This is a genomic window from Paenibacillus sp. V4I9 (assembly GCF_030817295.1).
In the GTDB taxonomy this organism is placed as follows: domain Bacteria; phylum Bacillota; class Bacilli; order Paenibacillales; family NBRC-103111; genus Paenibacillus_E.
This window is the reverse complement of the sequence record NZ_JAUSZE010000001.1, coordinates 1,382,344-1,440,014: the sequence shown is the minus strand read 5'-3', so window position 1 is coordinate 1,440,014 and position 57,671 is coordinate 1,382,344. Positions and strand designations below refer to the sequence as shown.

Sequence of the window (57,671 nt, the reverse complement as noted above, 5' to 3'; positions counted from 1 at the left end):
TAACAATAGCCGGACCTAATCTTGTAAAGCCTGACGACATCTTCATAGCCGTCGTTCCCACGGTTTCAAATATGATTGCCAGCAGTAAAAATGTCCAATTCATATTCCAAATCATAGCTACCATCCTTTACGTGTAAACTGTTAATTATAATTGTAAAGGAATGCGCTGGGTTTCACCAGTAAGCAAAAAATCGTTCTCACTCCTGGTGTCAGGGCGGGAACGATTTTGTTTTTTTGCAATAGAAAAAGGCCATCCTTATCCCTAAAATAGATAAAAACAGCCTTATACTTGCTATCATTGATATCTATGAAAATGCATAATTAATGTGTTGGAATCAAAACAATGAAAGCCCTACCTCTCTTCCATCCTTGCGGCTCCAATGACCGCGCCAGTACGAATTGCTTAACAAACACCTGCTGCCGAAACACTTGACGTTGCCTCGGGTTTACCATAAATGAGCTGATTTTTACTGCACATTGGGAGAAAAACAAACAAGGAGAGGGGGTTACTTTCTTCTCGCTAATCGTTCGTGTGGGGTAAATGAGGTTTGGTTTTAAGTGTTTATATGGTTCATTTCAATCAATTTATAAATTATATATGAAAATCAGTGAAATGTCAACATGTAAATATACTTGTTTTTCAACACTTTTTTCTTTTAGCATTCGTACACGTCTATCTATAACCCTACGCTTTTGATTAGCCCATACAAAACGTATAAACCTAACATCATCATTCATAATTTTCAAACCAACACACCCTTCAAAAAGCCAAACCTCACCATTCAGTATTTTCAAACCAAACACAATCTTTCAAAAACGTAAAAAGCCGAACATCAACATTCAAAAATTTTCAAACCAAACATACCTTTCAAAACGTTAAAGCAAACCTCACCATTCAGTTACGAGCCATCGTCAACGTGAATTCAAAGTTAGGGCTGCTATTATCTCTTTAAAGGTTCTTATGATATTATCTGTTAAAGACAGTAGACATTGAGCACATAGAACAAATGGCTGCACAAGACACATACTCTTACAAATAAACACTAAAATACGGCCGTGAAGCACACGCCGCTTTTCTGGTTCAGCAATTGCTGAACTAGAAAAGCGGCTTATTTATTTCTATGGGGAGGTCACGTAAATGAACAAACTTATGCACACTGAACATGATAATTACCTGTCTCAACATCTAGCTATTAGAAAAGGGGAACGATTACGAAGGCTGAAAGAAGGCCATGGCCATGCCGAAAAAACATTTCTTTATCAGGTTTGGTGGCCAGCATTCGGTAACTTTAACGACCTGCACCCTGAGTATGAAGTGAAAGACTTTCGCGACGGTACCCGCTTCCTAGACTTCGCTTTTCTACGTCATTCCCTCAAACTCGCCATCGAAATTGATGGTTACGGTACACATTCTTCCCAAGTAAGCCGCACTCAATTTGCCGATCAATGCAATCGCCAAAATCACCTCGTTATTGATGGATGGAAGATTTTACGCTTTTCCTATGATGATGTCAAAGATCGCCCTCGCATGTGTGAACAAACCCTGCAGCAGTTTATGGGGCGTTACCTTGGCGGGATGTATTTATCAGAATTTAAAATCGATTACATAGAGAAGGAAATAATTCGTTTGGCTTTGACGATTGGAAGAGCTCTTAAGCCAAGTAACGTAAGCCAGTTGCTTCATTTCAACTCAAGAAAAGCCTGCCGAATTCTTAAATCGATGTCTGAAAGATCACTCCTTAAGCCAGCTGATGAGGGTATAAAATGCGTTAGAGGTTACAATATTCACAAGAATACACAGGCGATTTGGGAAGCTAATAACCAAGTTAAATATTAACTCTTAAACATTGTAATACTGTTCAAATCAAAAATCCTGCTGCTTTGCCTGCTCTCAGCAGCTGAGAAGTCTTTTTCAGACGTCTCGAACCACTTTCGCTCTATTTGGGCCTACGAGACAGCCTTTTCTGCCTTCTCAGGCCGCAAACCCGCTAACTTGCCTGCTCTCAGCTGCTGAGAGGTCCTCTTCAGACGTCTCGCGCTACCTTCGCTCCATTCGAGCCTTCGAGACGCCCCTTTATGCCTTCTCAGGTCGTAAACCCGCTAACTCGCCTGCTCTCAGCAGCTGAGAGGTCTTCTTCAGACGTCTCGCGCCACTTTCGCTCCATTTGGGCCTCCGAGACAGCCTTTTCTGCCTTCTCAGGCCGCAAACCCGCTAACTTTCCTGCTCTCAGCAGCTGAGAAGTCTTTTTCAGACGTCTCGAATCACTTTCGCTCCATTCGAGCCTTCGAGACGCCCCTTTATGCCTTCTCAGGACGCAAACCTGCTAACTTGCCTGCTCTCAGCAGCTGAGAAGTCTTTCTCAGACGTCACGCACCACTTTCGCTCCATTCGAGCCTCCGAGACAGCCGGAGTTTCCGGACGGATACTCCGATTTTAAGCGTGTTTTTCTCACTATCAAGTCACTTCCCTGCGCTCCCGCACTTTAGCGATGAATACATCCGTTTCCGCGGCGGCCCAAACAAAAAAAACCGCAGGCAAACCGCCCGCGGTCATCACTCTACACTGTAAATTTCTGCAAAGAAATTTGTAATTCCTCAGCCAGTCCGGCCAAGGACTTGGCCGAATTCTCAATTTCCTCGGTCGTCGACATTTGCTGTTGACTGGCCGCCGATGTCTCTTGACTGACGCAAATCCCTGTTTCCGAAACAGCACTCACGATACCCATCACTTGTTCTATGCGTAAATTAGCATCAACAAGTTGGTGAATATTCAGGTTCACACTTTCCACTTTCGCATTTACTTTTTCAACGGATGATTCAATATGGACGAAGGATTCTTGCGCCTTCCCCGAAATCGATAATCCAACTTCCACTTTGCCTGCTCCCGCATGCATGGAGCTTACAGCGTGATTGATCTGTCTTTGAATCGTGGAAACAAGCTCCGTAATGTTGCGTGCCGACGAAGATGATTGCTCAGCAAGCTTACGCACTTCTCCTGCTACAACAGCAAATCCGCGACCCGCTTCTCCAGCACGAGCTGCTTCAATAGCAGCATTCAAAGAGAGAAGATTCGTTTGTGTGGAAATTTCATTGATGACATTGACAATCTCGCCAATTTTGTAAGCATTTTTACCTAATGCTTCAATCACATCGTTGACTTCACGAACAGCATCGGAGATTTCCGTCATTTGACCGGCAATCGACACCACGGATTGTTTGCCGTTTTGTGCTGCTTGGGTTGCTTGTTCTGCAAGTTCAGCAACCTCTTGGGCTGACAAATCAATGAGCTTCGTACTTGTAAGCATTTGCTGAACAGCCTCGTTCGCTTGATTCACGCCAGCAAACTGCTTCTCGAAATCCTCGGATAGCTGCTGACTAGATGTCGCTACCTGTTTCGCAGCCATGGAACTTTGCTCCGAACTCGCCAGAAGTTCTTCCGAGCTCGCCGAGAGTGTCAACGCATTGTCTGCAATCTGTTTGACTAAGCTGCGCAAGCTTTCGGTCATGACATTAAAGGAGCCTGTCAATTTACCGACCTCATCCTCATAAGGATAGTCCCCTTTAACTGAGAGATCACCGCTAGCCGCTTTCTCCATATGCTCCTGCAATCTGCGAATTGGCGTCGTAATAATCATATTTAATGCTAGTGCATTTGCCGTCATTACGATGATTGCGATAACAATGGTAAGGATAATAACCCAGTGTGACGTTTTAGAATCTGCGCTGCTCGAACGCTCAAATTGTTCAGCAGCAAACTCTTTGAGCAGTACCAATTTATCAAGTGCTTCAATCGTTTTATCACCTTGAGGTGAAACCTCATTGTTATACACTTGGTAGGCTACTTGATTATTTTGGGTAGCATGGTCTATTGTTCTGACTATAACATCGCGGTACTTCAGATTCAGTTCCTCAAAGCTTTTAAAAGCGACAGTTTCCTCTTGATTTAAGGCAATTCCCTCTATTTTAGTAACCAGCTCTTTATTCTTGGCACTGTTTTCATCTAATTTAACTTTTAATTTGACCTTGTATTTCACATCAGTCGAAAGCATCATCTCTAGCAGATTGGCTTCAGTTTCATTAAAATTTGATTTCAATTGATTAATCCATTTGACAGATAGCAGACTTTCCTCGTACATTCTAGTAGAATTACTAGACATCTTATCCATATAATAATAACCCGTAATACCTACAATTAGTAGGAACAAAATAGCGATAGCGTTCATAAGCAGCAGTTTAAAACGTAGTTTAAGGTTTCGAAGGATGGACAGGTTAGCTCTCATATTTCTTACGTTCTTCAAGTTACTCACATTCAATTTCGTTTTGAATTTCAAAGTCTCCCGTTCTCCTCCCGAGTGATAGATCTTGTAGTCTTACTTTCTTGTCCAGTACACTACTAAAACCATTTCATTTGCTGATGTGATAAAACCTTACATGAAAGATTACTAATTAACCTACGGTTTATTCTACAAAACAGCGTTCACGATGTAAAGACAAAATTAGGTAAAAAGTAGACATAAATCAAGAAATTTTGTATACAATTTGTTCCATTTTCATGATAGTTAGGAGGTAATAGAAATGAAGTTGATTGGAATTATCGTGAATCCTCTTTCGGGGGATGGTAGAGGAGCTAGCATTTGGAAAGAAATAGAGACTTATCTACAGTTAAACCATATCTCTTATATGGCAAAAATAACGACAAAGGCAGGAGAAGCCACTAAGTACGCCATCAGACTTGTTCAAGAGCACCGTATCGATAAGCTGATCGTGATCGGTGGGGATGGAACGATTCATGAGACTGCCGGAGGGTTATGGCAATTACAAAATACCGGATTAAACTGTCCACTTGCGGTCATTCCTGCAGGAACAGGTAACGATTTTGCCAAGGCCTATGGCATTCCAACCCATTCTATACAAGCCCTAGAAGCCGCGATATCGGAGACTAAGAAAGTCCAAATTGATCTTCTGTGTACAAGGAACGGAATTATTGCGGTGAATAGCATTGGGGCAGGTTTCGATGGTATGGTGGCCAAATTGACAAATGAGGCTAGTTACAAAAAATTACTCAATCGCATTGGACTCGGTAAGCTGTCCTACTTTATCTCGATCCTAAGAGTGTTCGCCACTTACCAACCGTGTACAGCATGGTTAGAAGTTGACGGCACGGTTCATGAATTGCCTAACATGTGGCTTACAGCTGTTGCCAATATCCCCTTTTACGGTGGCTCCATACAAATATGCCCTGCTGCCTCTCCTCACGACGGCGCAGCCGATGTTATCGTGATTCAAAGCAGAGGGCGATACCGATTGCTGCCCATTCTTTTCACCGTTTATCAAGGCAAGCATATTCATCATCCCGCTGTTTCTTTCTATAAAGGGACGTCGATTTCACTTCGTACACAAATTCCTTTACTCATCCAAGCGGACGGAGAATTTGCCGGATCAACACCGCTCCAAATCGAGATTGTACCTTCTGCGTTAACCGTTATCGGGTCATCTCTGAATGAAGGTTAACTTATACGACGATTTTCAAGCGTTGACGCTGTATAATCAGATATCCTACGAAGCCAGCGAGTATAACAGCAATTCCCGTGATCGAGATATCAGGTGATAATCCATCCTTGGATATTTGTGTATATATGCCTACACCTGCGAGCATCATTGAATTTTCAAGGAAATTTTGTACAGCAATTGTTTTGCCAGCCCCCACCATTCCCTGGCCTTTATCTTGAAGCACGGTATTCATCGGTACGATAAATACGCCGCCGCTGAAGCCAACTAGAAGCAGAAGACCTATGGTGACATATAAGTTAGTAATAAGAGGGAACAGTAATATACTGATAATCATTACAATCCCAAATACATAGGAATTATAATATTTGCGTGCCGGAACCAATTTGGGCGTCATGAGCGCTCCGACCATAATACCTATGCCCGTGACGGCAACAAGCATCGAAATCTGATCGACAGACTGTATGCCTAGATGCGCCGGCACCCATGCAATAATCGCAAGACGGACGACGGAGGAAGTCATCCAGAATGAGCCCGTACCTACTAGAGAAAAGCGAGTCGTACGATCTTTTAACAAGAGCTTCATATCCGTTAGGAATGCCTTGGCCTCTTTGACGTAGCGTATGCTCGAATTGCCTGAAATTCTAGGAATTTGCAGCGTTAAAAGTAATGAAATCAAGTATAGCGCGAAGCAAGCAACAATAGACCCGGTAAGCGAGATTTTCGCCAAAACACCGCCACACACAGAGCCAATGAGAATAGCCATAATCGTGTAGCCCTCAATACGTGCATTAGCTCTCAGCAGCTCGCTTTCCGAATGCGTAAGCGAAGGCAGGATGCCATATTTGGCCGGTGAATATACCGCGGCTCCTATCCCGACAATTCCGTAGCTGACAGCAGGATCAAGATGCAAGAACAGAGCTATAATACCAAAGGCTTTGATGGCGTTTCCGACGAGAAGGACCTGGGATTTCGCATTTTTATCTGCAAAGGCCCCAACGAATGGTGCGAAAATGACGAAGGCAATAAGAAAGCAGGCTTGCACAACGCCAATATAATAATCAGGGAATGCATTTTGTTTAATGATCGCCAAGGTAATGAAGAGAATCATATTATCGGCAAAAGCGGAAAGAAATTGCGTCACATACAGCGTCTGAAGTGGATTCATTTTCATAACATTTCGCTCCTTAGGTTTCATGATCATCCTTTAGCGCCGATCGTTTGAGCGTCACATAGTCTACTTTCCCGCTTCCTAGAAGCGGCAATTTTTCGGCATAACGAAGCTCCGAAGGCATGTAGAAGGAGGGATGACCATGCTGTTTCATCGACTCCCTGATTTGCTGAAGCTGGACACCGGGGATATTATGATAGACAACAATCCGCTCCCCTTTACGCATATCCGGCGTACTAACCGCTGCGCACATCGCCTGAGGCGGCAAGCTTGCAGTTACAAGCTCCTCCACCATCGGCAGTGACACTTTCTCCCCACCAATTTTGGCAAAAGACTGCAACCTTGCTTGAATCGAGATATACCCTTGATCATCCATCAGAACAACATCTCCGCAGCTATACCACTCCGGGCAAGGGACGAAGCCTTGACCATGAATGAGATAACCTTTCATCACATTCGGCCCCTTCACCAACAAGTTACCGCCAAGCTCAATTCCTTCCACCTTTTCCAAACGGTAATCCATACCTGGCAGCAATCGCCCCACAGTACCCTTCTTTGCATACATCGGTGTGTTAAGCGAAATGACGGGCGCTGTCTCCGTTGTGCCATACCCCTCCAGAATACGAATCCCGAATTTATCGGACCAGGTTTGCCGGACTTCCTCCTTCAACTTCTCAGCACCAGCCACGACATATTTGAGGGAGTGGGCAAAATCATACGGATGCGCTGTTCTCGCATAGGCCGAAAGAAAAGTTGAAGTCCCAAACAGAATCGTAATATTTCGATCGTAGACTAGCTCCGGAATGACTTTATAATGTAAGGGATTAGGGTAGAGCACCAGTTTCATACCGGAAAGTATGGGCAGCATCGTTCCCGCGGTCAATCCAAAGGAATGAAACATCGGCATCGTGCCCAGCACAATGTCCGATCCGTTAAAGGCAATTACAGCCTTAGCCTGCTGTATATTAGCAAATATATTACGGTGTGTAAGGACGACACCCTTCGGTTTACTCTCACTGCCTGATGTAAAAAGAACAACCTCGTTCTTTCCTGAGCCAACCGGTCCGTGAACTTTCCGTATATAGTGATAAATACCGGCACATTTATGTTTAAAAGTGATACTTTGTTTAACATCTTCTAGATAAACAATCTTGAAAGCGCCGCTAGCGGTATCGATAAAATCGGCAAGTCCTGCTTTGTCGATGAACGCTTTGGACGTAATTACCGTCTTTACAGCGGCTGTTTCGCAAGCATCCAACATCGTCTGCTTTCCAGCAGAATAATTCAATACCGCCGGTGTTACTCCTAATCGGAATAATGAAAACAAGGTAACTACATGTGCCGCAGCATTAGGCAATAACACTGCAGTACGGTTCTGTTCCTTAAGAAGCTGCTTTAGAAGCCCCGCCATCGTATACGTTGTGAGCAGTAATTTGCGGTATGTTAATGCGGAATCACTTATGATATCTTCACAAATTACCATAGATTTGCCATGAAGTTTGGCAGCTATTAGCAACTCGTTGAATAAATTAAGCTCAGGCTTCATTCGGCTTTCCAGCAAATGATTCTGCATGCGGCTGCGAATGATATCCGTTGCCCGCTCCTTCTGAATTCGCCTCGAGATATGTTCACTCATGGGTACTTGAAAAGCTTCGCCAAACGTAATGCTCACTGCCGGAAACCAGATCTGCTTCAATTTGCCGCGAAGATAAGATAATTTCGAATGCTCAAGTCCATTTATCGCAATTGGCAGCATGCGTGCCTGTGATCTCAGAGCAATGTAACCAATCCCGCCATACACCTTCATCATGCCCCCAGTTGTTGTGATTCGCCCTTCTGGAAAAACAACAAGCGGTATTCCATTTTGCACGGTTTTCAGCATCTTTCGCACGGAGTAGGGGTTCAACGGATCTACCGAGATATGCGTCCGAAAAAGGAGCAGCCAAGCAAAACGCTTTGCAATCCTTGTGTTTACAACAAATGCTACTTCCTTCGGCAGTATCAGAGCTAAAAGCACTGCATCCAGCAAAGATACGTGATTAGGAATAAGCACCGTTTTCTCCGTCAAATCGAGCCGCTCCATCCCCCTGACTTTAACCTTAAAGCTTGTCATCAAAACTGGACGCAATAGGGGAAGCAACAGCTTTAACAGAGCAACATACAACCATTTGATCATTGGGACTCCTCCTAAGAGCTTTGCTTTAGCAAAGCTATCTTCGTAAGCAACGGCTGAGCTTTACTTAGCAAGCTATCTTAGTAAGCTTGGGCTGAGCTTTGCTTTGGCTAAACTGGATTCGGACGCATAAGCTTTTGGGCTTCTCTTAATACCTGATCATAATTCCATTGTATGCATTTGCCTGGAATCTGATAGTACTAACTTTGCGTAGTACCCGCTCTTGGAGGAATCTTTTACTTGACGCTAACGCCTTGAAAATAAGACGTTATTTGCTTATTTCCATGCAAACTTCTGTAATAAGAAGAACGAAGGTTTATCCTCGATCTATTTGTTTATTTGGCGGAACGTCAGTTCGCTATTTTGTTTATAAATAGCAGTTTTCCGGCTCGAAGAGGAACGACGATTCGCTATTTCCACTTTTTCCGCTTGATTCTACATCATTTGAGCGAAATAGCGAACACCAGTTCACTGACGGACGATCTTTATAAAAAAAGACCCATGCATCCAACTGCAAAGGTCTCTCTCTATTAACATTTTAATTTCCATTAGGGACTTCACTGGTAATCGCCAAGGTATTTCCCTCTGTATCCTGAAAGAAAGCCATCCAAATATCGAAGCTGCCCATATTGGCTACCACATGCGGCTCACTAATAAAAGACACTCCTCGTTCTAGAAAAGCCTCATAGACCTGCCTAATGTCCCCAACCTTATAATAAATGACAGAGCTAGGATGATTAAATTCAGGTTTTTCAGGAAGGCTTAGCATCAATCGAATGCCATTGCAATCAAAAAAAGCCATTTGAGGAGCTTGAAACAAAAACTTCATGCCTAATGTGTCGCGGTAAAAAGCAACGGCTCTAGGAATGTCAGCTGCATTTACTGAGATTTGCCCAATTTGAGTTAAACTGTTTTCGCTCATACGTCTCCCCTTCCAAACTGTGATACCCATATTCTACCATACTATAGGTTTATTAGCTCCCTTAGCCTAGCTGGGTAATCAGTAATTATTCCTGAAACACCGGAAGCAATCATCCTATGATAATCGGCCAAGTCATTTACCGTATAAGGATAAACAGCAAGCCCAGAGGATACTGCCGCTGCAACATCTCCTTGTTCAATGCATTGGTGATGAGGATGCAACGAAAACACATCTACACCCATTTGGCCTGTATAAGCAGTATGATCAATAAGGTTTGCAGCGTATAACAACCCTACCTTCGCCCCAGGCTCAGCCTGCTTAATTCGGCGAATCACCTTGTGATCGAAAGAAGAAATGACCACATCCTCCATTCGGCTGCTTTCACGTAAAAATGCTAGAAGCGCCTTCTCCATTCGTCCTTCATAAGCATGCTTCACTTCCACATTGATGAAGAACCCTCGCGGCAATAAATCGAATACTTCACGCAAAAGTGGTAACCGTTCCCCAGTGAACGCCTCTGAGAACCAAGACCCAGCATCCAACGACTTCAACTCACTCCATTTGTGTTCGCAAATAAATCCGGAACCATTCGTCGTTCGATCGAGCGTAGCATCATGACAGACGACAATCTCTCCGTCCTTCGTTATATGTACATCTAGTTCGATACCTTCTGCCCCTTGCTCCATAGCTAATGAAAAAGAAGCCAGCGTATTTTCCGGCGCTTCCCCAGCCGCTCCGCGATGTCCAATTACAATCGGTTGATGTTTGTTCATTGTTTGTCACTCCCAACTTGTAAGCTTCTACTATGCTCAAATTATAGATGAAACGGCTCGCTCTTGCCCAGTATTTATTCGTAAAGGTTACGTAAATAAGTTGGATAAATACACAATAAATTAATCTGTATTTAACATGGGTCAAATAAAGCATCGTTAAGCTAATAGCATAGTACTAGTCTAATAACGTTCGTGAAGGAGCAACGCATGAATACGATGGATAGAGATTTACCACTATCAACAACAACCAAAACAAACGTAAAAGCCGGGCAACCTCCCCGTGCGCTTATCAATCAGAAATTAGCGGAAACGCTGCTTGGTTATGTTTTCTTACTCCCTTCGCTTTTGCTGTTTGCTATCTTTCTTTTTTACCCCCTGCTTCAAACTTTTTATTTGAGCTTTCACGAGACTGATCCGCGAGGAAGGGTTGCTTCTTACGTTGGTTTCGATAACTTCATTGCTATCTTTACTTCCGAGCGATTTTATAAAAGTTTGGAAGTCACAGGTCTTTTTACACTTCTTACCGTGCCAACCGGCATTGCTCTTGCGCTTTTGCTCGCCGCACTTACACACAATCATTTGAAGGGCATGAGGATCTTCCAATTCATCTTCTCGCTGCCTGTTGTTCTGTCCGTAGGAACCTCTGCGGTGATCTGGATCATGCTATTTCACCCAAGTGTCGGAATGTTGAATTACTTGCTGAGCATTGTTGGCTTAGAGCCAGTGGCTTGGTTAACAGATCCAAGTTGGGCACTGTTTTCCGTTTCTATGATGACGGTCTGGATGAATCTTGGCTTTACTTACATCGTTCTTCTAAGTGGCCTACAAGGAATTCCAGAAGAGATCTATGATAGCGCCAAAATCGACGGATCAGGTCCATTCCGTACCTTTATCCAAATCATATTCCCCTTGCTTTCACCGACGGTGTTCTTCGTCACCATTGTGTCGATTATAGGTGCATTTCAGTCCTTCGGACAGATTCACATTTTGACCAAAGGCGGTCCTGTTAATTCCACAGATGTCCTTGTATACAGCTTGTATCAGGATGCTTTCATTAACTTCCGATTCGGGACGGGTAGTGCTCAAGCACTTGTCCTGTTCACTATCATCCTAATTTTCACCGTTGTGCAATTTAAAGTTTTTGAAAGGAATGTGCACTATCAATGACCCATCGATTACAAAATACCTTCGTTTATGTTCTGCTGATCATATCCGCTGCACTCGTGCTGTACCCTATTTTTTATACGTTTACTACAGCATTCATGACACCTGAGGAAGCTTCTGCCTATCCGCCCCGCTTCTGGCCGAGCAGCTTTTATATCGGCAGTATAGTCGCCGTGTTCCAATTAGTCCCCATCGGCAAATTTATAGCCAACAGTTTGGTCGTCTCGATCATCATTACGGCTGGACAGCTCATTACTTCCAGTATGGCCGCTTACGCCTTTGCTAACATTCGATTCAAGGGTAAAGCCGCCATCTTCGCGATATTCATGGCCACCATGATGATTCCATGGGAAGTCACCATCATTCCCAACTATTTGACAGTCAAAAAATGGGACTGGCTCGATAGCATTCAGGGCTTAACCGTTCCATTCCTGGCGACTGCTTTCGGCACCTTCCTGTTGCGCCAATTTTTCTTACAGCTGCCTAAGGAGCTGTTTGAAGCAGCGCGGATTGATGGCTGTGGACACTTTCGCTGCTTTTTCCGAATTGTACTGCCCTTAGGTCGCCCAGCACTTGCAACGCTTGCCGTCTATGCGTTCCTTAGCTCGTGGAACATGTACTTATGGCCACTTCTCATCACGAACAGCGAGGCAATGCGAACGGTTCAAATTGGTATCGCCATGCTTCAATTCGAAGAATTAACTGTTTGGAACTTGGTCTTAGCAGGTGTAACTATCGTCTTGCTGCCTTCTCTATTGCTTTTAGTACTCGGATTGAAGCAGCTCGTTCGAGGACTTACGGCTGGTGCTGTAAAAGGTTAGTCCCATGCGAGATGGCTGCTCTGCTCAGCAATAAGCTGACCCAGATTTCCATAAATATAGAAATGATAAGGGAGAGAAACAAAAAAAATGAAGACATTGAAAATGAGAAGTTCTGCTATCGCAATAACAGCACTCATGGTGCTATTGACTAGCGCATGCGGCAAGGCTGAAACGACTACATCTGGCAGTACAGCAGATGTCAAATCATCCGCTTCTCCTGCTGCCGCAGAAACAAAAAAATCGGCTGAACCGGTTAAAGTTATCTGGTGGCACTCGATGAGCGGTGAGCTCGGCAAAGCTGTAGATAAACTTGTAACAGACTTCAACTCTTCCCAGAAAGATGTTCAAGTTGAAGCTGTTTTTCAAGGCACATACGATGAAAGCTTAAATAAAATGAAAGCTTCTATGGATAGCAAAAGCGGTCCTTCTCTTATTCAAGTATACGAAATCGGCTCCCGTTTCATGATCGACTCCAAAGCCATTACGCCAGTTCAAAAGTATGTCGATGCTGATCAATTCGATCTCTCCCAACTTGAAGATAATATTCTGAATTACTATAAATTCGATGGCAAACTGTATTCCATGCCTTTCAACACATCGAATCCAATCCTCTATTACAACAAAGACATGTTTAAAGCTGCCGGTCTTGATCCCGAAAAGCCGCCAACGACCTTTGAAGATGTCACCAAAGCTTCTCAAGCATTAAGCAAAGACGGTAAAGCAGGCGCATCCTTCGCTATCTATGGTTGGTTCATGGAGCAGTTCTTTGCTGGACAAGGTGCCGAATACCTTAACAATGGTAACGGTCGTACAGCCGCAGCTACGGAATCCATGGTCAATAGTGAATCAGGCGTGAAGACTTTGACGTGGTGGAAGCAAATGGTTGACAGCAAAACAGCTACTAACCTTGGTCGCAAAACGGATGATACGAAGAAAGCATTCTTGGCTGGCCAAGTCGCTATGACTTTAGATTCCACAGCCTCACTACGCGGGATCGTGAGCGGTGCTGACGTTAAATTCCAAGTCGGAACCAGCACCCTGCCTAAACCAGCTGATGCAAAAGATGGCGGTGTTGTTGTCGGTGGTGCAAGTCTCTACATCTTAAATAACAAATCCGAAGCTGAGCAAAAAGGCGCATGGGAGTTCATTAAATTCCTGGTAAAACCACAAACACAAGCTTGGTGGCACGTCAACACTGGCTACTTCCCAATTACGAAGAAAGCTTACGACGAGCAGTTGGTGAAGGATAACCTTGCTAAATACCCGCAATTCCAAACCGCAATTGATCAACTGCACAATACAAAAGCTAATAAAGCCACACAAGGTGCAGTAATGGGTGTATTCCCAGAAGCGCGTCAGCTTGTAGAAACCGCGATCGAAGAAGCTCTTACAGGTAAGAAGGCGCCGAAAGAAGCCCTGGACGCTGCTGCGAAGAACATCTCGGAGAAAATTGCCGCTTATAATAAGACAGTGAAGTAATTTGCAAACAACCAGCAGAAATAGCAATTAGGGAGATAACTGGCGTCGGTACTACCGACGCCAGTTTTCGCACAAAAAAAAGACCTAACTATTAACAGTTAGATCTTAGACACTTTTAGCACAAGTAATCACAGCTTGAACTTGAGGATCAAGTGCTTCAAACTTTCAGCCATACCAGACAAATGTGAGGCGGATGAGGAAATACCTTCCATGGAAACCAACTGCAGATCAGATGCGCTGGCTACTGACTGGGTATTATCATTAGCATTTCTGGCAATCGATGCAGTTGAGATAATAGATGCAGTGATTTGCTCGGATGAGGCGGCCATTTGCTCTGAGATCGCTGAAACCTCTTGAATTTCGTTGTTGATATGCTGAATAGAATCGAGTATGGAACCGAACTTTTCACTAGTCGTTTCAGCCACAGAGATACCTATCGTAACTTCACGAGTAACGGATTGTATCGCTTCTACAGCGTGCCTTGTTTCTGTTTGAATTTCATGGATTAACGCAGCAATTTCGTTAGCGGATGAACTGGATTGTGCAGATAATTTTTTCACTTCATTCGCGACAACCGCAAACCCTCTTCCTCCTGCACCCGCTCTTGCTGCTTCGATGGAGGCATTCAGTGCCAATAAGTTTGTCTGGGTTGCAATGTCAGATATCATCGATACAATCGCACCAATTTCCTCCGATCGCCGCCCCAGTCGCCCAACAAAGTCTGCCGTTGTAGTTGCTGAATCTTGGATTAATCCCATCTGAGCAACGACTTGACGGATAGCTTCATTTCCTTGCTCGGCCTGCGTTGAGGTTTCAACGGACTTTTCCGAAACGACGGATGACGTTTCTGCAATTCGTCCGATTCCTGTCGCCATTTCTTCCATCGCCTTCGCTGCTTCTTCCGTACTGATGAGCTGATCAGCAGCCCCTCCAGCAACTTCTTGTACGGCAGTAGCAACTTGTCTCGAAGAGGCGGCTGTTAGATTAGCACTTGCTGCAAGCTCTTCGGATAAAACAGCGACCTGAGCAGAAGTTGCTGCCGTTTGCTGCAGAGTTTCCCTCAAATGAACAACCATGTCGTTGGCTGCCTTGGCCAATTGCCCCAACTCGTCCTTGCTTCTTACTTTTAAAGGCTGGACATCTAGTTCCCCTTTGGCTACTTGAACGATATGGGAAGTAACCTTATGTAAGGTTTTGGAAACTAGAAGATGAACACTCACAATGACTGCTGCCGCTGTAAGCAAGCTAAAGATCAACAATAAGGTCAGACCCGTCTTGGCGGAAGAAAAAGCACCGATGGCTTCATTAGTCGCATGAACGGCCTCGCCTTTATTATATATTTTCATTTTGTCAAAAATGGCCTGGACACTCACATTTAGCCCTTCTGCTTCTGCAAGCAATTGTGCAGCTTTGGCGCCATTCTTATTTTGACTTGCTTCTAAAATCTGTTTGTTGATGTCTTTATATTCGTTCCATTTAAGTTTAAAATCATCGATATTTTTTCGATCTTCTTCCAAGACGACCTTTTTATCATACTCGGTCATGGTTAGATCAATTTTTCGGTATACTTGAGCAATACTGCTTTCCTGTCTGTCTTTACCGGTCTTGAGCGTTTCTTCTAGATGCATCATTGTCAACCGCATGACATGCTCCACCTCGAAATTCAACTCATTGATTAACTCTACGCCGGGCAAAGAGACAGCCGTTATGGAATCAATTCGTTCCTTCATGATATTCATTCGATTGATTGAAAATAGAGCCATGATAAGCATTAACACAAAAATGATGGCAATCCCAAGCATGATTTTTTTTCCGACAGATAATCTCATATATCAACTACTTTCTATTAATAAAATGGCTGCTTACTCTATTCAAATTGAATCCATATCCCTGTCTTATCATCCGATACCTTGAAACGAGGGTAACGCAGGCAATCCTTATCATCTGATTCAAGATTGAACAACCAATCCGCATAACCGGCCAATGTGCTATTTGTAATAGAAGTGGTCAACTCCTGAATGACGTCAATCGGTTCGCCTCCGCGTTCCGTATGCGGGAAAAGACCGTCGGTAACAAGCAGCAATGACTTCAATTGAATGCGGTTGATTCTACCGTATTCGATGAATTCAGCCAGATGCGGTTCACCGCTCATAACAGAGTAGCCGGCCATCGTATTCATCTTCGATTTATTTTGTAAAATGATCGGTTTAACGAGTTCCCAAAGGTCCTCTCGCTTCACAATGCCATTCTCGATGCCTTGCTCCCAAATGTGTTTGGATTCAAGATCAATATGCGCGACCTGATCACGCGAAATCGTCCGAAGCGACCCGTCCTGATAAACTGCCACGATCATACAATCTCCAACCTGTGCATAATCGATATAGTTATCCTCAATTCGGATGAGAGCGAGCGAACTCGTCCATAAAGCAGCTTTATCCGATGTATGGATGCCGGCTGCTTCCATTTTCTCCCTCAATCGGATATTCGCCTGGACAACCAGTTGCTTGAGATCCAAATCAGCGACATCCTCCGCTTGAAGCGACTCCAAATACTGTCTGATCACTTGTGAGGCCAAGTACCCCCCCGTTTCTTTGTTAGGACCACGAAAGGGATGCAGAGAAGTTGCACCGTCCAGTACCCCAAATAAATGTAACTGTTCATTGTCAACGAGTGCATCTTCATTCCATTCACCGCTACCCGGTAAGGATATTTTTTCTACATGCATAGTTGTACGCCACCTTCATCTCATGTCTGTATATTCTTCGTCTATTTGCGAAGCCAAGTCTCGTATTCTTCCTCAAAATACTTTTCCTTCGCATGGTTTGTATCTTGCTCTAATTGCTCCAGCATGGATTGCGTGTAGCTCCACCGTTCGAAGTCCATCTTTGCGGGTTTCTTGGCCGAGAACATACGCACCGAATCAAGAATCATCTTTTGACTCGCATTCCACTGCCCTTCTTCTTGCAGCTTCAGTAGGACATCGGAACGCGAAGGAATTAAACCATTGCTGCGCCATAAAGCATTTTGCGTGGTATCACTGATCATATAGGAAATAAAGCTGTTAGCCGCTTTCACTTTGGTTGGTGTTGGATTTAAAACAATCATCCCATCGATACTCGGCACAATTCCCTGTTGTTCCAGGCCCGGTAACAACTGGGCATTATATTGGAACTTACCTCCAATATATCGTTCTACCGTCATCAGCTGTTCAGAAGTACTTAGGAATAAACCGATTTTTCCATTAATAAAATCACTCGCAGCCCGACGGTGAGTGATTGGCTTCATAATTTTCAAGTTATGAACCCACTCTCCCCACATCGATATCGCAGAGTTGAACTTACCATATTCCTCAGTTTCGCCATGGTTTTCCTTTACATTTAAGCTATCTAGATACCAAGGCAATTCCTTGTCGATGGCAATCCCCCAATGCCCCTTAATACCTCCGTCGTTCCCAACCAAGTTTGTTTCCATTGCAGCATTCGACACTTCACCCCATCCGGTAAACGAACCCTTTTGAGAGTTCTTGGGCAGTTCCTCCCGGTAATAAAGCATAGGTATGCTTCCACCGATCGGCACCGCCCAATCTAGGTCCGAATAATGGAAAGGCTCGGTAAACGTTGGCTGCAGCTTCTTCCATTCCGGTATGGATAAATTATCTACGGGAAGCACCGCTCCGGCATCCACTAGCTGGGCAATCCCATAAAAGCTTTTAATTTCAGCAAGCTGCGGCGCTGCATTAGCGGATATTGCCGCCATTAACTCCGTAAATAAATGATCACTCGAGCGGAAGTATCTCACATCCACATCAATATTCGGATACGTTTGATGAAACTCATTAATAGAGGTTTCCAAGCCTTCACTATATACCCAGATGGATAGAGCCGTTCCACGAACAGATTCTTCACTTGTAGTCGTCGATTTCTTATTATTAAACATAAATGAGGTAGCAATTATAAGGATCAGTTGTAACGCTATGGCCCAAATTATCCATCTATTTAGCTTCATGGTTCCTCCTGGTAAGCTCATCATGACAATCATTTTCATTGTAGCACGACAGGTTCCCGAAATCATGAGCCTTCATGAAAGACGCTTTTCACTCAAGCCGTTACAACTGCAGCCCCTTCTTGCTAAGCTTATTAGCTATGATCAAGGAAATTAACGTGGTGAGGGACAGGATTGATGCCAGCGCTGCACCTGTACCGTAGTTAGCGGTAAATACCTCACTGTAAATCGTCACGGTAATGGTTGCTGTCGCCCCGTAATAAAGAACAATCGTTGAACTTAATTCATTAATGGTCGTGACCCAGCTCAGAATCGCTCCGGACAAAACACCGGGTGCCATCAAACGTCCCGTTGTCTTGAAGAATGTCTTCATCGGTGGAACGCCAAGGCTGATCGAAGCTTCTTCTACGCTGCGATCCAATTGATACAAGATCGCCGTACTGGAACGAATCGTGTATGGCAGCTTGCGTACCACATAAGCAATGACCAGAATGACCCATGTCCCCGTTAGCACTACAGGAGGTTTATTAAAAGCAATGATCATGCTGATCCCCAGAACAGTTCCCGGCATGACATAAGGTATCATGATTAAGGAATCGAGCATCGCCGTTAACTTCGATTTCCTGCGCACCAACACGTAGGCTACGAGCATCCCCATCACGACCATGATCACGATGGATATTAAGGAGTAGGTGTACGTATTCAAGATCGCCTTTGGTACGCGGAATAAAATTTCTTTATAACTATCTAGACTAAATCCAGTTTGAAATACCGGTCCTTTTGTTTTGATGAAGGAGGTCACAATGACCGTCGCCTGAGGAATAATCGATACACATGCGACCAACAAAGCAAAGCCAGTAAACAGCCATTTCTTCAGCGGCGCCAGTATTTCTACTTTCGGTGTACGCATACCCGTCATCGTATAATTTTTGCGGGAGACAAAGTATCGTTGAAGAAACAAAATACTCGTAGAACAAATGATAAGGATCACGCTTAACGTACTAGCCATGGCGGGGTTTCCACCCATCTCACTGATGAACTGCTCATAGGCTAAGATTGGCAATACCTTGAAACCTTGGCCCAGCAGCATCGGCGTACCAAAATCTGCGAACGACGCCATGAACACCATTAATGCGCCAGCTGACAGTGTAGGAAAAATCAACGGAATTGTAACGGTACGAAGCCTGTGGAAGCTTGAACGTCCCAAGCTTTCTGCCGCTTCTTCGAGCGAAGTATCAATCGTTTTTAGTGCACCAGAAACATATAAATAAATATGCGGATAGAACTGAAGTGTAAAGACGAATACAATGCCCTTCCATCCATATATAGAGGAAAATGGAATCCCAATATCATGCAGGAAGCGTGTTAGAAAGCCGTTATTCCCTAACATCAAAATCCAAGAATACGCTCCGATAAAAGGAGGGGAAAGTAGGGACATAATTACAAGAATTTGAATAATGCCTTTAAATTTCACATTGTAGCGAGTCGTGATATACGCGAGAGGAACACCTATTAGGATAGAGAACACCGTTGTAAGTACGGATACCTTCAAACTGTTCCATAGCGCACTGTAATAATACTTCAGCTTGATGAAATTCGCGTAATTGGCTAATGAGAACATCCCTTGGTCATTAAAAAAGCTGTTGAACAGCAAGGAGAATAAAGGGTATACGATAAAAGCGAGTAGAAAGAGATACACAAACAATGTCACCCAAGACCAGAAGTCCCATTGTTTGAAGGAGAACCACCGGCTTCTCTTAACGGCTTGCACGGTAGACCGCCTCCTTGCCGCTTTCATCAAACATCGTTGCTTTATCTAGCTGTAAATTCACATAAACAACCTGTTTCACTTTACGCAGCTGATGCGGTTCTACAGCATGCTCTTGAACGTCGATCACAAAGCCATTTGGAAGTTCAATTAAATAGCTTACTTTTTCACCAAGGAAAGTAACAGATTCGACAGTACCTCGAATCAAATTCTCGCCTGTGTTCTCGGATTCTAGCCGAATACGCTCGGGACGCAGCGAAAACAGCGATTTCCCTTCGTATGGCTTCAAGAGAGGCAGTAGGAAGGACGTTCCAAGCAGTTGAATCTCCGCTTCGCCTTGATCGCTTTTACTGCCGCGGCACTCAGCCTCGATAAAGTTCGATGTACCAATAAAGTTAGCTACAAATTGGTTAGCTGGATAGGCATAAATGTCCTCTGGAGGCGCAATTTGTTGAATGATACCTTCACTCATTACGGCAATGCGGTCGGAAACAGCCAAAGCTTCTTCCTGATCATGCGTTACATAAATCGTTGTAATGTTCAGTTCCTTTTGCAGCCTCCGGATGTCCGATCTCATCTTGATGCGTAATTTGGCGTCAAGGTTGGATAAAGGTTCGTCCATTAATAGCAAGCCTGGACGAATAACGATAGCTCGTGCCAAAGCAATCCGCTGCTGCTGACCGCCGCTCATATTAGAAGGAACACGATCTCGCAAGTGCTGCAGCTGAACCATCTCCAACGCTTCCATTACGCGCTGTTCCATTTCTTTCTTATTCACATTCCGAGCCTTTAATCCATAAGCCACATTTTCAAACACGGTCATATGTGGAAAAATCGCATAGTTTTGAAAAACCATCCCAATGTTTCTTTCATGTGTCGGCACATCATTAATCTTACGATCACCGAAGTAAATATCGCCTTCTTCTTGGCGGTAGAAGCCGGCAATTGTCCGCAGCAGCGTTGTTTTTCCGCATCCACTTGGTCCAAGTAAGGTGAAGAATTCCCCTTCTTGGATTGTTAAGTGAGCATCATTGACCGCCTTGGCGGTTCCGAAATATTTAGTCACGTGGTCAAAGACGATTTTTTGCATGTTATTTACCTCCGATGTCTAAAAAAAGGTGCCTAGACCGTTACAGTAAGGCACCGCTCATTTGATCAAATCTTTATTCTTGTCCAGATACAATTTTACCAAAACGTTTAATATTTTCGTCTTTCTTGCTGGAAGCCCAATCAAAATCATAGTCGACGAGCTTGATATCCTTGGCTTGTGCGATCCCTTGAATCACTTCCGCATCCTTACGAACGGAACGGCGTTTGAATTCCTTTTGAATGAGAGACTGCACGTCTTTACTTACTAGGAAATCGATAAATTTCTTCGCATCTTCCATATTTTTAGCACCTTTGATGATTGCAGCTCCATCAGGTACAGCCGAAGTTCCTTCGGATGGATAAATAATGCCAACTTTGGCGCCGCCTTCCACATAACGATAAGCTGCTTCCTCGAGCGTAACTCCAAGTGCAAACTCTTTGTCAGCTACTCCTTTATATACCTGGCCGGAGCCTGACAATACTTTACCATCCAGGTTGGTTACAAACTTCTTAATAAAACCCCAACCTTGGTCTTTCCCGTTTGCTGTCAGCATCGTGATTAATTGCGTATAGGAAGAACCGGACTTTGCAGGATCCGCATAGGCAATCTTCCCTTTCCATTTCGGATCCAGCAGATCCGTCCAGCCCTTAGGCTCTTCGCCTGCTTTAACAAGTTCTTTGTTGTACATGATAATCATTGGCAGTGCGGCAAATGGTGTCCACACATTGTTTTTGTCTACATATTGCGGAGAAATATTGTCGTATTCCTTTGTTTTATAAGGTTCAAAATATTTTTTATAGGCTTCAAGAGAATCAGCACCGCCAGCCCAAAATACATCGCCCAGCGGGTTGGTAGCCTCGGCTTGTACACGTTTCAAGAGATCACCTGTACCGCCGGAAATCAACTGTACCTCAATGCCTGTACGATCCTGAAACTCCTTAATTATCGGGTTATTAAGCTCAGCTGCATTCGGGGAATACAAGGTAAGCTTACCGCCTGTTTTTGGTGAGGGTTGACTAGTCGCAGGTTGTCCAGAAGATTCGGCCGGTTTCGCCGTTGGGGTCTCTTTTGCACCGCATCCGATCAGAGAACCGACAAGCAGTAGGGATAAAAGACTGGTTAGTGATTTTTTCATTTTGTTAACCCTCCATATGATTTGTGTCTTTATCTTTCTAGTTTTACTATACGTTCAGATGAAAGCACTCTCAATGTGACGAATTTTCGTATTTGTTGAAATTTTTGTTCAAAATAAAAACTCCACCAAGTCATGAAGTGGAGAATTCAATATTATGCCTATAGCGGAAGGCTCTCAATCCCGAGCCGTTTGCGAAACTCTGTAGGAGTTTCCCCCGTATATTTGCGAAATAGTTGGCTGAAATATCGCGGATCCTGGTAACCGACTTGTACGGAGACCTCATAAATTTTAAGACGGGGATTCGTCAGAAGCTCCTTTGCTTGTCGTACGCGAATCAAAGTCATGTATTCGAGAAAGCTGGTTCCAACCTGCTTTTTAAACAGTCTACTGAAGTAGCTTTCACTCATATGATAGCGCTCCGCGATACCTTGAAGTGAGATATCCTCAGCGTAATGCTCTCGGATAAACAGCTCGATCTCCTCGAACCCGCTCTTCTTTTGAGGATCGGACTGCTCCGCATATTGCCGATTCCACTCAAATAACGTATCGTTCAAGCGAATCAGCCATTGTTCAAGCGAGTCATCCACTCGTTCAGCTGAAGTTAGGAGAAACCCGCTATCGATGACGATGTTATGCAATTCGTTATCTCGCAGCAGGAGGGAATTTAACGTAACGATAAATTCGAAAAAGCTTCTTCTTGCCGTAAGTCCATCTGCATGGAGGTGTATGAGATGTGAATACCACAACCGAGTTTGGGCTTCGATGGACGAAGGACCTCCCCATTTGACCAATTCGATTAGTTCCCTCAGCACGGTATGATTTACACTTACCGTTTCTTGCTGCCGTTCGATATCTTCAAACCAAATCATTTGCTCGCCACCTAAAAAGACAGTTTGATACAAGGCACGCGTGGCTTGAATATAGGCAGCCGGAATCAAATCGATCGTTGAAAACGAATGGCTGACCGTTAGAACGCATCTTTGCGCAAAGGAAGATAATAACAGCATTAGGTTATCAAAAAAGATCGCCAGATCGCCTCGTTCGACTTGACGATTGGCCAAAAGCGCATATCGCGTCTCGTTTATTCGTACTAAAGTAAGGGTGGACAGCTCTTTGATTCGTTCCTTGATCCGATCCCGAAACTGGCTGCTATCCGCCCCCATGTCCTTAAGACCGTCCATTTGCAGCAATAAAACGCGATATGGAGGGATAACAACTCCGCCTTCTGTGTTTTCTATCCCCGTGCCAAACTCTACAAACCATTCTTTTTCAAGCGTCCCCGCATAATCCAGCATAAGATCATAGAGAACCTTTTCTTCAATCAGCGGCTGCTCCCATCCATACTTAAGCTTCAATCGCTCCTGCTGTGACTGCAATCGGCGTTCCTCATCAAGCTTTGATATAATACGTCCAATAACTTGGATAAGCTCATCTGGATTGGTAGGCTTCAGCACAAAATCAGCAGCCCCTAGCTTAACTGCCTTCTGGGCATATATAAAATCATCGAAACCGGTAAGAAATACTATTTTCACTTGTGGCAGCAGCTCCGCCACTTTCTCAGCAAGCTGAATACCGTCCATCGCAGGCATCCGAATATCCGTCAGTAGGATGTCTGGCGGGTTAGCTATAATTCCTTCTAAACCTGCTTGTCCATCTCTTGCTTCGCCTATCACGGTGCAGCGCATTTCTTCCCAAGGAATTGTCAGTTTCAGCCCCTGCAAGACGAGCCACTCATCCTCCACTATGAATAGTTTATACACGATGATCCTCTCCTGAGCGCATAATGGGAATTTCGATAAGAATAGTCGTTCCTTGCATGATCTCACTCTCGATTTCAAAGCGATAGTTCGAGCCGAAGTATAGCTGAAGCCGTTTGATCGAGTTTTCCAGTCCAATACCCGTATTCTGCTCACTATCCGATACGTATTTACCGCTAAGGATACGCTCCACCATATCTGATGTCATGCCTACACCGTTGTCTCGGATTTCGAAGCGTACACATTCCTGGGCCCGACATCCCCTAATGGAAAGCAGCCCTTTTCCCGGTTTGATCTCTAATCCATGTGTGATAGCATTTTCCACGATCGGCTGAATCAACAGCTTAAGCGTGTATAAGGATTCGATTTCTTCATCGATATGAATCTCGACTTCCAACTTATCCCCATAACGCATCTGTTGAATGAATAGAAAATTGCGGATTTGATGCATGTCTTCCTTCACTTTGATGAAGGGTTGCCCTTTGCGGATACTAAACCGCAGCAGCTCTCCGAGCGAAATAACCGTTTGACTAATATCCGTCATTTTATTAATACGTGCCATCCAATTGATCGAATCTAGTGCATTATAGAGGAAATGTGGGTTGAATTGGGCATGAATCGCCTTAATCTCCGCCTCTTTCAACATTAACTGCTTCTTGTAAACTTCATCAATCAACTGCTTGATCCGCTGTACCATTTTATTAAAACTGAGACCTAGCTGCCCGACTTCATCCCTATATTTGGAAGAAAATGCTACGTCCATGTTGCCGTTTTCTACCAGATACATCAGTGATTTCAGCTTCCGCAGCGGATTCGTAATCGTCACCGATAACACATAGGCGACCCAGCAGGACACAACACCGAACAAGATCATAATAAATAACATCAAATTACGGATGCTGCTGCTCTCCTTTGTCAAAACAGCAACCGGCACAATACTAACCAGCTTGAATCCCGTAATCTCAGAAGTATCGTAAACGACCATAACAGGCGCAGAATCTTTGCTGGCTGGTTCGAAAAACCCTTTGCTACCTGATAATACTTTATCTAAATAAGGTTCGTTTAACTTCGTGCCTACGATATGCTTGGATGGCGTACTCGAAATAACATACCCATTGCGATCCAACAGCAGCATTTGTCCACCAGGCAGTAAATGGGCCTTGTTATACTTGTCAGCCAAAGCGTTTTCCGTAATATCCACAATCATGAAACCAAGCGGTTTGTTCGTTTCAATCTTCTTCAGCAGCCTGCCACTGCTTAAAACAATGCCAAAATCCTCTGTCTTCTTCATGCTGTAATGCGTATCCCAGATGATATTGCCGCCTGCTATCCGCATTTTACGAAACAATCCCCAATTCAAGTTATAATCGTCGTACTGATTAGGAAGAAGGTTCCCTGTAAAATAACGATCCCCATTCTCCCCAAGCAGGTAAATGGCGATATTCCAGTTTTTGAATCCCAGGAAAGTATCGAGAATATCATTGACCCTTTTCTCATCCTGCTGCTTCTCCGCTAACGTTCTGCCCTGATCTTTAGACAGTACATCTTGTATTTCTCTGTTACTATAAATGTAAATGGTCAACTGTTCGATATCTTTAACGAAATAATTCAAGCTGTAATTCACCTGAGACAAGCTTTCAAGAATCGTCTTGCTCACTTGCGTTTGTACGACCTGTGACGATTTGTAATAGGAGAAGGTTCCAAGAATGGATAAGGGGATTATAGCCAACGGAAGGAATAGGATAATGAGCTTTTTCTGAAGGCTTGTTCCAAGTAAATAGTTCTGTAGGCGATTTCGTAAATTGGACATAACCTCACTCCTTCCGTTTATTTCAATCGTCATTATCTTTATCCAATGAATTCTCTTCAATGACAAGAGTACAGGACAATAGTATGAACTTCAACCCCTGCATGAAAAACGGAACGTAAGGAAACTCTCCAAAAGGATTGACCTTTTCTGCGAATAGGCTTATACTTCTACTCAATATACATACCTGACCGTGCCTATGATGAGATTCCAACTCGGAGGCGTTTTCGCCAAGAACAACCCTTTGCGCTCAGCAAAGTCAGTCATTCTAAGTTAACCGGCACCGCCCGTTACCGCGGAACCAAGTGGAGAAGCATTCACCAGAATGTTTCTTAAATTGGGTGGCACCGCGAGCAAACGCTCCTCGTCCCAATCGGATGAGGGCGTTTTTTGTTATTTTCGGGGCCTCCGCAAAGTAATGTCTAAACCTCTTTCGATGTAATTCTAGGATGAATGACCGCTTTTATTGGAAGGTTTAGACGCCGATCGAGCCTCGCTCGAAGCGGAAGGAATAAGCTTCGAAGGGTACACATCACTTTGTGGGGTAATTTTGTTCGTTTAACCACTTACATTCGGGAGGTAACTAAAATGACGAAACGACGGTACAATTTTAACCCAGGACCCGCTGCACTGCCTTTGGAGGTACTTGATGAGGCACAAGAGCAATTTGTGGATTATCAAGGGACAGGTATTTCACTGCTTGAAATGTCTCATCGAAGTCACACGGTTGAGGATCTGAATCAAGAAACCCAGCAGCTTCTTCTGAACTTGCTTAGCCTGCCTAGCGGGTATGAGGTGCTTTTTATGGGTGGAGGGGCAAGTACACAGTTCGCTCTCCTTCCATTAAACTTTTTAAATACGAATCAGACGGCCAACTATGCATTGACGGGGAGCTTTTCGGAAAAAGCTTATAAAGAAGCTTCTTATGTTGGGCGCACACATGTCGCGGCAAGCTCCAAAGATCAGCACTGGCGCAGTATCCCTGTGTTATCTGCAAACCAACTAGCACCTGATCCGGCATACATTCACATCACCATGAACAATACGATTGAAGGCTCACGTTACAATGGCATTCCAGAGGTAGGAAGCACGCCCCTAGTTGCCGATTTAACGAGTGAAATCCTAAGCAGAAAGCTGGATCTAGAGAGGTTTTCGATGATTTTATGCCGGCGCTCAGAAAAATCTGGGACCAGCAGGTGTCACAGTTGCCATCATCCGCGAAGACTGGCTGGAGAAAGCATCCAAGAAGATCCCTGAGATCATGCGCTATGAAACATTCGCCAAAAACAAGTCACTGTTCAATACGCCGCCTGTTCACGCTATTTACATGATGAATTTAGTGCTAAAATGGGCAGTGAACAAAGGCGGCGTAGAGCAATTAGAACAACTTAATCGCATAAAGTCTGGCCTAATTTATGATGTTATTGATAATAGCGGCGGATTTTACAAGGGAATCATCGAAGTTAGCGATCGCTCGCATATGAATATCACTTGGCGTATGGCCAATGAAGAAATCGAGCGTCAGTTTATCAAAGAATCAGAGGCTAACGGCTTTGAAGGTTTGGCCGGCCATCGAAGCGTAGGCGGTCTGCGTGCGTCAGCATACAATGCAGTTCCATTAGAAGCCTGTCAGGCTTTAGCCGATTACATGGTAGATTTTGCTCGAAGAAATGGTTAGATCATTAATCGCGACTCTGGCTGGCAAACGGTCACCGATTTGCAGTTTGAAGGCGTGAGTCTGGTGTCCATTGATGAGACGTGGTCAGCTATGCGTTTCCGCCTGCAGGGTATCAATAATCCCAGATTCAAAGAATAAAAATAAAAGAGTCCCGTAGAGCGGCTAATGCCAAACTCTCGGGACTTTTTATCTAAAGGTAAGGGAAACTAAAGGAATAAAGCTACTTATTTACCAAGTTGGTGAATCGGGTGACCAAGCGCACCTTCTGCGGCATCCATGATCATTTCTGTCAATGTTGGATGAGCATGAATGGTAAGTGCGATGTCCTCCAAGTTAGCGCCCATCTCAACCGCAAGAGCAAGCTCCCCGATCAAGTTGGATGCTTCTGGACCTACGATTTGACCACCAAGCAATTGGCCTGTTTCTTTGTCGCCGACTAGCTTCACGAAGCCTTGGCCAGCATTCAAAGAATTAGCGCGACCGTTAGCGGCATAAGGGAATTTACCAATCGTTACATTGATGCCTTGTGCTTTGGCTTCTGTTTCACTTAGACCTACGCCAGCAATTTCCGGATCAGAGAATACAACAGCAGGCATTGCTTTGTAATCTACGATGCTCGAGTGACCCGCGATCGCCTCAGCAGCCACTTTAGCTTCATAGGAAGCTTTGTGTGCCAATGAAAGACCAGGTACAACATCACCAATCGCGAAAATATGCGGAATGCTCGTTCTACCTTGGTTATCCACTTCGATCAAACCGCGGTCTGTCAGTTTCAAGTTGATGAGATCAAGACCAAGCTCGCCATCTGTGTTGGGACGACGACCAACGGTTACTAATACATAATCCGCTGTTACTTGCTTCTCTTCGCCTTTTACTGTGAACGTTACAGTAACGTCATTTTCTGTCTTTGTGCAGGATTGTGCAAGTGCTTCGGTATGAACCTCTACGCCGACTTTCTCCAGATTGCGCGCTACAAGCTTCGTCAATTCTTTCTCGAAGCCTGGAAGTACGTGATCGGAGCCTTCAAGCACAGTTACTTTTGTACCGAATTTCGCGTACGTTTGACCTAGCTCGATTCCGATGTAGCCGCCGCCGATAACGACCATGCTTTTCGGAATTTCAGGCAAGTTCAACGCTTCCGTGGAAGAAATGATTCTTCCGCCGTAAGGGAATGCTTTCAGCTCGATCGGACGGGAACCCGTCGCGATAATGCAGTGCTTGAAGCGGTAGCGAGGAGCTTCTGCATCATTGAACACACGTGCTTCATGCTCATTGATGAACATCACTTCGCCTTGGAACGTTTGGATCTTGTTGCCTTTGAGCAGCGCGCTAACGCCGCCCGTTTGTTTGGCAACAATGCTATTTTTCCATGCTTGTACTTTTGCAAAGTCCACTTTCACGTTCTGGGCAGAGATACCCATGCTGTCAGCGTGCTGTGCATGCTCATACGTGTGAGCTGCAGAAATCAAAGCTTTGGATGGGATACAGCCGCGGTTTAAGCACACGCCGCCCCATTCCGCTTTATCAACAATCAGAACGCTCTGCCCAAGCTGAGCAGCACGGATGGCAGCTACGTAACCGCCGGGACCTGCACCAATGACCAACAAATCAATATCTAAAGAAGCATCTCCTACTACCATGCTGTTACACCTCCAAGACGAGAAGCTCTGGATCAGCCAGAAGCTGTTTGATGTAGTTCAGGAAGCTTTGTGCTGTCGCTCCATCCACGATACGGTGGTCGAAGCTCAAGGAAAGCGCCATAACCGATGCTGCAACGATTTGTCCGTTTTTCACAACTGGTTTTTCTGTGATACGGCCTGCACCTAGGATTGCAACTTCAGGGAAGTTGATAACCGGTGTGAAGAACATACCGGCTACGGAACCAATGTTCGTAATGGAGATCGTGCCGCCTTTCATTTCGTTCGGAGCCAATTTGCCTTCGCGTCCGCGAACGGCAAGATCTTTAATCGAAGAAGCGATCGACCATATGTTTTTGCGGTCTGCATCATGGATAACAGGAACGAGCAATCCGTTGTCTGTATCTGTTGCAATCCCGATGTTGTAGTACTTTTTGTAGACGATTTCTTGTTTCTCTTCGTCGATCATCGCATTCAACGCTGGGAATTGACGGCAAGCCGCAACCAATGCTTTCACGATGAATGGCAGGTAAGTCAGCTTCACGCCTTTTTTCTCGGCGAGTGGCTTCGTGCGCTCACGCAGTGCGACTAGTGCCGATACGTCGATTTCGTCCATCAGTGTCACGTGCGGAGCCGTGTACACGGATTTCACCATAGCGTTCGCGATAATTTTGCGGATTCCTTTGAACGGAACCCGCTCCTCAACGCGATCGCCCACGACAACCAGCTGCGCAGCAGCCGCAGGTGCTGCTGCACCAGCTGCTGCATCTGCAGCTGGTTCTGCTGCTTCCGGAGCCGCGGCAGCGCCCGCTCCGTTAAAGCCGAGCACGTCCTCGCGTGTTACGCGGCCGTGCTTACCTGTAGGCGTCACCTCTGCGAGTGTGATGCCTTGCTCTCTTGCCAGCTTGCGTACGCTAGGCGTCGCAAGCACTTCGCGGCCCGCGCCCGCGCTTGGCGCGGCTGCTACAGGAACTGATGACGCGGCAGGCGCTGCTGTTGGTGCCGGTGCTGCCGCCGCTGGGGCCGCGGCAGGCGCAGCTTGGCTGTCGGTCTTGTGATGCATCGATTCAGCAGGCAGCTCGCCTGTCACTTCAATCGTCATAACAAGCTCGCCAATATTACAAACTTGTCCTTCTTTAACGGCAACAGCAACAACCTTACCTTCAACTGGACAAGGAACTTCAACGACCGCTTTATCGTTCTGTACTTCCATAAGAATCGTTTCGTCTGTCACGGTGTCACCCGCTTTAACCAACAGCTTTACGATCTCGCCTTCATGAATGCCTTCACCAAGCTCTGGGAACTTGTATTCAAACAAAGCCACGTGCACAACCTCCTATTACCTTCGACTGTGATTAGAATTCGAGTACTTGATTAATGCCTGCAATGACACTTGCTGGACTAGGCAACCAAGCGTCTTCGATTTGTGCGAACGGATAGATTGTATCTGGCGGAGCAATACGCAAAACAGGAGCTTCCAGATGCAGAATCGCTTTTTCATTAATCTGTGCTATTACTTCTGCGGCTACACCGGATGTTTTTTGCGCTTCTTGTACGATAATCGCACGGTTTGTTTTCTTAATTGAAGTTACAATAGTTTCGATATCAAGCGGAATTAAAGTACGAAGATCAATAACTTCAACTTTCACGCCTTGTGTTTTCTCGATCTCTTCAGCGGCTTTCACGGATGTGTGAACCATAGCCCCGTAAGTAATAATCGTCACATCGGAGCCTTCGCGAACAACGTTCGCTTTACCAAGCTCAATGGTGTATTCGCCTTCCGGTACTTCTGCACGGAATGCGCGGTATAAGTTCAGATGCTCCATGAAGAAGACAGGGTCATTATCGCGAATCGCGGAAATGAGCAGTCCCTTCGCATCATAAGGGTTGGAAGGAACAACAACTTTAATACCTGGCGTTTGAACAAGTAAACCTTCGAGGGCATCCGTGTGAAGCTCAGCTGCTTTTACACCGCCGCCAAATGGTGTACGGAATACGATTGGTGAGTTGTAACGGCCGCCGGAACGGTAACGCATACGAGCTGCTTGCACGCAAATTTGGTCAAGCGCTTCATAAATAAAGCCTACGAATTGAATTTCAGCGATCGGACGAAAGCCTTGAATACCAAGACCAACAGCAAGTCCGCCAATTGCAGATTCAGCAAGAGGCGTATCAAATACGCGATCTTCGCCGAATTCTTTTTGTAAACCTTCCGTAGCACGGAATACGCCACCAACATGGCCAACGTCTTCGCCGAACAAAATTACATTAGGATCTCTTTCCAGTTCAACGCGCATTGCGTCTTTTATCGCTTGAATCATCGTCATTTGTGCCATGACTTCTCCGTGCCTCCTAATTGTTTTCGTGAGAAAACTTGCTTCGTAAGCTTAAGCCTAATTTATTTAAACGCTTGCTTCTGTTCTTCGAGATGTGCCGGTGTTACTTCGAACATAGAGTCAATTAGGCCTGGAACCGTCATTTTCTCTGTTTCTTCCGCTTTTTTGATATGCTCAGCAACAGTTGCTTTCGCTTCTTCTTTCACTTGAGCTTCTTCTTCTTCACTCCAAAGACCTTTTTTAGTCAAGAACAGACGCATACGCGTAAGCGGATCCTTAGGCTCCCAGTCGCTCTCTTCATCTTTGGTCCGATATTTCGTCGTATCATCCGCCAAGGAATGCGGACGGTAACGATAGGTTAATGCTTCAATCAACGTAGCGCCTTCGCCTCTGCGTCCTCTTTCAGCAGCTTCGGTAACAGCTTGAACAACAGCTAATACGTCCATTCCATCAACTTGCACACCCTTGATACCTGCAGCAAGTGCTTTATGCGCAACAGAAAGTGCACCAGTTTGCTTCGAATAAGGAGTCGTAATTGCGTAACCGTTGTTTTGTACAAAATAAATGACAGGCAGCTTGAATGCTCCTGCAAAGTTCATGCCTTCGTAGAAATCGCCCTCAGAGCTTCCTCCGTCGCCTGTGTACGTAATCGCTACACGCGGTTGGTTGCGTTTCTTGAATGCCATAGCCACACCGGTAGCATGTAAAATTTGAGCCCCGATGATGATTTGCGGCATAAGTACGTGTACATCCTGCGGAATTTGTCCGCCATGCTGATGACCACGGGAATACAAAAATGCTTGATAGAGCGGAAGTCCGTGCCAAACGAGCTGCGGCATATCGCGGTAACCCGGGCAAATGAAATCGTCTTTATTTAATGCAAATTCACTACCGATCATCGAAGCTTCTTGTCCGGATACCGGAGCATAGAAACCAAGACGTCCTTGGCGACCGAGATTAACTGCTCTTTCGTCCCATACGCGGGTGAATACCATTCTTCTCATTAATTCTTTTAATTGGTCGTCACTAAGTTTAGGCATTTTGTCGGAATTAACAATTGTGCCGTCTGGAGCTAGAACCTGTAAAGGCTCAACCTTCTCTGTGGTCACTTCATAATTCGCTTGGCTGACAAGTGGCTTACTCATACCATTTCACCTCTTATATGATTTTGATGCCTGCTAGCTTCACTTCTGTTATAGTATTATTATAAACCTGTTTTTGTGAATTGTACACCAGCATCCCTGTGTTATATGACCTTTTTTCGCCAGAGTGAATAGTACAGTTACCGAAAATATATAATACAGTTAACACAAAATTCACAACTGCTATAATACACATTACCCTCTAAACGACAAGCTTACACTTGCTACACCAAATTAGGTCTAAAGAGAAAGTTAAAGGAGCACAACCATGTCGGATGACTCTCGCTTTTATAAAAGAACGATTGTGAAAGATGAACTCACCTCTGTCCTTCTCGGAGAAAATCGCTCCCTGCGAATTTATCTCCCTCCCGGTTACAATGAACTGCTCTCCTATCCGGTCATTTATTGCCAAGATGGTGAACAATTCTTTAATTTCGGCCGAATTGCGACGACGATCACTCGCTGTATTCTGGATGAAGGCTTAGAGCCCGCCATTGTTGTCGGTGTCGATGTGAATAACAGTAACCGCACTTCGGAATATGCGCCTGAGGGTGAACGCCATGATACGTACTGCCGTTTCTTTGCAGAGGAACTCCTCCCTTATGTAGAAAGCCGATATCCGATTCGATCCGAACGGAACGAACGCATTGTGGCGGGTGATTCCCTTGGTGGGACCGTGTCCTTGCATCTCGCCTTAGATTATCCTAGCCTTTTTTGCCGTGTTATATCCTTATCGGGCGCATTTTTCGACATTACCAGAGAACGTATCAAAGCGGAGGACGACTTGTCGTGGCTGGAGCTGTATATGTTAATTGGCTTGGATGAAACGGATGTAAAAACGGAACGAGGGACTTTTGATTTCGTAAGAGAAAACCGACTGGCGAAAGCTGAGATGGAAAATAAGAATGTTACCCTTCACTATATCGAGAAGCCTGGGAAACATTTATGGGGATTTTGGCAAGGAGAATTGGACGCGGCTCTGCATTATTTTCTAGCATGATGACGATGAGAAAAGCGGTCCACTTTCCGTCTTCTGACGCGAAGTTGGGCCGCTTTTATTCATTGTTTAATCGCATAACGCTGCTTCAAAAGCTCCATCATACCCTGTATCTCTTCTTCACTCGGATAGCCTGGGATATTCCTGGGACTCTGCACTTTCACACCTTTGGCGGCCATCACCTGAACGAAATTGTCTGTGAAACGCTTCGCACTTAACTCAATATGTAAGCATTCCGATAAACTCGCCATACTCCCTGGCGCCACTAACGGATAGTCGTTTGGCGATGCTGAACCCGCCGCGCGCTCGTAAAAGCCTCTGGCCAAAGATGCTTTTGCTTCACCTAGACCTTCCACGATAATGAACGCTTGAACCGATAAGGCAAGCTGTTGTCTTCGCTGTGCAATGCCGCAAAACTTACGCCCACCGACACTTAAATCGAATTCCCCTGGACAAAATGAACCCATCACCTCACCCTGATCGATACGGTTAGTAATTGTGCTCATAACATCTCTTATCAAGGCTACCATTAGATCGAAATCCTTGCGATGCTCCATGTCACCCGCGCTTTTTGGTAACAACAGGGATACATTTACGACACCCAAATCGAGAGGTACCGCTGCACCTCCAGAGTTTCTTACAGCCGTATCATAGCCTTGACTTAGCAACCATTCGTTAGCTTCGGCCGCTTTGGGGAGGCGACTATCTCTGAGTCCCATCACAAAGGCTCGTGGATGCCTCCATATGTGCAGAATCGGTGGTGCTGCTTTACCTATTGCTCGGCATAAAAGCTCTTCCAGAGCAAAAGCATATAAGATCGGTTGCATTGCGGTTTCACCGGATCGATCATGAATGACCATTGAAGAGGGTAGTTCTAAAGTCGTCATTTGCTTAATCTCCTGGGCCTACGATTTGTATCCATGTACAGAATTGTAAGCGATACAAGCCTAAGCTGCAATAAAGAGCATGCACAGGAGAGGAGTATTTCGCCTGAAAAATGGATATGCAGTAAGTTTCCGTCAGAACTTGTCAAAAAACATCAAAATTTTGGAAAGAAATCAAAGGAATTTCAAGTTTTCTGTCGAAATAAAAATAAACCCAAATTTTTAATTAAGTAGGCGAGATCCTTGAATGTAATTGACGACTTACTACTCAATATATTAGCTTTAACACTCCCCATCTTGCTTTGTCATATTTTAGTGCTGGATCGACCCGGTCCCTTCCGCTTTAATGTTTCAAACCAAGCATTTATTGGGCTCATTTGTTCACTAGCAGCCATATTCAGCATGTCTCATCCCTTTTTCACGACAACAGGCAACAATTTTGATCTGCGCACGATCCCTTTACTGATTGCTTTCCTTTATAGCGGCATACGTTCAGGACTTGTAGTCTCCGCAATTATTCTAGCGTATAGCTACTATGTCGACGGTTCCGATTTTTTATGGATTGTTACCTTGTCCGCTCTACTTGTGCCCTTCATCTTGGCTTTCATTGCGCTTAGCAATTGGAAGCACCTAACCCCCAAAGTGATGTTTCCAAGTCTTCTGGCTTTTATTAGCGCTTTAGCAACCTTCTGTATGACGTTGCTTTATCGCATTGTTTCGAATGTCCCCGTGGATAGAAGCTTACTACTATATGGCTTATTGTTCTGTATGGTTCAAATGCTGACAATGTGGATGTTAACCTATTTAATTGTTCGTATCAGTGAAAATGTAGCGATGCGCCAAGAAGTCCAGCGTTCAGAGAAACTTAATGTACTAAGCGAATTAGCTGCTTCGGTCGCCCATGAAATTCGCAACCCAATGACAGTTGCCCGCGGCTTTATGCAAATACTTAGCCAGTCTGAAGTGACAGAAGAGAAGAAACGCATCTATACGACCATGGTTATTGAAGAAATCGACCGAGCACAAAGCATTATTACGGATTACTTATCCTTTGCAAAACCGCAAGCCGAGAAGCTTGAAGAGGTGGATGTGTCCACCTTATCTCTCAAATTAAGCAATCTCATAAATCCTTATGCGTCAATGCGCGGTGTAGAAATTCTTATCGATATGGAGTCTTCTCTTCTGGTAAAAGCCAACAGCGAGAAAATGATTCAATGCTTAGTTAATTTAACGAAAAACGGCATCGAGGCTATGCCCAGCGGAGGCACTCTGCAAATAACTGGCTTCAAGAAAAGCGCTAAGGTTATTTTACAAATTAAAGATAACGGTATTGGCATGACTCCAGAGCAGGTTAACCGTCTCGGAACACCCTTTTACTCTACGAAAAATAAAGGCACCGGTCTTGGCATGATGGTCTCCTATAGAATCATCAAAACATTTGGCGGACTCATTGAAGTAACAAGCCAGCCAGACCAGGGAACTTGCTTCACGATTTCATTACCTACCGTCTGAATCACTTGCTAAAATATCCATAATCCCTTTGAACAACGGAATGGACTTATTGCTCTCGGTTGGATCCATGTTCTTAATAACAACAGAAACGGCATATTTCGGTGAATCAACAGGTCCATAACCAATAAACCACTGATTCACCTTTTCTTGCTTACCGGTCTCGATTTGTGCCGTACCGGATTTCCCAGCCAGCTTCCACTTGGCATCCTTTAAGCCTTGTCCCGTTCCATCGGTTACCACTTCTCTCATCCAGTTTACTAATGTGTGACTGGTCGCCGCAGAAACCCTCCCCGCCTCAGAATCTAATAATTGAACAGGAAACTTCTCCATCACACGATCCGTCTGATACCGAATTTCTTGAACAACTCTTGGTGAATAACCCTTTCCATTATGCAGCAAGGTAACAATCATATTAGACGCCTGCAAAGGGGTCATCCTGACATCTCTTTGACCAATGGCCGTTTGCATAAGCACTCCCTCATCATTATGCGGGGTATGGGCTCCAAATAGCTGTCCGGTCTCTTCTGCATCCAGTTGACGGAGCATTTGCTCACTGTCCGTCTTCCCCGTCCAACCCACTTCATCCAATACACCAAGCTTATGTGCATAGCTTTCCAACTCAGCAGGTGTCAACCGCTGCATTACTCTGGCAAACACAATATTACAGGATTGCGCATAGCCCTGTTCTAAAGTTAATGGCCCGTGTCCATCTCTTCTCCAGCACGTAAAGCCATATTTCCCAAGGGCACCTTCACAATTGAAAGTTTCTTTGGGATCAACGATCCCTTTATCCAATGCGGCTGCAGCTACGATTGTTTTGAAAATCGAGCCAGGCGCCGTCGCCTTGAGCGCATAATTGCTCCAGTTATTACTAGCTAGATCGACTTCTGTCTGATCAAAGTTGGGTCTGCTCGCCATCGCAACGATATCGCCTTGTGCCACTTCCTGAACAACAGCCGCACCTTCGCGAATATTTAGCTTATCCATAAGGATTTCAATTCGCTGCTGCACGCTTAAATCCAGAGTCGTCACTAGTTTGACTGGATAGAAGGTATTGTCTGGTGCAATCATTCGGGCATCTAAGCCAGCTAACGGTCTTTTTCCTGCGTCTGTAAAATAAGAGATTGACGTCTCACCAACACCCCGAAGCCACAGATCGAAGGTTTTCTCCAGTCCAGCACCTCCAATTCTCGAAATCAGCGTAACCTTTCCTTTCTCCAAATCAGCACCATAGATACTCATCACTCTATCCGGATTTTGCCCAATAAACCCGATCAATTGACGCGCTGTCATGCCTGACGGATAGCGATCCTCCATCTTCACAACTTTCAAAAAGGGTAAACCGAGGGCATTAATTTGCTCCTCCTGTTGATCGCTTAACATTACCGGTTTCCCCCCCTCAGCAGTGCGCCAAACTTGCGGCTCTTTCAAATCCCGATAGAAAGCAAGCCACTGATCTTTATTCGTCAACAAAATGCGAGCCAACTGATTCACTTGTTGAGGCTCACCTTGGTATTCGCTATTAATCGGAAATGCTACTAAGGCTTTAATGATTTTTCCCGTCATCGGCTTTAGATCACGATCTAAGATTTCCCCACGTCCGCTTTCCAGCACAAGGGCACGCTGCCTCTGTACGACTGAATTTTTGACCAAATTAACTCCTCGTGATGAGTAGCTTTCCGTTGTCGCAATTTGTATCCAAAAAAGCTTACCAACGATCCCTATAAACAAAAGTAAGATCGTGAGGAGAACAAGAAAGATTCGACGTTTTTCAAAAGACGATAATTGTTTAATCCTCATGACTACTGACTCCTTTTAACTAACAATGACTGCTGTTGCTTTCAGTATCGTCATTCCTGATCTTGTACAAACTTTCAGATCACGTTAAAGCTCAATAAAACAAAAAAATCCACCCTCCAAAATGGAGAGTGGACAGCGTATTCTATGATACTAAACTTCGAATTTGGATAAAGTGTCGTTAAGCGATTTGGACAGCTGATCCAGCTTGTCCGACAGTTTAACTAAACCATCGCTAATGCTAAGCTGTTCTGAGCTCAACGAAGCAACTTCCTCCGATGTAGCTAGGGATTCCTCAGCTACCGCGCTGACATTCGTCATTGCATCGGAAAGTACAACTTGTGATTGCTCCAGTGTAGAGATCGAATCACTTACCGTGCTTAGCTGTGTAATGAATCCACCCATATGATTCGTTACTTGTTTGAAGATGGTGTCGGCTTCTTTAACAGCTAATATTTGTTCTTGGAAAATTGGTGTTGCCGTCGAAAGCACTTTCACCGTCTCATCGATTTCTTTCGTAATGGTTTCTGTAATTTGACCTACAACATCAATGGATTGTCTGGATTGATCCGCTAGTTTACGAATCTCATCTGCAACCACCATAAAGCCTTTGCCGGCTGCGCCAGCACGTGCGGCTTCAATTGTCGCATTCAAAGACAAAATGTTCGTTTGCTTCGTCATATTATTAAGAACATCCAGGATCTTACGGATAGAACGGGTACTGTCTTTCAAATTATCGACTTTATCAACCATCGAGCGGATCATTTCCTCTGTCAGGTTCGTTTTCGAAATAAGTTCAGTCATATACTTCGTACCTTGTTCACTGGAACTTTGAACATCCGCAGCAGCCGTCCCCATCTCGAGGTTGGCTACAATTACCTGCTTCATTTGCTCGCCAATATGATAAGTCAACTCATTGCCTCTCTCAGACTCCGTCGCCAATCCTCCGGCACCATTGGAAATCTCATCCGTCGCCACAGCAATTTCTCTTGCAGCTGTTGCCGTTACCTTCGAGGAATTCGTTAACTCTTGTGCTGTTTCAAAAACGGCTTGAGCAGAAGTGCTTGTTTGTTGTACCAAGGTTGTAATCTGCTGCATCATCACATCAAAGCTGGCGCCTAGCTGTCCTATTTCATCTTGCGTTTTGTAGTTCGCACGCACGGTAAGTTTCCCTTTAGCACCTTGCTGCATCAAATTACGTAGATTAATCAGGGGACGTCCGATCATTCTAGCTACGAATAATCCGATTAGTACGGCAGCAATAGCCGCGAACAAGGCAATTAGAAGCGTATAATTAAAGATTTTCTTAGCATCCTTCACAAGGGCGCTCACAGGTATATCACCAACGAGATTCCAACCGGATATGGACGACTTATAATAGGCTACCAAATGATCATCGCTCGTTATAAAAGAACCGTGTTCTTCTTCTAATTGTTCTTTCGTCAATTTGACGGCAGAATCTTTTTCTAATTCCGAGATTTCTTTATTAGCTATGTATTTGTTCTCTGTATTCGTAATGACAACCTTACTATCATCACCTAATGACATCCCAGTAATCTCTTTAGTGAGTAAATCTGTATTAAGCTCTATCAGCAGAATGGCTGATGTGGTATTCGTAAGTGTATTTCTCATCACTCGACCAATGGCAAATGTATTGGACGAGCCGCTGGAATACCCTTTGACTTTACTATCTAACCAAGCCACTTTTCCACCGTTCTCAACTGTCTTCTTAAACCAATCATTCTCGCTTGAATTTTCGCTAAATGATGTACCACCCGAACCTGTAATGACAATCAGTTTACCATCCGGTCTGTAAAGATGAAGCGTTTTAATTGCTTTGTTCGAGAAAGTCACGACATTCAATTTGTCTGTCAATTGGCGAGTAACATCAAGAGCTTCATAAGAGGATGGATCTAATGTGGGGATTGACGCAAGCAAATCCTGCAGATCCTTGTTAAGCATAATTTGTAGAGATACTTCATCAAAAGTTTGATAAAGGAAATCTAGTTTTTGTCCGGCCTGTGTTACGGTTTGAAGACTGGATTCAGACACTTTGTTCTTAATCACATTTTTCGATACCGTGTAAGAAATCAGACCCACAGTGAGGACGAAAAAAAGAATACTTACAAAAAACATTAAAAACAGCTTCATGCCTACCGATTTTACTGGGTTTTCTACCTTGACTTGCTTCATTTCTTTAAAAGCGGTCGAACCCATTTGCTTAGATTTCTTGCTGGCCACGCCTACTATACGCCCCCATGGAACATTACGAATTGCTTGAACTGCTTTGTCTAAAATACTTTGAAGTTTCTCTTTCATTTTGTTCACCGCCATTAGTTTCTACTTCCTACAAATACCATACTTTTGAACTAGAATGTAAAGGGTTCACTTTACGTTTTTTAATAATTTCGACATAGTTTACCATTATCCTTCAAAATCCGATCTAAAATAATAAAAAAAGAAACTTTCTCCAATATACTCGAGTTTGGAGAAAGTTTCCATGGTTTTATTTTCCTGTTTTCTTACGCATCATATCCCATTTTTTTACAGGTTTGTCCGTTTGTAATTTGATCATTTGAAGTGGATGTCTGGCTGCATCTAATTCTAGGCCATCTTCATTTCGTATAGTACCAACCTTTTGCTTAAAATGCGTACCATCCGGCCCGAAAAATTCAATTTCTTGGCCAGGCTTGAAATGATTTCTTTGCTGTATGAGTGCTGTTCCCGATTCAGCATCATACCCCATAACCAGACCAACAAAATCAAATCCAACGACTTTATCTTCTGGCTCAAAAATATGATCCTCATGCCCAGGCGCTTCATAGAAGAAACCGGAGTTCAAAGGTCGGTTTGCCGCTTTATATATTTCATCTTGCCACACAGGGTTGACTTCAAAATGCTCAGGATCAGCAAAGTAGGAATCAATAGCTTGGCGGTAAGCATTAACAACCGTAGCTACATAATGAATGCTCTTCATCCTGCCCTCAATCTTGAAGCTGTCTACGCCAGATTCGATCATCTCCGCAATATGTTCAATCATGCTCAGATCCTTCGAACCCATCGTGAAAGCATCGTCTTCCTCGCCAAACATAGGCAAATCCGTGGCCAATGGAGCAGAAAGAGGTTGATCCTTGGCAAATAAATCGTACTTCCAACGGCATGATTGCGAGCAGCCGCCACGATTGGAATCTCGATCAGTGAAATGATTAGAAAGCACGCATCGGCCAGAGTACGAGCTGCACATTGCCCCATGTATAAAGGCTTCAATTTCTACATCGACATGAGCTTTAATCTCATCGATTTCTTCCATGCTGACTTCACGGGCAAGAACAACTCGCTCAATACCCTGGTCTTTCCAAAACTTCACGGTTTGCCAGTTCATAACGGATTGCTGAGTACTCACATGAACTTCCAGCTTAGGGGCTACTCTTCTGCACGTCTCCATAATAATTGGATCAGCTGCAATAATAGCAGAAATCCCAACCTCTTGAAGTCCTCTCAAATAATCATCAAGACCTTCTATATCTTCATTATGAGCATAAATATTCGTTGCAACGAATACTTTAGCCCCATATTGATTGGCAAACTCTACGGCTTCGCGCATTTCCTCCAGCGAAAAGTTATCCGCGTTGGATCGGAGACCATACTTCTGACCACCGATGTAAACCGCATCCGCTCCGTAATGGATCGCAAATTTCAGCTTCTCTAAACTACCTGCCGGAGCTAGTAATTCCGGCTTGTTAAGCCTAACACGCTTTCCCCTTGCTCGGGCTTCTATGGCTGTCGTCGTCACGATAACGCACCTTCTTTCATCTATCAATATACCTGTTCTTTGTAGAAAAACCCATATGACAATTCACGTTCAGGATCTTGCAGCTTAACTATCGCATCCAACCACTCCTGTTGAAAGCTATATCCTTCAGGATCAGCTGCATAAGCATCGATTACAGCCCGATAGCTTCTCACAACCGTCTCGTTATACAGAGAAGATTTCAAAAGACCTTCGATTTTCAAGCTATCTATTTGACCGTCCATAAGCTCTGGTAAATTTTCCAACATACATATATCTTCGGAACTCATAATGTGCGTGCCATTACTATCTTCATATACAGGGTATCGCTGATCACGGCGTTCATGTTCAATGAGGAATAGCCCTCGCTCAATGGAACGATCCTGGTCTGCTGCATCTTTCCCTTGGTGCTCAATATAATTCTTCACTAGCTCACGCTTAGAGTGATAAATATTGGTGATGCCATGTACTTGTACTTCAACAGCCAACTCCGCGTGCTCTTTAAAAGCCAAAACCTGCTCCATATTCAGTTCTCTAGCCAGGACCACACGGGTAGCTCCTTGTTTAGCCCAATAGTTCGCAGTCGCATAATTGGTTGAGGTCATCTCTGCATTCCAGTGCAGCGCTAGCGGCTTAGGTAAAAAACGTGCATTCATGAGTACAGCTGGATCACCGAAAATGATTGCATCTACACCGTATTCCTGTAATTTAGCTAAATAATCAAACAGCCCTTCAAGGGCATTATTGTCAAAAATATTGTTTACTGCAACATATACACTGGCCTTCTGTTCATGTGCCCAGGACACAGCTTCCTGCATCTCATCCAGTTTCACTTCTCCCGGCAGACGCATGCCGTAGTGCGCTTCACCAATAATAACCGCATCTGCGCCTGCTTCGATCAACCTTTTCAGTTCTGCCACAGTGCTGCAGCTTACTACTAACTCTGGTTTTTTCAATTGCTTACCCTACCTTCTTTCAGCTTCCTATCATAAGTTCGTATTACTAATTCGCAGCCTTCTTGCTTTCTGCAATATTCTTCTTATGCTCTTCAAAAGTTTCTGCGAACAAATGCCCTTTGGTCCCATCCTTCTTAGTTACGTAGAATAAATACTTCGTCTCTTCCGGATAAATAGCTGCTTTCATCGAAGCAAGGCTCGGACTCGCGATCGGTCCCGGAGGTAAACCCGTGTTTAAATACGTATTATAAGGACTTTGTATTTGAAGATCCTTCTCCAGCAATCTCTCTTTGGACTTATCAAATAAATATTGCACGGTTGCATCAATTTGCAGGGGCATATTCTTCTTCAACCGGTTCTGGATAACGCCGGATACAAGTGCACGCTCTTCATTTACAACCACTTCACGTTCAATTAAAGAGGCAATCGTCAACATCTGGTGTACGTTAAGTCCGCGCTCCTTGAGCTTGTCCTTCCAGTCTGGGGGAAGTGTCGCCAGCTTCTTATCCAGCTGCTGCAGGGTTCGCTCAATGAAATCTTGTTCCGTGGAGTCCTTCTTAAACTCATACGTTTCTGGGAACAGATACCCTTCGAGACGGTGTTTGATGCTTTTATTATCAGGAATCGTTGCGATCGTTTCCCCCTTGAACCCAGCAGGCGTATCCGCCATCTGTAGAAAAACTTCCTTTTTCCAAGGAGTCTGCTCACTTAATTTGGCTGCAATCTGATCAATGGTATAGCCCTCAGGGATCGTAATACGGATGACTTCTTCCTTCACGGTCTCCCCTTTATTCAGCTTATTAATCATTTCTTCGAAAGTCATGCCCGGCTTCATACTGTACTCGCCTGCTTGAAGTCTGGAGCCCTGTTTCTTCATCTTTAAATAATACGTAAAAATCGAAGAATTTTTAATAAGTCCCTTCGTTTCAAGCTCCTTGGCGATTTGCAAAGACCCGGCGCCTTGTGGAATTGAAACTCTTACTTCTTGATCTGAAGCCTCTACAGGCTGGAGCGCATTCGCGATATACAATCCGATGCCGCCTGCAGTTCCAATGATAATGAGCAGCAATAGTCCAACAATAAGAAGGATGAGCTTAAGCTTACTTCTTCTAGGCTTATTCTGTTCATTCTCTTGTCCAAGCATGTTGTTCACAATAATCCTCCTAAAAGTTTTGCTTTAGCAAAACTGACTTCGTAAGCATTGGCTTTAGAGTTTTCGTAAGAAAACTGGCTTCGTAAGCATTTGTATACCCCAAAGCAAACAAAAAAGAGCGGATGTGCTCCGCTCGGTTGTATGCTTCTTACGATTCATCCTGTTCTGGAAATACCATCTCGTCGTAGAGCTCTGAAACGGTTTCCCATTCCTCGTCATCCTCGATGGTTTCCAATTCATACTGTCCGTCGCTATCTGTCGTCACTCGGAAAACAGCAACCTCGTCTTCCTTCTTGAGTTCATCGGATTGCAGAACAGCGTACGTATAACTTCCATAAACGAATTCTTTAAGAAGATGATACACCGTTGATTCATTTTGCTCATCAAACAAAATAATATCATCCCCGTAAGTTTTGCGCAATACGTCAGAAGGCGTCGTACTCATGCTTCTTCTTCCTCATCGAATTCTGCCATTAATGTATTGAATGTTTCTTCAACAATATTCCATTCTTCTTCATCCTCGATGGTGAACAGCTTCAAATCCTCGCCGTCATCATCCTCTTCATAGCGAAATGCGTACACTTCATCGGATTCTTCATCTCCGCCGTCTGTAGGAACTACCATCATGTACTTCTTGTCTGAACCGTCCACTTCGAATTTCATGATAACCTCGAACTCTTCTTCGTTGCCTTCATCGTCCGGGATGTAAATGATTTCTGGTTGTTCTTCATGCAATTCTTCTTTGGACATATTCGTTCACCTCTTCATATTAGCATCCATGTACCCTTGCAGAATGAGTTGTGCGGCCATTTTATCAATAACCAACTTGCGTTTCTTCCGACTCACATCAGCTTCTAGCAGTGTGCGTGTCGCAGCTACGGTCGTTAACCGCTCATCCCACAGGTTTACAGGTACACTTAGTTTTTGCTCTAATTCTTGCGAAAATGCGATTGCAAGCTCGCCGCGCGGCCCTATTGTATTGTTCATATTCTTGGGTAAGCCTACAACGATTTGAGTAACACCATACTCTTTGACAATGGCCTCCAGCCGAGCGATGTCTTCCCCAGGCTTACGACGATGTATGACTTCAAGCCCTTGAGCCGTCCAACCAAGCTCATCGCTCATCGCTACACCAATCGTTTTGTCCCCATAATCCAAGCCTATCCATCTCATGCCGGTTCTCTTTTCCTTCTATTTGTGTTGACCCAGATAAGCACGAACTAATTCTTCAATGAGTTCGTCCCGTTCCCGTTTACGAATGAGGCTCCGAGCATTATTATGCCGTGGAATATAGGCAGGATCTCCGGAAAGCAAGTACCCGACAATCTGGTTGATCGGATTATACCCTTTTTCCTGAAGAGCATCATACACCGCTAATAACACATCTTTGGGCGATGTCTCTATTTCTTCTGCCTTTACGTTGAACTTCATCGTTTTATCCATGGAACTCATCAGGAGCACCTCACTTTCCTTGTGATACCTTTGTAAAATATTTGAAAATCAATCCATGTATACTGGTTATATTCTCTATGGGTTTAAAAATTCCTGTCCCACAGAAAAATAATTATGCAAATTGGGAAAGAAGTCCTTCAACTCCGTACAAAGCAGCTTGTAATTTGGATGCATCCTTGCCGCCTGCTTGCGCCATATCCGGGCGACCGCCTCCGCTACCGCCAACAGCCTGAGCCACTTCTTTAATGATTTTACCTGCATGGAAGCCTTTAGCCACAAGATCTGGCGTGACAGCAGCAACCAAATTGACTTTGTCATCTGCAACTGCGCCGAGTACGATAACTGCGGAACCTAGCTTTGTCTTCATCTCATCCACAATATTGCGAAGTGAATCCATATCCGCTGCATTGACTTGTGCAGCCAGCACTGAAACCCCCGCTATTTGCTTCACTTGGTCTGTAAGAGAACCCGCTTCGATTCGCCCAAGCTTGCTGCGCAGCGACTCGTTTTCACGTGTCAGTTCCTTCACTTGCTGAAGCGCAGCTTCAACACGTTTGGGTACATCTTGAACATTTGATTTGAGCAAGCCCGCGGATTCTTTCAGTAATTGTAACTGCTGATCAAGGTATTCATACGCACTGCGGCCAGACACCGCTTCGATCCGACGAACACCTGAACCGATACCGGACTCGCTGACAATTTTGAATAAGCCAATTTGACCCGTATTCTGAACATGGCAACCGCCGCACAGCTCTAAGCTGTAATCGCCAACTTGCACAACGCGCACGATATCACCGTACTTCTCGCCGAACAAAGCCATAGCTCCCATTGCTTTCGCGTCAGCGATTGCTTTGAGTGAAATATCCACATTCGTGTTATTCCAGATTTGACGGTTCACACGCTGTTCTACATCCTGCAGCTCTTCGCTGCTAATGCTTCCGAAATGCGAGAAGTCAAACCGTAAACGGTCAGGTTCAACCAAAGAACCCGCTTGGTTAACATGCGTTCCTAGTACTTCTTTAAGCGCCTTGTGCAGCAAATGTGTAGCTGTATGGTTCTTAATGATATCCCCACGCTCTGCAGCAGCAACAATAGCTTCTACCGAATCACCATTGCGAAGAACACCCGACACAACAAGTACTTTGTGAACGTGCTGGCCATGAGGCGCTTTGATAACATCTTCAACCTTCAATGACACTTGGTTACTTCGAATTATACCATAGTCACTTACCTGACCGCCGCTTTCAGCGTAGAAAGGAGTTCGATCCAATACGACCTGACAGGTCTCACCAACTCCGACGAGGTCAACGAGTTCATTCTCATGAACGATCGCCACGATACTTGCAGTAACTACCAATTCATTATATCCAACAAATTCGCTTTTAATCGTTAATTCAGACAGCGGTCCACCTTGTACCTTCATACCGCCTTCTTTATGACTGGCCGCTCTAGCACGGTCGCGCTGTTCCTGCATGGAAGTATCAAATCCTTCACGGTCAACCGTTAAGCCCTTCTCAGAAGCGAAATCTTCGGTCAAATCGAAAGGGAAGCCATACGTATCATACAGCTTAAAAGCATCCGGTCCGCTAATCTGCTTCGTCCCCGCTTGACGTGTCTTTTCTACCATTTCGGCTAAAATGATCAAGCCATCGCTTAACGTTTCATGGAAACGTTCCTCTTCGGTTCGGATGACCTTCTCGATAAATTCTCGTTTATCTACAACTTCCGTGTAGTAAACGCCCATTATCTCCCCAACTGTTGGTACGAGCTTATGAAGGAATGGCTTATCAAGTCCAAGTACTTTGCCGTATCGTACAGCGCGGCGCAGCAATCGCCGGATAACATAACCGCGTCCTTCATTAGAAGGCAGAACGCCATCACCAACGGAGAAAGCAACGGTGCGTATGTGGTCAGCGATGACTTTGAGTGCAACATCATGCTCTTCGTTCACGTGATATTTCACACCCGTAAGCTCACATGTTTTATCAATAATCGGCTTAAACAAATCCGTGTCAAAGTTTGAGTCCACATCTTGCAGAATCGAAGCAAAACGTTCTAATCCTGCCCCGGTATCAATATTTTTGTTAGGGAGCGGTGTATAGCTGCCGTCTTTATTATGGTTGAATTGCGTAAACACGAGGTTCCAAACTTCTAGGAAACGCTCATTTTCCCCACCTGGCCAGCATTCTGGATCAGACAAATCACCGTATTTATCGCCGCGATCATAGAAAATCTCTGTACAAGGACCACATGGACCCTCGCCAATATCCCAGAAATTATCTTCTTTGAGCTTATAAATACGCTCTTCGGGTATACCAATTTGTTTGTTCCAAATTTCAAAAGCTTCCTCATCATCTTCATGCACAGTGACAGAAATACGATTCGGATCAAAGCCGATCCATTGTGGATCAGTCAAAAACTCCCAAGCCCAAGGAATGACTTCTTTTTTAAAGTAGTCTCCGATGGAGAAATTCCCCAGCATCTCAAAGAACGTATGATGTCGGCGTGTTTTACCCACATTTTCAATATCATTCGTACGAATACATTTCTGGGCATTCGTAATCCGCGGATTCTCAGGAATTTCGCGTCCATCCAAATACGGCTTTAAAGGAGCAATTCCCGCATTTATCCACAAGAGTGAAGGGTCATTATGTGGGACGAGTGATGAGCTTGGCTCTACCTTATGCCCTTTACTTGCAAAGAACTGCAACCACTTGGAACGTATTTCACTTGCTTTCATCTTTTTCAAGCCTCCATATTTATCAATTGTTCGAAAAACAAACAAAAAACGCCCCTGTAACATACAGGGACGAATAATCGCGGTACCACCCTGGTTATTGTGTTCGGCTCACCCTTGTATATAGCAAGAGGAAACAAACGCAATCTCCTTGTGCGGATCTGTAACGGGTCCAACCGGTGGAGTTCATCCACACTCCGAAACGAGCTTTGGGCCATCCTAGCACCGAAAGGTTCTCACAGCCGCTACTGGCAGTAATACTGCTCTAGCGGAACCTTCTCTCTGACGATGGACTATGGCTTACTAAAGTTTCATCAACGCTTTCAATTCAGATATAGATAAGGCAAATTATAACTATATGCTAGTACCCTGTCAATATTCATGTAAAGCTTTGGGCTCTACTTCCATTCAATGTAACAAATGTTAATGAAACCAAACCTTTAAGGGGATCGTATGCAAACTCGGATCCAATTTCAAGAACAAAAAGAGCAAAAAGAAGAAAAGGACGACAAAGGGGATGACATAGATAAAAATTTAAAAAATCACGGTTGACAATCATTCTCAATGAACGTATACTAAGTTTAATGATAATGATTTTCATTATCGCACTAAGACATATCGCAAGAATTCGTATACTTATTCCGTAGCCCATTCGATGGTTTACGCATGGCCACACCTTTCATATCCTCAACCCTCGTGCAGAACCCCTCTGAACCATGATCCCGCAAGTCATGGCTCAGAGGGGTTCTGTGCGTCCACACAAATGAAACCTCATGTCGTGGGCTTATGAACATAGTGAAGGAAAACATGTTGTATGATAACCTTCATGACCGCAAAGAAAGGTACAGCCAATATTAACCCCACAATACCTGCGACTTCCCCACCTACAAGTAACGCGAAAATAATAAACAACGGATGCATATGAAGCGTTCTTCCTACCACCTGAGGGGAAATGACGTTGCCTTCGAGAATTTGCACAGCTAAATTAACGAGTGCGACGAACAATAACATTTTCAAAGAGATCGTTGAAGCCATAATGATTGCGGGAGCTGCTCCAAAAAAAGGCCCCAAGTAAGGAATAATATTAAATACCGCCACAACGCTGGCGAGCAGCAAGGCATATGGCATCCCAATAAGCCAATACCCCAAATAGGCAAGAACTCCTATAATCACGCAGACTAACAGTTGGCCCCGGATATAATTGCCAAGAGCAGTGTCAATATCAATGAGCAATTTGATTGTTCTTTTACGATGCTCACGCGGCACAATAGCCAGTGCTGTTTTCTCAATAATTTGAAAATCCTTTAAGATATAAAATGCAACGAACGGTACGATAAAAGCGATGAACAGCATATTTATGGTATTTCCAATCTGATTCATGTAGTTCGAGATAGCCATGGAAATGCTGTTTTCCAGCTTCGTAAGTGAATGATTAAATCCATTGCGCACGCTGTCGGGCAGCAGTTGATTTTGATTAAAGCCGTCTACTATCGACTGTGCACGCATAGCCATTTGCGGCATATGCTCATTCAGTTCCGCAATTTGGGACACAAACATCGGTGTCATATTCATGATAATAACGGTCAGAGAGGAGAGAAAGACACTATAAATAAGCAGTACTGCAATGGTTCTTGGTACTTTCCGTTGGTTAAGAATATTCACGATCGGGTTTAAAATGTACGAAATAATCACAGCTATAAAAAATGGCGTTAAAATGGCTTTGATAAAGGTAAATACACTAAACATTATAGGCTTTATTTTCAGCAGCATATACAAGCTGGCCAGGACAAGTAGGAGGTATACCAACCCGACAAACCATTTATTTTTCCAAAAACGTTCCATTCTCTTCACCTCTGTTAATCCTTATAAACATATGCTCATACAGTATATGTACAACCCGTCCAAATTAACCCGTTAAATCATGAGCTAAACAATAAAAAAACGCTACTTTTTAAGCGCCGCTGCGCTCAAAAAATAACGTTTCGTAATGTGTATTAACGATTAATTTGCATGTTCGTGGACATGAGGAATTTCTTCCTCAAAAAATAAATCATCCAGAGAACTCAACGTACCGTCTTCCTCTACTTGATACACGGACATTTTGTCTCCGTTAACACTGAGTTCAATAAAGCAACCCCAGCAGTAGAATTGATGGGAACCGATTTTTCCAATATCTTTGGAATTACAGTTTGGACAACGCATAATGTTCACCCTATTCTTCTTTGGATACGAAGAGTTCTTCTACTTCCTGAGCGCAATGTACAGGCACTATGATGGCATCTTCCCCTTTGGTTGCCGCCACCGGCATGGGAAGCCATCTACGCCCTTCCTTTAAATCAGAAATAAACCCTTCGGACAATTCATAACCTACTATTTGTTTACCCCAATTCTGGTTTAAATAAACATCTTCTACCACGCCTAATTTGTGCCCTCCCACCGTAATGACGGGAAGACCTTTGATTTTGCGGCTTCCTTCAAGAAAAGCATGGCACTCTTCCACATGCTCAAACTCGCGAATGACACTTTCGTTCGGTATGGTAATGGCATCTTCTCCGGCAGCAACGATTCCCTCCCATGGTATGTAACGTAAGGAGGAGAACCAATTCTTCACTTCGAGCATGATACCTCGTATGTTCCAATCAGGGCCTACCAACAAATCTTTAACTTGACCTATTTGTTTACCGGAATCTACCGTTAGAACGGGAAGTCCGATCAAATCATGCGCTTTGCGCAAGTTTAATTCCTCCTAGAACCACCCGGTACTATGTAGTACGCAACCGCTTGACAATGGTTGCAATTTTCTGGGCAGCTGTTTCGATTTGTTCTTTAGAATTCCCCATTCCAAAACTAAATCGAACCGCGGAGGCTGTAACATTTTCTGGGAGCTTCATGGCTTGTAATACGTGCGATACTTCAAGTGAACCTGACGTACATGCAGAACCGCTTGCAGCAGCCACTTCTTCTAAATCAAGATTCATGAGAAGTGTTTCTGTTGAGATACCTGGGAAGCTGATGTTCAGAATATGCGGGATACACTGTTCCTTGTGGCCATTAATCATAAAGCTATCACAGCCTAATTGCTGCTCCAGTATACTTATCATAAGCCCGCGAAACTCTGTGACTTTGGATTGCATGTTGTCCATCATCGGGAGAGTTACTTCCACAGCTTTGGCAAAGCCTGCGATTGCTGCTACATTCTCCGTACCTGCGCGGCGCTTTCTCTCCTGAGCACCGCCAAAGACGTGAGGTGTTAACCTCGTGTTCTTCGATACAAATAATGCGCCTGCACCTTTGGGTCCGTATATCTTATGAGCTGAGAAACTCATTAAATCAACAGGAAGTTCACGAATATTCAGCGGTAATTTACCTAAAGCCTGCACAGCATCTACATGAAAAGGAATTTGCCGACTCCGCGCTAAATGACCTACTTGCTCGATCGGTTGAATCGTACCCACTTCATTATTTACATACATGATGGAAATGAGAGCAGTGTCAGGACGAATAGCCGCTTCCACATCTTCTATTTGAATAAGACCGGTCGGACCTACTGGAAGGTAGGTCACCTCAAATCCGAGGCTCTCCAATCGCTCACAGGGATGCAAAACAGCATGATGTTCGATTTCCGTCGTAATGATATGCTTCTTGCCATCCTTGTTCGCATTCATGATCCCAAAGATCGCCATGTTATTGCTTTCGGTCCCTCCGCTTGTAAAAATAAGCTCAGCAGGTAAACAGCCTAGCGACTTCGCCATAGCGTCACGAAACCGATTGAGTGCTGTTCTAGTGGCTCTGCCGAAGCTGTGTGTACTCGAAGGATTACCAAAAAAGGCTGTATAGAATGGAAGCATCGCTTCCATTACTTCAGGATGCACGGGTGTTGTTGCTGCATGATCAAGATAAATAGGATTCATAGGACACCCTTAAATGTAAAACATATAGTTGTCGTTCTTGCCTTGGTCTTCGAAAGAAATCAAGTTCGCAAGTGTAGTAGAATCTAGCACATCCGCAATACTATCGCGAATACGAATCCACAGATCACGCTTAGCCGGATCATCTTCCTCCGTAAAGTCGACAGGACTAATCGGTCCTTCTAATACACGAATAACCTCGCCTGCTGTTACTGTTTCAGCGGATTTTGAGAGAATATATCCACCGTAAGCACCACGAATACTTTTGACCAATCCTGCATTGCGAAGCGGAGCTACAAGTTGTTCCAGATAATGCTCGGAAAGCTGATGCTTTTCGGCAATACTTTTGAGTGAAGTCGGTCCTTCACCAAATCGATTGGCCAGCTCCATCATGATCGTCAAACCATAGCGGCCTTTTGTAGAAATTTTCAAAGTTACACCTCATTCAACATTATATGCCATCAAGGAGTCTGATCGATATTGCTAAAACTTCTGTTTGCCTACCATCTATTTTATCCACGTTCAGACACTATGGTCTTCCCTATCTTGGTACACAGCGTTTCCATTTTTCGCAAAAACATTCCTAAACATCCGTATATCGTATATATGGTATCATAAATTCCTTGTTCTGTGGGGGAAAAACAATGACATTCTCATGAAATATTTTAATTTTGAACAATAGAGAGGTATAATAGTAAGAGTTTTAAAAAAAGTCTCACAAGATAGAAAAGAGGTTCACAGCTATGAGTAAAAAAACACGTGTCATTTTGGGAATGTCCGGAGGTGTCGATTCTTCGGTTGCTGCGCTGTTGCTTAAGGAACAGGGCTACGAGGTTATTGGCATTTTCATGAAAAATTGGGACGATACCGATGAGTTTGGCCATTGCACCGCAGAAGAAGATGCAGAGGATGTTAGAAGAGTGTGCGATCAGCTCGACATCCCTTTCTATACAGTTAATTTCGAAAAGCAATATTACGACAAAGTTTTCGCCTATTTCTTGGACGAGTACACCAAGGGCCGCACGCCGAATCCGGATGTGATGTGTAACCGAGAAATTAAATTCGGGGAATTGCTTCAAAAGGTCATAGACTTAGGTGGGGATTATATTGCAACAGGTCACTACGCACAAGTAAAAGAGCAAGATGGTGAATATGTGCTCTTGCGTGGTAATGATGCCAACAAAGATCAAACGTACTTCCTTAACGTGCTCAATCAGCAGCAGTTGTCCAAAGCCATGTTCCCGATTGGCCACCTACCGAAACCAAAGGTTCGTGAAATTGCTGAAGCAGCTGGTCTTGCCACTGCTAAGAAGAAAGACAGTACCGGAATTTGCTTCATCGGCGAGCGAGACTTTAAACAGTTCCTCAGCCAATACTTGCCTGCAAAGCCAGGCAATATGGTCGATATTCGTAACGGTGAAGTCAAAGGACGTCACGACGGTTTGATGTACTATACCCTGGGTCAAAGACAAGGACTTGGTATTGGCGGTTCAGGCTCTGGCGAGCCGTGGTTCGTTGTTGATAAAGATTTGGAAAACAATCAATTGCTTGTTGTTCAAGGTGAGCAGTATCCAGGACTATATTCTAAGGGCTTAACAGCCACAGATGTGAACTGGATCTCATCGAACAAACCGGTGGGCGCGTATGCCTGTACAGCCAAATTCCGTTACCGTCAGCCAGACCAAGGCGTAGTTCTTACTTTTATGGAGGATGGGACATGTGAAGTTGTCTTCGACAAACCGCAAAAAGCCGTGACGCCAGGGCAATCTGTCGTTTTCTATGATGGAGACGTGTGTTTAGGCGGCGGAGTTATTGATAAGGTTCATAAGTAAGTTTAATTCGCGGATATTGGAACAGGAAGGATGAACGTTTTGGTCAAAGTGAATGATATTAGTAGGAAAGCTGCTGCTTATGAGGATGTTACGAAAATCGTGAAAGAGGTCGGTATTCTCCCACTCTCTTCGTTCATACCAGATCATCCTTCCCTTGAATCTATAACTGTGCACGAACAATGGCATACGGGGCTAGAGACAGATCCTTGGTTATGGCGAGATCGTCTGCCTGGCGACGGCATTGCCGCTTATGGGCGCTTTTTTGCAAAGAAGCCTCTATTGATTTCTGCTGAGCTCTTTCCATTGATTAAGAATTTGTTAGACGAGCCTTATTCTGTAGAAGAGCGTTATGCTGATGGAGAGCTTCCAAAATCCGCTGTCGAGCTTTTTCAAGCTGTTGAAGAGAACGAAGGCATTGATTTTAAGGAGCTTCGCTCCAAAATCGGGATGAAAGCCAAGGAGTCGAAAAACGAATTCGACCGTGCACTGATAGAACTACAAAGTAAGGCAGATATCGTCATAGCTGGTATAAGCGAACGCCTGAATGCCAATGGCACCAAGAACGGCTGGAACAGCACCTGCTATATGACCGCCAAGCATTGGATGGAGCTTCATGGGATTAAGGCGAATACACTTCCAACCCTGGAAGCGAAGAGTCAACTCAGAATGCTGCTTCAAGAACGATTTAGTGCTGCCGCGGGTGTTTATTTAGGGAAGGTTTTTAAATTATAGAAATGAACAAAAATAGGAGCCCTGAGGTCTCCTATTTTTGTTTTCAGCACTGTCGCCAGCTAACATATAATCCGGTATCTTGTAGAAATTTACCGTTTACCTTTCAAGTATGCAGGCTTAATTCTAAGCACAGGATAATCGCGAAAGTGTGATCGAATGGGTAGAATCTTAGCCGTGCTTCTCATTATTTGTTTTGGTTGGTCCGGAAGTTTGCAAGCATGGGCAGAGGCAAGTACAGCAGAAATTATAGTAGAATATATGCCAGAACAAGACCCCGAGTATGCCAAATGGAGCCGTCTTGCCTTTCAGGAGGCCGGGAAACTATACACTTTATTAGATTATAAATATTTAGGGCGTTCAACTATCGCGCCAGGCGTTGTACAGCAGCAGTTTCGCTTCTGGGTAAGACATCATGGTGTCGAATTTCCGCTGATTGTTTCGATTCGATACGATCCTGTTACAGAGAAGGTTTTCACAATCGATATGGAGCAAGAAAAAAGAGGGAACCTACCGATTTTATAAACCTGTAGGTGTCCCTCTTCTTTTATGTTGATTGAGCTTCATCTTTTCTTCTGTTCCCTGTTCACTAGCTGTGAAAATAATTTCATTTCGAATTTCGTCAGGTAAGTACTGCTGCTTCACATAGTGTCCCGGATAATTATGTGGATACATATAGCCTTTATGTCCGAGCTGTTCAGCACCTTTATAGTGCGTATCACGCAGATGAAGCGGTACATTCGCAGATTTCACTTGATCCATCAACTGTTCCGCACGTGAGATGGCCATCGGTATCGAATTTGACTTTGGACTCTCCACAGCGAATAAAATTGCCTGGGAAATGATGTACTTTGATTCCGGCCAACCAATCTTATGATAGGCGTCCATGGCCGTCACGGACTGCACCATCGCCTGCGGATTGGCGAGGCCGATATCTTCGCTGCAGGCGACGATTAGACGCCGCAGGAACGTCATGGGATCCATGCCGAGCTTCTCGACGGCATACAGGAACCAGAACAGCGCGGCGTCACTGGAGCCGCGTACACTCTTGTGAAAAGCGGACAAGACGTCGTATTGCGTCGACTCGTCCGCTTTCACGATGGGGCGGCGGATCGACTCTTCCGCCACCTCGAGCGTTATCTGAACCGTTCCATCCGGTTCAGGTGAAGTCGTTAGCGCTGCAAGCTCCAGCGCATTAAGTGAACGGCGGATGTCGCCACCCGCCATCCGCGCGATGTGCTCCAGCGCCTCCTCGTCTACGTGGAGGCGCATGAAGCCGAGCCCCTTCACGGGGTCGGCGATGGCTCTTCGCATGGCGATGAGCGCATGCTCCGCCATGAGGGGCTCGAGCTGAAACAGCGTCGAGCGCGACAGCAGAGCCCCGTTCACATGGTGAAACGGGTTCTCTGTCGTCGCACCGATGAAGATGAGGATGCCCTGCTCTACCGCAGGGAGCAGCGCATCCTGCCGCGAGGTGTTAAAGCGATGCACCTCGTCCAAGAACAAGGTCGTCTTACGACCGTACATCGCTTTATTGGTCTTCGCTAGCTCGATAATCTCTCGCACATCTTTGACCGAAGCATCTACGGCGTTCAGCTTCATGAACTCACCCTGTGTTCGGTTCGCTATAATGTTGGCCAGTGTTGTTTTGCCTGTGCCCGGAGGTCCATAGAGCAAGATTGAGGTCACTTGATCGGCCTCAATCGCTCGTCTGAGCAGCTTGCCTTTTCCTACGATTTGCTCCTGACCAATATATTCATCCAACGTTGTTGGCCGCATACGATCAGCTAGAAGCTTTCCTGTTGGTTCTTGTGAAGAAGCATATGTAAACAAGTCCATAAGTGGGTTATCCTTTACTTTGCATTGAAAGATATAAACTCTATTATAACCCGCATACGAAATCATGTCATGTTTTGTCAGTAAAAGATCCCCCTGATACGAAACCAGGAGGATCATTCTTGATACCATTTATACAGACTGAGGAGTTGCATTGTCATTCTGCGGCTCTGGATGCTGGACAGGTACTGTGAAGCGAAGCGGCCCTGCGATAAATGTAGCTGTTAATCCGATAATACCGAACATGATACTTAAGATAAAACCGTGGTTAATCGCTGTTCCAAGTGAATCTCGGAGAAAATCCATCGTTTCCTTGGGTACTGCAGCACTCGCACGGATCAATTGATCAGGATTTGCTACGGTTGCTAGCTGATTGAGAGGCAAATTGTGCTCTGCTGCGCCAGCTTGAATAAGCCTGTTATAGTTATTATTGACGATAGTCGCCATAATCGAAGCCCCGAGAACCCCTCCTATATTACGCCAAAAACCAATGATGGAGGAGCTGACTCCTATATATTTGTGATCTACGCTGAGAGCAACGGCATTCTGAGCAACACTCATTAACGGACCAATCGCCCCTACGCCAAGTATAACCATCAGGGTAATCATATACAGATTACTTGCGTCATGACTGACTACACTCAACAAATAGCTAATGACAATACCCGTAATCATACTGGACGCGATAACCGCACGGAAGCTAAAGAAACGTTGAAGAAAACCGAACAAAACAGCTCCAACCATTAATGAAAACATCATCGGGGTCAAAAGCACATTTGAATTCGCCCGACCGAGCACGGCAGTTGAGAAAATAGGCAAGTAAGCAATTGCCGAAAACATGATTGCTCCTTGGCAAAGACAAGCTAACATCATGCCGAGAACCATTCGGTTTTTGAATAAGGGTAAAGGCAGCATGGGTTCTTGAGCCCTGCGTTCAACCCTAATGAACAGAAAGCCTACAACAACGGCAACAGCTAACAGACTAATAATTTGCCAGGACGCCCAAGTATAATCTTTACCACCGAACTCTAATGCGAGCATGAGTGAGACGGTAGAGATAACGAGTAACAGTGTCCCTAAATAATCAATTTTCGGACGACGAGTCGATCGAGTTTCCTTAAGAGCAAAAAGCAAAACAAAGAATGAGAGTATACCCAGCGGTAAATTAACATAGAAACACCAGCGCCAACCCCAAGATTCGGCGAGTAATGTACCGATTTGCGGTCCCGCTACGGATGATAGACCGAATATCCCTGCGAATACCCCTGACAGCTTAGCCCCCTGTTTGGGATCTGAAAAAAGCGTATAAATAATGGTGAAACTAATGGGGAAAATAGCTCCTGAACCTATCCCCTGAATCGCTCTATATATGATCAGCTGTGTCATATCCTGGGCTGTACCACAGAGTGCCGAACCGATCAAAAATATAGAAATTCCAATCAAATAAAAGAGCTTTCTGCCAAACATATCCGACAGCTTTCCGAAAACAAGCATCGTGCTCGTAGATGCAAGCATATACGCTGTGAATACCCAACTGATTTTATCAAAACCATTAATGTCGCCTATTATGTGACTTATTGCAGCAGCCGTAATTGTATTATCTAACGCAGACATCAATAGCCCTAGAGCCATTGCCAGTATTATAAAACCTGTTTTTTTATTACCCACTATCGTTTTGCCCCTTTTCCATTTTCAAATTACTCAAACGTTCTATTCCGGCCATTA

Annotated in this window: 47 protein-coding genes and 1 pseudogene (2 of these 48 only partly in view); 11 read left to right on the top strand and 37 right to left on the bottom strand. The window is 44.5% G+C overall.

Features of this window, described 5'->3' with window-relative positions; translation table 11 throughout:
• Nucleotides 1–115: the 5' end (the start) of a DMT family transporter gene (locus tag QFZ81_RS06930; protein WP_307446366.1), read on the bottom strand. The gene continues 287 nt to the left of window position 1, outside the view; 115 of the gene's 402 nt are visible here — the first part of the coding sequence; its start codon is at nt 113–115; its stop codon lies beyond the left edge, outside the window.
• A 1,023-nt stretch (nt 116–1,138) separates the two neighbouring features.
• On the opposite strand from QFZ81_RS06930, the gene QFZ81_RS06925 reads away from it, so the two are divergent.
• Nucleotides 1,139–1,837 carry a DUF559 domain-containing protein gene (locus QFZ81_RS06925; RefSeq protein WP_307602034.1) on the top strand — a complete coding sequence of 233 codons (699 nt, stop codon included), beginning with the start codon at nt 1,139–1,141 and terminating at the stop codon, nt 1,835–1,837.
• Between the two features lie 721 nt (nt 1,838–2,558).
• On the opposite strand, the gene QFZ81_RS06920 is transcribed toward QFZ81_RS06925, so the two are convergent.
• On the bottom strand, nt 2,559–4,331 hold the full coding sequence (locus tag QFZ81_RS06920) for a methyl-accepting chemotaxis protein (protein WP_307602032.1): 1,773 nt from the start codon (nt 4,329–4,331) through the stop codon (nt 2,559–2,561).
• Between the two features lie 244 nt (nt 4,332–4,575).
• Here QFZ81_RS06920 and QFZ81_RS06915 point away from each other — a divergent pair, with 244 nt between their 5' ends.
• The gene (locus QFZ81_RS06915) at nt 4,576–5,511 is read left to right on the top strand and encodes a diacylglycerol/lipid kinase family protein (protein WP_307446374.1); all 936 of its coding nucleotides are present in this window, start codon (nt 4,576–4,578) and stop codon (nt 5,509–5,511) included.
• Between the two features lies 1 nt (nt 5,512).
• On the opposite strand, the gene lplT is transcribed toward QFZ81_RS06915, so the two are convergent.
• The 4 genes from lplT to QFZ81_RS06895 all read right to left on the bottom strand — a co-directional run bounded on the left by lplT (nt 5,513) and on the right by QFZ81_RS06895 (nt 10,547).
• Complete coding sequence (gene lplT / locus QFZ81_RS06910) at nt 5,513–6,682, bottom strand: lysophospholipid transporter LplT (protein WP_307446377.1); 1,170 nt, start codon at nt 6,680–6,682, stop codon at nt 5,513–5,515.
• A 13-nt stretch (nt 6,683–6,695) separates the two neighbouring features.
• Nucleotides 6,696–8,855: an AMP-binding protein gene (locus QFZ81_RS06905; RefSeq protein WP_307602030.1), complete on the bottom strand. Its 2,160-nt coding sequence runs from the start codon at nt 8,853–8,855 to the stop codon at nt 6,696–6,698.
• Nucleotides 8,856–9,390: 535 nt separating this feature from the next.
• Nucleotides 9,391–9,774 (bottom strand): VOC family protein, encoded by a 384-nt coding sequence (locus QFZ81_RS06900; protein ID WP_307602028.1) that lies wholly within the window; start codon nt 9,772–9,774, stop codon nt 9,391–9,393.
• Nucleotides 9,775–9,815: 41 nt separating this feature from the next.
• The gene (locus QFZ81_RS06895; protein WP_307446384.1) at nt 9,816–10,547 is read right to left on the bottom strand and encodes a glycerophosphodiester phosphodiesterase; all 732 of its coding nucleotides are present in this window, start codon (nt 10,545–10,547) and stop codon (nt 9,816–9,818) included.
• Nucleotides 10,548–10,754: 207 nt separating this feature from the next.
• Between QFZ81_RS06895 and QFZ81_RS06890 the strand changes: the two genes are divergently transcribed.
• From QFZ81_RS06890 to QFZ81_RS06880, 3 genes are all read left to right on the top strand, one after another.
• Nucleotides 10,755–11,714 carry a carbohydrate ABC transporter permease gene (locus QFZ81_RS06890; RefSeq protein WP_307446387.1) on the top strand — a complete coding sequence of 320 codons (960 nt, stop codon included), beginning with the start codon at nt 10,755–10,757 and terminating at the stop codon, nt 11,712–11,714.
• Entirely contained in the window at nt 11,711–12,532 is an 822-nt protein-coding gene (locus QFZ81_RS06885) for a carbohydrate ABC transporter permease (protein WP_307602026.1), read from the top strand. Before QFZ81_RS06890 ends, QFZ81_RS06885 begins: the two co-directional genes overlap by 4 nt.
• Nucleotides 12,533–12,619: 87 nt before the next feature.
• Nucleotides 12,620–14,011 (top strand): ABC transporter substrate-binding protein, encoded by a 1,392-nt coding sequence (locus QFZ81_RS06880; protein ID WP_307602024.1) that lies wholly within the window; start codon nt 12,620–12,622, stop codon nt 14,009–14,011.
• Nucleotides 14,012–14,139: 128 nt separating this feature from the next.
• Here the strand turns inward: QFZ81_RS06880 and QFZ81_RS06875 are convergent, their stop codons facing one another.
• The 8 genes from QFZ81_RS06875 to QFZ81_RS06840 all read right to left on the bottom strand — a co-directional run bounded on the left by QFZ81_RS06875 (nt 14,140) and on the right by QFZ81_RS06840 (nt 25,573).
• Nucleotides 14,140–15,840, bottom strand: coding sequence for a methyl-accepting chemotaxis protein (locus QFZ81_RS06875; protein ID WP_307602022.1), 1,701 nt, complete (start codon nt 15,838–15,840; stop codon nt 14,140–14,142).
• A 38-nt stretch (nt 15,841–15,878) separates the two neighbouring features.
• The gene (locus QFZ81_RS06870) at nt 15,879–16,736 is read right to left on the bottom strand and encodes a protein phosphatase 2C domain-containing protein (protein WP_307446398.1); all 858 of its coding nucleotides are present in this window, start codon (nt 16,734–16,736) and stop codon (nt 15,879–15,881) included.
• Between the two features lie 41 nt (nt 16,737–16,777).
• Nucleotides 16,778–18,016: an extracellular solute-binding protein gene (locus tag QFZ81_RS06865; protein WP_307602020.1), complete on the bottom strand. Its 1,239-nt coding sequence runs from the start codon at nt 18,014–18,016 to the stop codon at nt 16,778–16,780.
• A 100-nt stretch (nt 18,017–18,116) separates the two neighbouring features.
• Nucleotides 18,117–19,784, bottom strand: a complete 1,668-nt coding sequence (locus QFZ81_RS06860) for an ABC transporter permease (RefSeq protein ID WP_307446403.1) — start codon at nt 19,782–19,784, stop codon at nt 18,117–18,119.
• Complete coding sequence (locus tag QFZ81_RS06855) at nt 19,771–20,871, bottom strand: ABC transporter ATP-binding protein (RefSeq protein WP_307446406.1); 1,101 nt, start codon at nt 20,869–20,871, stop codon at nt 19,771–19,773. Before QFZ81_RS06855 ends, QFZ81_RS06860 begins: the two co-directional genes overlap by 14 nt.
• 73 nt (nt 20,872–20,944) lie before the next feature.
• Nucleotides 20,945–22,006, bottom strand: a complete 1,062-nt coding sequence (locus tag QFZ81_RS06850) for an ABC transporter substrate-binding protein (protein WP_307446409.1) — start codon at nt 22,004–22,006, stop codon at nt 20,945–20,947.
• Between the two features lie 158 nt (nt 22,007–22,164).
• Complete coding sequence (locus QFZ81_RS06845) at nt 22,165–23,766, bottom strand: response regulator (RefSeq protein ID WP_307446411.1); 1,602 nt, start codon at nt 23,764–23,766, stop codon at nt 22,165–22,167.
• Complete coding sequence (locus QFZ81_RS06840) at nt 23,759–25,573, bottom strand: sensor histidine kinase (protein ID WP_307602018.1); 1,815 nt, start codon at nt 25,571–25,573, stop codon at nt 23,759–23,761. Before QFZ81_RS06840 ends, QFZ81_RS06845 begins: the two co-directional genes overlap by 8 nt.
• 585 nt (nt 25,574–26,158) lie before the next feature.
• Between QFZ81_RS06840 and serC the strand changes: the two are divergent.
• Nucleotides 26,159–27,248 (top strand): annotated as a pseudogene (serC, locus tag QFZ81_RS06835) (3-phosphoserine/phosphohydroxythreonine transaminase).
• Between the two features lie 224 nt (nt 27,249–27,472).
• Here the strand turns inward: serC and lpdA are convergent.
• From lpdA to pdhA, 4 genes are all read right to left on the bottom strand, one after another.
• Nucleotides 27,473–28,888 carry a dihydrolipoyl dehydrogenase gene (lpdA, locus tag QFZ81_RS06830; RefSeq protein WP_307446420.1) on the bottom strand — a complete coding sequence of 472 codons (1,416 nt, stop codon included), beginning with the start codon at nt 28,886–28,888 and terminating at the stop codon, nt 27,473–27,475.
• Nucleotides 28,889–28,892: 4 nt separating this feature from the next.
• Nucleotides 28,893–30,209: a dihydrolipoamide acetyltransferase family protein gene (locus QFZ81_RS06825; RefSeq protein ID WP_307602016.1), complete on the bottom strand. Its 1,317-nt coding sequence runs from the start codon at nt 30,207–30,209 to the stop codon at nt 28,893–28,895.
• A gap of 31 nt (nt 30,210–30,240) precedes the next feature.
• Nucleotides 30,241–31,221 carry an alpha-ketoacid dehydrogenase subunit beta gene (locus QFZ81_RS06820; protein WP_171644669.1) on the bottom strand — a complete coding sequence of 327 codons (981 nt, stop codon included), beginning with the start codon at nt 31,219–31,221 and terminating at the stop codon, nt 30,241–30,243.
• Nucleotides 31,222–31,283: 62 nt separating this feature from the next.
• Nucleotides 31,284–32,366, bottom strand: a complete 1,083-nt coding sequence (gene pdhA / locus QFZ81_RS06815; protein WP_057306093.1) for a pyruvate dehydrogenase (acetyl-transferring) E1 component subunit alpha — start codon at nt 32,364–32,366, stop codon at nt 31,284–31,286.
• Nucleotides 32,367–32,631: 265 nt separating this feature from the next.
• Here pdhA and QFZ81_RS06810 point away from each other — a divergent pair, with 265 nt between their 5' ends.
• Nucleotides 32,632–33,363: an alpha/beta hydrolase gene (locus QFZ81_RS06810; protein WP_307446427.1), complete on the top strand. Its 732-nt coding sequence runs from the start codon at nt 32,632–32,634 to the stop codon at nt 33,361–33,363.
• A gap of 59 nt (nt 33,364–33,422) precedes the next feature.
• Here the strand turns inward: QFZ81_RS06810 and QFZ81_RS06805 are convergent, their stop codons facing one another.
• Entirely contained in the window at nt 33,423–34,247 is an 825-nt protein-coding gene (locus tag QFZ81_RS06805) for a lipoate--protein ligase family protein (protein WP_307602014.1), read from the bottom strand.
• Nucleotides 34,248–34,487: 240 nt separating this feature from the next.
• On the opposite strand from QFZ81_RS06805, the gene QFZ81_RS06800 reads away from it, so the two are divergent.
• The gene (locus QFZ81_RS06800; protein WP_307602012.1) at nt 34,488–35,756 is read left to right on the top strand and encodes an ATP-binding protein; all 1,269 of its coding nucleotides are present in this window, start codon (nt 34,488–34,490) and stop codon (nt 35,754–35,756) included.
• Here QFZ81_RS06800 and QFZ81_RS06795 read toward each other — a convergent pair.
• The 15 genes from QFZ81_RS06795 to cymR all read right to left on the bottom strand — a co-directional run bounded on the left by QFZ81_RS06795 (nt 35,742) and on the right by cymR (nt 51,981).
• Complete coding sequence (locus QFZ81_RS06795; protein ID WP_307602010.1) at nt 35,742–37,556, bottom strand: peptidoglycan D,D-transpeptidase FtsI family protein; 1,815 nt, start codon at nt 37,554–37,556, stop codon at nt 35,742–35,744. The two genes, QFZ81_RS06800 and QFZ81_RS06795, sit on opposite strands and share 15 nt — an antisense overlap.
• A gap of 150 nt (nt 37,557–37,706) precedes the next feature.
• Complete coding sequence (locus QFZ81_RS06790) at nt 37,707–39,887, bottom strand: methyl-accepting chemotaxis protein (RefSeq protein ID WP_307446438.1); 2,181 nt, start codon at nt 39,885–39,887, stop codon at nt 37,707–37,709.
• Between the two features lie 172 nt (nt 39,888–40,059).
• A complete protein-coding gene (locus QFZ81_RS06785) occupies nt 40,060–41,331 on the bottom strand; it encodes a peptidase U32 family protein (RefSeq protein WP_373462786.1) in 1,272 nt (423 codons plus the stop codon).
• Between the two features lie 38 nt (nt 41,332–41,369).
• Nucleotides 41,370–42,299, bottom strand: coding sequence for a peptidase U32 family protein (locus QFZ81_RS06780; protein WP_307602008.1), 930 nt, complete (start codon nt 42,297–42,299; stop codon nt 41,370–41,372).
• A gap of 46 nt (nt 42,300–42,345) precedes the next feature.
• A complete protein-coding gene (gene mltG / locus QFZ81_RS06775; protein WP_307606840.1) occupies nt 42,346–43,443 on the bottom strand; it encodes an endolytic transglycosylase MltG in 1,098 nt (365 codons plus the stop codon).
• A gap of 157 nt (nt 43,444–43,600) precedes the next feature.
• Entirely contained in the window at nt 43,601–43,897 is a 297-nt protein-coding gene (locus tag QFZ81_RS06770; RefSeq protein ID WP_307446446.1) for a DUF1292 domain-containing protein, read from the bottom strand.
• Nucleotides 43,894–44,202, bottom strand: a complete 309-nt coding sequence (locus QFZ81_RS06765; RefSeq protein ID WP_307446449.1) for a DUF1292 domain-containing protein — start codon at nt 44,200–44,202, stop codon at nt 43,894–43,896. The genes QFZ81_RS06770 and QFZ81_RS06765 overlap by 4 nt, the downstream gene beginning before the upstream one ends.
• A gap of 6 nt (nt 44,203–44,208) precedes the next feature.
• Nucleotides 44,209–44,625, bottom strand: a complete 417-nt coding sequence (ruvX, locus tag QFZ81_RS06760) for a Holliday junction resolvase RuvX (protein WP_307446452.1) — start codon at nt 44,623–44,625, stop codon at nt 44,209–44,211.
• 18 nt (nt 44,626–44,643) lie between these two features.
• Nucleotides 44,644–44,904 carry an IreB family regulatory phosphoprotein gene (locus QFZ81_RS06755; RefSeq protein WP_028555746.1) on the bottom strand — a complete coding sequence of 87 codons (261 nt, stop codon included), beginning with the start codon at nt 44,902–44,904 and terminating at the stop codon, nt 44,644–44,646.
• Nucleotides 44,905–45,016: 112 nt separating this feature from the next.
• The gene (gene alaS, locus QFZ81_RS06750; protein ID WP_307602006.1) at nt 45,017–47,644 is read right to left on the bottom strand and encodes an alanine--tRNA ligase; all 2,628 of its coding nucleotides are present in this window, start codon (nt 47,642–47,644) and stop codon (nt 45,017–45,019) included.
• Between the two features lie 768 nt (nt 47,645–48,412).
• Nucleotides 48,413–49,483 carry an AI-2E family transporter gene (locus tag QFZ81_RS06745; protein ID WP_307446463.1) on the bottom strand — a complete coding sequence of 357 codons (1,071 nt, stop codon included), beginning with the start codon at nt 49,481–49,483 and terminating at the stop codon, nt 48,413–48,415.
• Nucleotides 49,484–49,642: 159 nt separating this feature from the next.
• Nucleotides 49,643–49,846 (bottom strand): hypothetical protein, encoded by a 204-nt coding sequence (locus tag QFZ81_RS06740; RefSeq protein WP_047676263.1) that lies wholly within the window; start codon nt 49,844–49,846, stop codon nt 49,643–49,645.
• A 7-nt stretch (nt 49,847–49,853) separates the two neighbouring features.
• The gene (locus tag QFZ81_RS06735) at nt 49,854–50,375 is read right to left on the bottom strand and encodes a PRC-barrel domain-containing protein (RefSeq protein ID WP_307446465.1); all 522 of its coding nucleotides are present in this window, start codon (nt 50,373–50,375) and stop codon (nt 49,854–49,856) included.
• 28 nt (nt 50,376–50,403) lie between these two features.
• The gene (locus QFZ81_RS06730) at nt 50,404–51,552 is read right to left on the bottom strand and encodes a cysteine desulfurase family protein (RefSeq protein WP_307446468.1); all 1,149 of its coding nucleotides are present in this window, start codon (nt 51,550–51,552) and stop codon (nt 50,404–50,406) included.
• 9 nt (nt 51,553–51,561) lie between these two features.
• Entirely contained in the window at nt 51,562–51,981 is a 420-nt protein-coding gene (gene cymR / locus QFZ81_RS06725; protein WP_307446471.1) for a cysteine metabolism transcriptional regulator CymR, read from the bottom strand.
• A 311-nt stretch (nt 51,982–52,292) separates the two neighbouring features.
• Here cymR and mnmA point away from each other — a divergent pair, with 311 nt between their 5' ends.
• From mnmA to QFZ81_RS06710, 3 genes are all read left to right on the top strand, one after another.
• Nucleotides 52,293–53,381 (top strand): tRNA 2-thiouridine(34) synthase MnmA, encoded by a 1,089-nt coding sequence (gene mnmA / locus QFZ81_RS06720; protein WP_307602004.1) that lies wholly within the window; start codon nt 52,293–52,295, stop codon nt 53,379–53,381.
• A 48-nt stretch (nt 53,382–53,429) separates the two neighbouring features.
• Entirely contained in the window at nt 53,430–54,113 is a 684-nt protein-coding gene (locus QFZ81_RS06715; RefSeq protein ID WP_307606838.1) for an AlkZ-related protein, read from the top strand.
• 156 nt (nt 54,114–54,269) lie between these two features.
• The gene (locus tag QFZ81_RS06710; protein WP_307446476.1) at nt 54,270–54,635 is read left to right on the top strand and encodes a DUF3889 domain-containing protein; all 366 of its coding nucleotides are present in this window, start codon (nt 54,270–54,272) and stop codon (nt 54,633–54,635) included.
• On the opposite strand, the gene QFZ81_RS06705 is transcribed toward QFZ81_RS06710, so the two are convergent.
• The 3 genes from QFZ81_RS06705 to QFZ81_RS06695 form a co-directional block, all read right to left on the bottom strand.
• Entirely contained in the window at nt 54,630–55,949 is a 1,320-nt protein-coding gene (locus QFZ81_RS06705; RefSeq protein ID WP_307446479.1) for a replication-associated recombination protein A, read from the bottom strand. The genes QFZ81_RS06710 and QFZ81_RS06705 overlap by 6 nt on opposite strands.
• 129 nt (nt 55,950–56,078) lie before the next feature.
• A complete protein-coding gene (locus QFZ81_RS06700) occupies nt 56,079–57,614 on the bottom strand; it encodes an MFS transporter (protein WP_307602002.1) in 1,536 nt (511 codons plus the stop codon).
• A protein-coding gene (locus QFZ81_RS06695; RefSeq protein WP_057306112.1) for a PadR family transcriptional regulator crosses the window boundary here: on the bottom strand, nt 57,607–57,671 show its 3' end. Its footprint extends 490 nt past the window's final position; the window shows 65 of its 555 coding nt (coding positions 491–555); the start codon falls outside the window, past its right edge — the gene reads right to left on this strand; its stop codon occupies nt 57,607–57,609. Before QFZ81_RS06695 ends, QFZ81_RS06700 begins: the two co-directional genes overlap by 8 nt.

Excerpts from the sequence above, each read along its gene's own strand:
- QFZ81_RS06795 (WP_307602010.1), bottom strand. The coding sequence starts at position 37,556 with ATGAGGATTAAACAATTATCGTCTTTTGAAAAACGTCGAATCTTTCTT.
- lpdA (WP_307446420.1), bottom strand. The coding sequence starts at position 28,888 with ATGGTAGTAGGAGATGCTTCTTTAGATATTGATTTGTTGGTCATTGGT.
- QFZ81_RS06820 (WP_171644669.1), bottom strand. The coding sequence starts at position 31,221 with ATGGCACAAATGACGATGATTCAAGCGATAAAAGACGCAATGCGCGTT.
- QFZ81_RS06840 (WP_307602018.1), bottom strand. The coding sequence starts at position 25,573 with ATGTCCAATTTACGAAATCGCCTACAGAACTATTTACTTGGAACAAGC.
- QFZ81_RS06755 (WP_028555746.1), bottom strand. The coding sequence starts at position 44,904 with ATGAGTTCCATGGATAAAACGATGAAGTTCAACGTAAAGGCAGAAGAA.
- QFZ81_RS06875 (WP_307602022.1), bottom strand. The coding sequence starts at position 15,840 with ATGAGATTATCTGTCGGAAAAAAAATCATGCTTGGGATTGCCATCATT.
- QFZ81_RS06865 (WP_307602020.1), bottom strand. The coding sequence starts at position 18,016 with ATGAAGCTAAATAGATGGATAATTTGGGCCATAGCGTTACAACTGATC.
- QFZ81_RS06850 (WP_307446409.1), bottom strand. The coding sequence starts at position 22,006 with ATGAAAAAATCACTAACCAGTCTTTTATCCCTACTGCTTGTCGGTTCT.
- QFZ81_RS06925 (WP_307602034.1), top strand. The coding sequence starts at position 1,139 with ATGAACAAACTTATGCACACTGAACATGATAATTACCTGTCTCAACAT.
- QFZ81_RS06855 (WP_307446406.1), bottom strand. The coding sequence starts at position 20,871 with ATGCAAAAAATCGTCTTTGACCACGTGACTAAATATTTCGGAACCGCC.
- QFZ81_RS06915 (WP_307446374.1), top strand. The coding sequence starts at position 4,576 with ATGAAGTTGATTGGAATTATCGTGAATCCTCTTTCGGGGGATGGTAGA.
- QFZ81_RS06770 (WP_307446446.1), bottom strand. The coding sequence starts at position 43,897 with ATGAGTACGACGCCTTCTGACGTATTGCGCAAAACTTACGGGGATGAT.
- QFZ81_RS06870 (WP_307446398.1), bottom strand. The coding sequence starts at position 16,736 with ATGCATGTAGAAAAAATATCCTTACCGGGTAGCGGTGAATGGAATGAA.
- mltG (WP_307606840.1), bottom strand. The coding sequence starts at position 43,443 with ATGCTTGGACAAGAGAATGAACAGAATAAGCCTAGAAGAAGTAAGCTT.
- ruvX (WP_307446452.1), bottom strand. The coding sequence starts at position 44,625 with ATGAGATGGATAGGCTTGGATTATGGGGACAAAACGATTGGTGTAGCG.
- QFZ81_RS06765 (WP_307446449.1), bottom strand. The coding sequence starts at position 44,202 with ATGTCCAAAGAAGAATTGCATGAAGAACAACCAGAAATCATTTACATC.
- QFZ81_RS06905 (WP_307602030.1), bottom strand. The coding sequence starts at position 8,855 with ATGATCAAATGGTTGTATGTTGCTCTGTTAAAGCTGTTGCTTCCCCTA.
- QFZ81_RS06880 (WP_307602024.1), top strand. The coding sequence starts at position 12,620 with ATGAAGACATTGAAAATGAGAAGTTCTGCTATCGCAATAACAGCACTC.
- QFZ81_RS06805 (WP_307602014.1), bottom strand. The coding sequence starts at position 34,247 with ATGACGACTTTAGAACTACCCTCTTCAATGGTCATTCATGATCGATCC.
- QFZ81_RS06810 (WP_307446427.1), top strand. The coding sequence starts at position 32,632 with ATGTCGGATGACTCTCGCTTTTATAAAAGAACGATTGTGAAAGATGAA.
- QFZ81_RS06900 (WP_307602028.1), bottom strand. The coding sequence starts at position 9,774 with ATGAGCGAAAACAGTTTAACTCAAATTGGGCAAATCTCAGTAAATGCA.
- QFZ81_RS06745 (WP_307446463.1), bottom strand. The coding sequence starts at position 49,483 with ATGGAACGTTTTTGGAAAAATAAATGGTTTGTCGGGTTGGTATACCTC.
- mnmA (WP_307602004.1), top strand. The coding sequence starts at position 52,293 with ATGAGTAAAAAAACACGTGTCATTTTGGGAATGTCCGGAGGTGTCGAT.
- lplT (WP_307446377.1), bottom strand. The coding sequence starts at position 6,682 with ATGAAAATGAATCCACTTCAGACGCTGTATGTGACGCAATTTCTTTCC.
- QFZ81_RS06705 (WP_307446479.1), bottom strand. The coding sequence starts at position 55,949 with ATGGACTTGTTTACATATGCTTCTTCACAAGAACCAACAGGAAAGCTT.
- QFZ81_RS06895 (WP_307446384.1), bottom strand. The coding sequence starts at position 10,547 with ATGAACAAACATCAACCGATTGTAATTGGACATCGCGGAGCGGCTGGG.
- pdhA (WP_057306093.1), bottom strand. The coding sequence starts at position 32,366 with ATGAGTAAGCCACTTGTCAGCCAAGCGAATTATGAAGTGACCACAGAG.
- QFZ81_RS06790 (WP_307446438.1), bottom strand. The coding sequence starts at position 39,887 with ATGGCGGTGAACAAAATGAAAGAGAAACTTCAAAGTATTTTAGACAAA.
- QFZ81_RS06885 (WP_307602026.1), top strand. The coding sequence starts at position 11,711 with ATGACCCATCGATTACAAAATACCTTCGTTTATGTTCTGCTGATCATA.
- QFZ81_RS06730 (WP_307446468.1), bottom strand. The coding sequence starts at position 51,552 with ATGAATCCTATTTATCTTGATCATGCAGCAACAACACCCGTGCATCCT.
- alaS (WP_307602006.1), bottom strand. The coding sequence starts at position 47,644 with ATGAAAGCAAGTGAAATACGTTCCAAGTGGTTGCAGTTCTTTGCAAGT.
- QFZ81_RS06890 (WP_307446387.1), top strand. The coding sequence starts at position 10,755 with ATGAATACGATGGATAGAGATTTACCACTATCAACAACAACCAAAACA.
- QFZ81_RS06710 (WP_307446476.1), top strand. The coding sequence starts at position 54,270 with ATGGGTAGAATCTTAGCCGTGCTTCTCATTATTTGTTTTGGTTGGTCC.